This window comes from Streptomyces sp. NPDC032091, assembly GCF_055580265.1.
Map to the genome: position 1 here is coordinate 35,909 of NZ_JBVILR010000020.1, position 56,441 is coordinate 92,349.

Sequence of the window (56,441 nt, forward strand, 5' to 3'; positions counted from 1 at the left end):
TACCCCCTCCCACCCCCACCCCACCCCCCCCCCCCCCACCCCCCCCCCCCCCCCCCCCCCCCCCGGGGCCGGGGGCCGTCGGGGGTCGGCGTCCCGGCGGCGGGGGCGGGTCAGCCGTTGCGGGGGCCCGGGAAGGCGGAGGGGCGCCCCGCCGCGGCCGTGGCCTGGGCGTCCTCGCGGACCGGCTGCGGCGGCACGGAGCGCGCCGCCGGAATCGTCGGCAGCGGTCCCAGCGTCCGCGTCGCGGTGCCCTCGGCCAGCGGCTCCGCCGCCTCCGCGGCCTGCGCCGCCCGCCGCGCCCCGTAGCGGCGGTGCACGGCCTGCTTGGTGACACCGAGCGCCGAACCGACCGCGTCCCACGAGAAGCCGAGGGAGCGGTCGAAGTCCACCGCCGCGGTGACGAGCGTCTCGACGCTGTCCCGCAGCTCCTGGGCGAGCCGGACGGTGGGCGCGGGCGCCCGGCCGTAGACGACGAAGCCCGTGGAGGGCCCGGAGCGGCGCGGGCGGTACACGTTGCCGAGCTGGGCGGTGAGCGTGCGCAGTGCGTCCACCTGCCGGCGAACCCGCTCGATGTCCCGCACCAGGAGGTGCAGACTGGCCCGTGCTTGGGCGTCATGGGTGGCGTGGTCGGCCATGGAGAAGCCTCTCGAACCGGTGCTGAAGAGCGGATCGGGCCGCAGACACCGTTCAGAATCGCGGCCCGTTTCGGTCAATCTCTCTTGACCAACGCGTCGACACGCCCCCAGGTCACGCCCTGGGGGCGTGTCGGCATATGCGAGAGGCGCGTGTGTGTGCGTACGCCCCCGATCCCGCAGGCGGGTCCGGGGGACCACGCCCCCTAGACTGGACCGTTGCTGACGCCGAGATAGCGAGGTAGGACCCCAGTGAAGCTCGTCTTCGCAGGCACCCCCGAGGTCGCCGTGCCCGCCCTGGACGCCCTGATCGCCTCCGGGCGGCACGAGGTCGCGGCCGTCGTCACCCGGCCCGACGCACCGGCCGGCCGCGGCCGCCGGCTGGTCGCCAGCCCCGTCGCCGAGCGCGCCGAGGAGGCCGGCATCGAGGTCCTCAAGCCGGTCCGCCCGCGCGACCCGGAGTTCCTGGAGCGGCTGCGCGAGATCGCCCCCGACTGCTGCCCGGTCGTCGCCTACGGCGCCCTGATCCCCAAGAGCGCCCTGGACATCCCCGTCCACGGATGGGTCAACCTGCACTTCTCGCTGCTGCCCGCCTGGCGCGGGGCCGCGCCCGTCCAGCAGGCGATCATGGCCGGCGACCAGGTCACCGGGGCCTCCACCTTCCGCATCGAGGAGGGGCTCGACACCGGCCCGGTCTTCGGGGTCCTCACCGAGGACATCCGCCCGACCGACACCAGCGGCGACCTGCTGACCCGCCTCGCCTTCGCCGGCGCAGGCCTGCTGACCGCGACCATGGACGGCATCGAGGACGGCTCCCTGCGCGCCGTCGAACAGCCCGCCGACGGGGTCTCCCTCGCGCCGAAGATCACCGTCGAGGACGCCCGCGTCGACTGGAACGCCCCCGCGCTGCGCGCCGACCGCGTCGTGCGCGGCTGCACTCCGGCGCCCGGCGCGTGGACCGTCTTCCGCGGCGAGCGCCTCAAGCTGATCTCCGTCGGCCTGGTACCCGACCGCACGGACCTCGCGCCGGGCGTGCTGGCCCCGGCCAAGAACAACGTGTACGTCGGCACCGGCTCGCACGCCGTCGAGCTGCTCTGGGTCCAGCCGCAGGGCAAGAAGCCGATGAAGGGCGCCGACTGGGCCCGCGGGGTGCGCATCGCCCCCGGCGAGCGCCTGGGCGGGACCGACGTAGGCTGATTCCATCCGGGCCCTCCCCTGGCCGGGGGCGCCCGCCGACCCGTGACACCGAGTCCCGTGACACCGCAGTACCCGTGACACCGCAGTACCCCGAAGCACCTCGTACCTCCGGAGCACCTTCCACGTGAGCGAAAAGTCCCCCCAGCCCCGCCGCAGCCCCGCCGCGGGCGGCCGGCCGGCCAAGCCGTACCGCCGGCCCCAGAAGGACCCCGTCCGGCTGCTGGCCTTCGAGGCGCTGCGGGCGGTGGACGAGCGCGACGCGTACGCGAACCTCGTCCTGCCCCCGCTGCTGAAGAAGGCCCGCCAGAGCGAGTCCTTCCAGGCCCGCGACGCGGCCCTGGCCACCGAGCTGGTCTACGGGACCCTGCGCCGCCAGGGCACGTACGACGCGATCATCTCCGCCTGCGTCGACCGGCCGCTGCGCGAGGTGGACCCGCCGGTCCTGGACGTCCTCTCGCTCGGCGCGCACCAGCTGCTGGGCACCCGCATCCCCACGCACGCCGCGGTCTCCGCGAGCGTGGAGCTGGCCCGGGTGGTGCTCGGCGACGGGCGGGCGAAGTTCGTGAACGCCGTCCTGCGCAAGATCGCCGCCCATGACCTGGACGGCTGGCTGGAGCGGGTCGCGCCGCCGTACGACGAGGATGCCGAGGAGCACCTCGCGGTCTACCACTCCCACCCCCGCTGGGTGGTCAGCGCGCTGTGGGACGCCCTGGGCGGCGGGCGCGCCGGGATCGAGGACCTCCTGGAGGCCGACAACGAGCGGCCCGAGGTCACCCTGGTGGCCCGGCCCGGCCGGTCCACCCCCGAGGAGCTGGTCGAGGCGCTCGGCGAGGAATCGGCACTGCCGGGCCGCTGGTCCCCGTACGCCGTGCGGATGGCCGAGGGCGGCGAGCCGGGTGCGCTGGAGGCGGTCCGCGAGGGCCGTGCCGGTGTGCAGGACGAGGGCAGCCAGCTGGTCGCCATGGCCCTGGCGGCGGCGCCGGTCGAGGGCCGCGACGAACGCTGGCTGGACGGCTGCGCGGGCCCCGGCGGCAAGGCGGCGCTGCTGGGCGCGCTGGCCGCGCAGCGGGGTGCCTTCCTGCTGGCCTCCGAGAAGCAGCCGCACCGGGCGCGCCTCGTGGAGCGGTCGCTGGCCGGCAACCCGGGCCCGTACCAGGTCATCGCCGCCGACGGCACCCGGCCGCCGTGGCGCCCGGGCTCCTTCGACCGCGTGCTGATGGACGTGCCCTGCTCCGGCCTGGGCGCCCTGCGGCGCCGCCCGGAGGCCCGCTGGCGGCGCCGCCCGCAGGACCTGGAGGGCTTCGCGCCGCTCCAGCGCGCCCTGCTGCGCGAGGCCCTGTCCGCGGTGCGCGTCGGCGGCGTCGTGGGCTACGCGACCTGCTCCCCGCACCTGGCGGAGACCCGGGTGGTGGTGGACGACGTCCTCAAGGGCCGGGGCGCGGGCAACCTCCCGGTGGCGGCCGAACTGATCGACGCCCGCCCGTACATGGAGGGCGTACCAGCCCTCGGCGACGGCCCGGACGTCCAGCTGTGGCCCCATCTCCATGGCACGGACGCGATGTACCTGGCCCTGCTGCGCCGCACCGCGTAACCCTCCCCGGCGGCGCAGCCGAGAGCCCGCTTACCCCACCCCGCGCCGCCGGACACCGGCCCCGTCCGGTCCCCCAGATCCCCATGAGTACGCGTACTCATGAGCCGCGCCCGCCTGCGCGGTAGCGTCCGGCTCGGTGTGATCCACAGGGGCGGGACGGGGGAACGGCGCATGGGGTGGGACGAGTGGGACCGGATCAAGGCCGAGTCGGCCGGCGGGGGACCCGTCGGGATGCGGCTCGACCACGTTCCGGCCGAACCCGCCGCCGGACCCAGCGCCGTCACGGGCGGCCTCCAGTCCGGCAAGAAGGCGTGGACCACGGCCGGCGAAGGGGTCGGCTCCCTGCGCCAGGGCATCGGCGGCGCGCTGGCCAGGCTGGAGGACGGCCAGGCGGGGCTCGGCGCGACCACGGGTTGTCTGACCGCGGCCGCGCAGAAGGACGTGTACGACTCCTGGAAGAAGTACGCGTCGAGCGTCAGCGAGCGGTGCGGCTCCCTCCAGGGCGTCCTGGAGCGGGTGGGCCGCGACCTGTTGGCGACCGATGAGGCGGTCAAGGCCGAGATGGACGGGCTGGACCGCCGGTACGCGGACACGGACGCCGTCGGCGGCCAGGCGAAGGCGCGGTGACGGGATGGACTACGCGACCCTCCAGGCCGTCAAGCCGGGCGAGTTCGAGGAAGCCGCCGCCGGCTACCGCACCATGGCCGGTGCCGCGCAGGCCGCCAAGGAACACATCGAGAACACGGTCGCCACGGGCATGCGCGAGGCGCTGCGCGGCGAGGCGGCGGACGCCTCGCAGCGTCAGCTCCGGGCCCTGGCGGAGAACTTCCACTACACCCAGACCGAATGCGGCGTGATCAGCACGGCGCTGAGCGGGTTCGCGTACGACATGGCGGCCGCCCAGCGGAAGCTGGAGGCGGCGGTCGAGGACGCCCGGGCGGACGGCTGCACGGTGAACGGGGACGGCTCGGTCAACTATCCGGCGGGCCGGAAGCCGGGCGAGGAGAAGGACGCCGCCGGCGGCACGGTGACGGGCAGCGCCGGAGGCAACGCGACCTCCGACGCCCTGGAGCGCCAGGCGGCGAACATCCACCCGAACCCGAACTTCGGCAAGGCGGTGGGGTACGCGAACCGGATCGCCGAGGCGGTCAGGGAAGCCACGGACGCGGACACGAAGTGGGAGCCGAAGATCCGGTCCCTCCAGGCCGACGACGACCTGACGGTGTCCGACCGGGACTGGACGGACGTCACCTCGGACACGGAGGGCGTACGCGAGTCGGCCGGGGGCTACCTCGGCACGATCAAGCCCCGGCCCGCGAACGACTGGCCCCAGGACAACGCCCATTGGTGGAACGGCCTCTCCGAGGAGCAGCGCGAGGCCTACGTCTCCATGCACCCGGCGAGCATCGGAGCGCTCGACGGCCTCCCCTCGGCCGTACGCGACGACGCGAACCGCGTCGTGCTCGCGGAACAGCGCGCCGCCAGGCAGCTGGACTACGACGCCTGGCTCACGAAGGAGCCGCAGCACTTCAAGCCCTACATCAGCCCCGTCACGGGTCGCGAGGTGAAGGGCGCGACGGTCCCGACGGACGAGTGGAAGGCGTGGGAGGAGAAGAGGAAGCAGTTGGAGAACGGCTACCAGGGCATGGACGCCATCCAGAAACGTTTCGACGAACACACGGGCGAGAGCAACCGCCCTTACCTGCTCGGCTTCGACGGCAACGGCATGGGGCGCGCCATCGTCTCCATCGGCAACCCGGACACCGCCGACAACGTGGTGACGTACGTGCCCGGGACGTTCGCCGAGCTGGCGTCCATCCGCGGAGACATGGACCGGGCTGCGGCGCTCCAGGCAGAGGCGGTGCGCAAGGATTCCGTCCACTCGACGGCATCGATCGTGTGGCTCGGTTACGACGCCCCGCAGGGCATAGCGACCGATGCGACGGAAACCAAGTGGGCCGACAAGGCGGAAGACCCGCTGGGCAACTTCATCCAGGGCATCGAGGAAGCCAATCACCGCGAGAGTGGCCTGAACCAGACGCTCCTGGGTCACAGCTACGGGTCCCTGGTGGTGGGCCAGACGATGAGCAAGCACATCGACCTGCCGGTCGACAACGCGATCATGGTGGGCAGTCCAGGCGTGGGCGTGGATCACGCGAAGGACCTGAACATCCCGCCGGACCGCGTCTTCGCGGCCACGGCCGCGAACGACCTCATCAACGTCGCCCCGCCCCCGGCCCGGGACCCGCTCAGCCCGAAGTCGTACTGGGACCTCTTCGACGATCACACGATTGTCCACGGAACCGATCCGACCTCCGACGACTTCGGCGGCCAGGTCTTCACGGTCCCCGCGGGCAAACTGCCGGGCGAAGACGGGGAGATCATGCCCGCGCACTCGCAGTACTGGGACGACAAGCCCCTTGGCAGCCTGGCGGAGATCGTGACCGGAGGACGACCGTGAACCTACGCAAAACAATCCTGGCTGCTGCATTGCTCGCCATGACGATCGTGGTGACCGCCTGCGGGCTGCAGGGGGACGGACAGAAGACCAGCGGAAAGGCATCGAAGCAGGTGACGATGAACGAGCAGCAGGCGATCGATCGGGCAGAGGAGATCATTCACCAGGCGGTGGACGGCATGTCCCCCAAACCCGCACTGGAGCCCATGGGCTACATGCCCGTCGGTACCTGTATCGCCAGGGATGACCACCGACCGGACGACCGCGTACAGGTCACCGTCATCTACAAGCTCACCGGTGTTCCGGGGCCCGAGGCCCAGAATCTCGTGCGGCAGGCCCGGGACGCCTGGCTGAAGCAGGGCTACAAGTACACATCGGGCGAGGACGACTGGTCCACTCCCTTTCCGGCGGTCTACATGCGTACGGAGCCCGACGACTTCTGGATGAACGCCATGACCGGTGTCGTGGATCGAGCCAAGGGCGAGGGCCTTGCCTCTCTCAAAGTGACATCGCCCTGCTTCCTCCCGCCAGGTAAAGCCTCGGCGGCCGGTGCGGCCGATCCCGCGGCACTGGAGGCCCCGAAGGCCGACGATCCCGCCGTGCGCCGGGCCCTCGCCCACTCCAGCAGGATCTACGACGCCCTGCGGGTCGGGTCCGCGCCGACGCAACCTGGCGAGGGCCTCAGCGTGGTCCGGGACGAGTCGGGGGCTGCGGTCCACCACACCTGGTCGACTCCGCCGCTTCCGGAGGACGAGAGGGTGCGGGCCGTGGCGCGCGCGCAGACGTGCTTCCACGGCGCGGGGTGGAAGGTACGCCACATGCCGACGTTCGAGGGCCTCCCGGCTGTCGTCGCCGGCCACCCTGGAGAGCACACGGTGGCCCAGGTCGCGGCTTCCGCCACGGGCGCGGTGCGCGTAGCTGTGACGACGCCACTCAACGGTCCGACGTCCGCAAACGTCTAGCCGGGCGAAAACCGTGACCGGAGGGCGACCGTGAACCTGCGCAGGGCCCTCGCGGCTGCGGTACTGCCGGCCATGACGATCGTGGTGACCTCGTGCGGGGCGTCACCGAAGCCGGTCGTGATGACCGAGCAGCAAGCGACCGACCGGGCGGAAGAGATCATCCAGCAGGCGGTGGTGACCCTGTCGCCCAAGCCCACGCTGAAGCGTACTGGCCCCGAGACCATCGGCCCCTGCATCGCCAAGGATGACCATAGCCCTGACGACCGGCTGCAGGTGACTCTCTTCTACAAGCTCACCGGGGTTCCGGGGGCCGAGGCCAGGAACCTCGTGCTGCAGGCGCAGGACGCCTGGCTCAAGCAGGGCCACAAGATCCACTCGTCGGACGAGAAGGACATGTCCGGCCCGTTCCCGTGGGTCAGCATGCGCACGGAGCCGGACGACTTCTGGATGGAAGCCATCACCGGCGTCCTCGACCGCGCCACGGGCGAGGGCATCGCCACCCTCAAGGTGACCTCGCCCTGCTTCCTCCCGGCCGGCTAGGCCTCGGCGGCGGGGGTGTGCTCGACGCCCGCGCACCAGACGCGGAGGATGCGGCGGGTGGCGCGGATGTCCGTGAGGGGGTCGCCGTCGAGGAGGACGAGGTCGGCGCGCAGGCCCGGGCGGACGGCGCCGCGGTCGGTGAGGCCGAAGTGGCGGGCGGGGAGGACCGTGGCGGCGCGTACGGCGTCCAGGGGGGAGAGGCCGGCGTCCACCAGGAGCTCCAGCTCGTGGTGGAGGCTGCTGCCGTGGGGCGGGGTGAAGGGGACGCCCGGGGTGGCGTTGGCGTCGGTGCCCGCGAGGACGCGTACGCCCGCCCGGTGCAGGGCGGTGACGCTCGCGCGGGCCCGGCCGTAGTCCTCCAGGCCCGGCAGCCCCGCCGCGGCGAGGCCCTCCATCATGGTCAGGGTCGGCACGGCGGCCCGTCCGGCGGTGCGCATCGACGCCGCCGCGGCGGCGTCGAGGGGGCGGTCGGCCGGGACGTGGGTGAGTACGTCGGCGCCGGCCCGCTGCGCCATGGCGTAGGCCTCGGCGGCGGCGGTGTGGGCGACGACGAGGCGGCCGTGCGCGTGCGCGGCGGCGACCAGGGCGTCGAGGGTGGGCTGGTCCAGGGCGCCGGGGCCGGGCCGCTCGGCCACGATCTTGATGTAGTCGGCGCCCTCGGCCACCCGGGCCGCCACGAAGCGCTCCGCGTCGGCCGGGCCGGTGACGACGCTGTCCTCCGGCACCCCGGGCATCCGGGAGTGCAGGCCCCCCGCCGCGATGGCGAGCGTGCCCGGGCTGCGGATGTCGGTGAGTCCCTGGACGGCGCGCAGGGAGTCGACCAGGGCCGGGGGCCAGGTGGCCATGTCGAGGGCGGTGGTGACGCCGTGGTCGCGCAGCTGCCGCAGGTTTTCGGGGCCGTGCAGGTGGACGTGGGCGTCGATCAGCCCGGGGAGGAGGACGGTGCCCCCGGCGTCGGCCACCCGCGCCCCCGCGGGGTCGGCGGTGATCAGCCCGCCGTCGACGACGACCGTGGCGGGGTCGAGGAGCCGCCGGCCGTCGAAGACCCGGGCGTTCGTCAGAGCCGTCTTCACGCAGTCCTCCGGGGGCCGTGGGGCGGCCATTCTCCCGCCGGCCGCCGCCTGCGGCGGGGAGGCGCCAGGACCGGCCACCGGACCCGTGATCGCCCGGACGATGTCGGGGGACCCGGAGTTCCGGGGCCGTGGCCTGAAGTGGCCGGGGGCATGGCAGGCTTGGGGGCATGGCCGTTCAGATCAATCCCAGCATCCTGTCCGCCGACTTCGCCCGTCTCGCCGAGGAGGCGCGGGCCGTCGAGGGGGCCGACTGGCTGCACGTCGACGTCATGGACAACCACTTCGTGCCGAACCTCACCCTCGGGGTCCCGGTCGTGGAGTCGTTGAGCCGTGCCACGGACATCCCGCTCGACCTGCACCTGATGATCGAGGACCCGGACCGCTGGGCGCCGCAGTACGTGGAGGCCGGCGCCGGGTCGGTGACCTTCCACGCCGAGGCCGCCGCGGCCCCGGTGCGCCTCGCGCGCGAGATCCGCGCCCTGGGCGCCCGGGCGGCGATGGCGCTCAAGCCCGGCACCCCGATCGAGCAGTACGAGGACCTCCTGCCCGAGCTCGACATGGTGCTGATCATGACCGTCGAGCCCGGCTTCGGCGGCCAGTCCTTCCTGGACATCATGCTGCCCAAGGTCCGCCGGACCCGGGAGCTGATCGCCAAGCACGGACTGGACCTGTGGCTCCAGGTCGACGGCGGGGTATCGGCCACCACCATCGAGCGGGTCGCGGAGGCCGGCGCGGACGTGTTCGTGGCCGGCAGCGCGGTCTACGGGGCGGTCGATCCGGCCGCCGCGGTGCGGACCCTGCGTGACCAGGCGGGTGCGGCGATCGCCGCCGCGCCGTGGGCCTGCGACCACTGAACCGAGCGTTGGTGAACGGCTCGGTGAACGGATGTCGTCCAGGCTGATCAATGGCCGCTGGATCTGACAGGATGAACGGCGAGTCGAGAGTGTGAACACGACAGTGTGAACAGCAGTGAGGAGAGCGCGGTGTCTGCAATGTCGGCGGGACGGTCAGCCCTGCGGATGGGACCCGCGGAGCTGGTGCAGGCGGCGGCCATGGCGCGCCGCTTCTACCTGGAGGGCAAGTCCAAGATCCAGATCGCCGAGGAGTTCGGCGTGAGCCGCTTCAAGGTGGCCCGGGTCCTGGAGACCGCCCTGGAACGCGATCTCGTACGCATCGAGATCCGGGTACCGGCGGAACTGGACGCGGAGCGCTCCGACGCGCTCCGCGCCCGCTACGGGCTGCGGCACGCCGTCGTGGTCGAGTCCCCGGCGGACGCGAGCGAGGACGCACCCGATCCGGAGAACCTCGGGGCGGTCGCGGCCGACCTGCTGGGCGAGCTGGTCAACGAGGGCGACGTCCTCGGGCTGGCCTGGGGGCGGTCGACCATCCACATGGCGGCCTCCCTGCACCGGCTGCCGCCGTGCACCGTCGTCCAGCTGACCGGCGTGTACGACGCGGGGACGGCCGAGCGCGGGTCCGTGGAGGCCGTGCGGCGCGCCGCACAGGTCTCCGGCGGGGACGCGCACCCCATCTACGCGCCGATGCTGCTGCCGGACCCGGCGACGGCGGCGGCGCTGCGCAACCAGACGGGCATCGCGCGGGCCTTCGAGTACTTCGACAAGGTCACCGTGGCGGCCGTGTCCATCGGCTCCTGGGAGCCGGGGATCTCGACCGTCCACGACATGCTCACGGACGAGGAGCGGGCGCACTACGCCTCCCTGGGCGTGGCCGCCGAGATGTCGGCCCACCTGTTCGACGCGGAGGGGCGCAGGGTCGGCCGGGACCTCGGCGAGCGGTGCATCACCGTCGAGGCCGACCGGCTGCGCCGGATCCCGGAGGTCGTGGCCATCGCGGGCGGGCTGCGCAAGGCCGCCGCGATCGGCGCGGTGCTCCGTTCGGGGCTGGTGACCAGCCTGGTGACGGACACGGCGGTGGCGGACTACCTGCTGACCGAGTCCGCCCCGGGGCTGCGGCCGGCGCTGGAGCGGGCCGACCCCGACGAACTCTGACGAGTCCGCCGAGCCCCGGCCCCGGCGCAGGGTTGTCGCAATCGAGACCCGTTCCCCGGGCCGGAACGCCGCCCGGCCGCGCATACTGGCTTCAATGACCAGTCCCGCGGCGTCCCGCCGCCATCTGCCGTCCAGTCCCTTCAAAGCCCCCGTCGAGCCGCCCGTACGGGGGTTCGGCGTGGGAGACCGGGTGAACCACGACGCGTTCGGTCTCGGCCGGGTCGTCGGCGTCGAGAAGGACGTGGCCGTCCTCGTCGACTTCGGCGCGACCCGCAGGCGTGTCCTGAGCCCCTACTCCAAGATGACGGTGTTGTGAGGCCACTGTCGCGGCTCGCGTAAATATCGGATATTTGGCACGATCGGGGCATGATCTTTCGGAGCGTGCCCCGGTCGTTGTCCCGTGTGCTGGGGGCGCTGTTCCTGTGCGCCGCCCTCGTGGGCGCGGCGGGCTGCGGCGGTGGCTCCGCCCCGGCCGCGCCGGCGCCCGCCACCGCCGGGTCCGGTGCCACCGCCCCCGCGTGGGCGAAGGGGATGGCCACCGTACGGGCCGACGCGCTGCCCGCGCAGGCCCGGGAGGTGCTCGCGCTGATCGACAAGGGCGGGCCGTACCCGTACCGGCAGGACGGGACCGTCTTCGGGAACTTCGAGAAGGTCCTGCCGAGGCAGAAGCGCGGCTACTACCACGAGTACACGGTCAGGACCCCGGGGGAGCGCGACCGCGGGGCCCGTCGCATCGTCACGGGCGAGGGCGGGGAGTTCTACTACACGGACGACCACTACGAGACCTTCAAGGCGGTTCTCCGATGAGCCTCACCCCGCAGCCGCTCGCCCCCGCCCTGGCCGCCGCCGAGCAGGCCGGCTGGACGACCGTACGGCTGGACCTGGACGGGGTGCGCGGCAAGGCGGCGCTGATGCGGCGCTGCGCGGCGGCCCTGCGGGCGCCGGAGTGGTTCGGCGGCAACTGGGACGCGCTCGCCGACGCGCTGATCGACCTGTCCTGGCTGCCGGAGGCGCCGGGGCGGCTGCTGGCGGTGACCTCCTGGCGCGGGTACGCCGCGGAGCGGGCCGAGGACTGGGAGACGCTCGGGGAGGTCCTGGAGCAGGCCGCGGAGTTCTGGCGGGGCCAGGACGGGGCGCCGCCGCTCACCGTGGTGGTGGCCGGCTGAGCGGGCCCCGCGTCCTGCCGGCCGCGGGGCCCGCCCGGGTCATTCGGCCGTCGTCTTGGGGATCCACGGCGGGGTCTGGCCCCAGGACCAGACCGGGACCTTGGCCGCGTCCACCGGCGGCGGGTTGGGGCCCGAGTAGATCAGGGCCATCCGGGTGCCCCACTCGATGTAGTAGACGAACACCGCCCGGAACTCGGGGTCCGTCGGGAGGCCGACCTCGTCGGCCGTGTCCAGCAGCAGGTCCACCCAGCGGCGGCGCTGCTGCTCGGTGATGCCGCGCCCCAGGTGCTTGGTGGCCATGTGCATGTGGCCGCCGTGGTGCGCCGAGTAGTCGGACGGGCCGCCGAAGACCTCCGACAGCCAGACCGCGACGTGCTGCGGGTGCTCCGCGTCCATGCCCGCGAAGACGGGGGCGAGGATCTCGTCCTGCAGGGCGTGCCCGTAGAAGGCGTCCGTGAGGCGCCGCATCGCCTCCGCGCCGCCCATCCACTCGTAGATCGTGGGCGTGGTGCTCATGACTGTCCGGCGGCCTTTCCCGGGCCGACGACGTCGGTGGCGGAGTAGTGCTGCATCTCCTCGATGTTCGTCACGTACGGGCGGATCGCCTGGAAGAACGCCGGGAAGTGCTCGCCCTTGCGGAAGCCGTTGAGGTGGGCGTCGACCGAGGTCCAGCGGATCCGCAGGATGTACCGCTCGGTGTCCTCGGTGTTGTGGGCCAGCTCGTAGTCGATGCACTCGGGCGAGGCGGCCAGGGCCTCGGCCGCACGGGCGTACGCCTCCTCGAAGGCCTGCTGGTCCTGCGAGGCGATCCGGTAGCGGATGTACTCGACGGTGGTGGTCATGGTGTGCGTGCCTCTCCCTGGGATCAGGTCGTCCCGGATACTTTCCGGGATCATCAGTGCCCGGTGGGGATTTCCGTCACTCCGACTGCGACTTCTGGATGTCGGGGCCCTGCGCGCGCACCTGACGGACCTTGTCGAGGGACTCGCGCAGCTCCCGCAGCCACGCGTCCGTGTTCTCCCCGACGAGGCGTACGCACCAGGCCAGGGCGTCCGCCCGGCTGCGCGCCACCCCGCCGGCGACCAGGGTGTCGAGCACCTGGCGCTCGGACTGGCGCAGCCGGGTCATGACGGGGACCGCGAGGTGGGTGAAGAGCACGGTCTCCTCACCCGACTTCACGCCCCAGGCGACCTTGCGGCGGTAGAGCTCCTCGGCCTCGCGGGCCACCTCCACGCGCTGCTCGCGGGTGCGCTCGCGGAACTCCTCGACCGACTCGGACGCCGGGACGGCGCCGACGACGGTGATCTCCTCCCGGTCGACGGTGACCGAGACGAGGGACTCGTAGACGTCCACCGGCAGGCGCTCGGCGAACCACGCGCGGAGCTTCTCGCTCTGTTCGGCTGTAATCATGTAATCAACGTTGCATCCGGTCTCCCGTGATCGCAAGGGTCCGGGTGTTCGCCCTCGGCTTCAGCCCATCGAGCGGTAGCGGTGGATCAGGGAGACCGCCATGGCCCCCTCGCCCACGCCCGAGGCGACCCGCTTGACCGAGTGGGCCCGTACGTCGCCCGCCGCGAACACCCCGGGGACGCTGGTCTCCAGCGGGTACGGGGCGCGCTCCAGGCTCCACTCCGCCGGCAGCTCACCGCCGTTGGCGATCAGGTCCGAGCCGGTGAGGACGAAGCCGTACTCGTCGCGCTCCACCACCCCCGACAGCCAGTCCGTGTGCGGGCGGGCCCCGATGAACGTGAACATGAACCGGGCCGGGACCTCCCGGTCCTCGCCGGTGTCCGCGTCGTGCAGGGTGATCCGCTCCAGGTGCTCCCCGCCGTCCAGGGCGGTGACGGTCGTGCGGACCTTCACCTCGATGTTCGGGGTGCGCTCGATCTCGTCGATCAGGTAGCGGGACATGCTCGCGTCCAGGGAGGCCGCGCGGACCAGGATGGTCACCCGGGCCGCGTACTTGGCGAAGTGCACCGCCGCCTGCCCGGCCGAGTTGGCGCCGCCCACGATGAACACGTGCTGGGAGATGCACGCCGAGCTCTCGGTGGTCGCCGCCCCGTAGTAGAGGCCCGCGCCCTCGAAGCGGTCCGCGCCGGGGGCCTCCAGCCGGTTGTACGAGACCCCGGTCGCCAGCAGCACCGTCTCCGCGCTGATCTCCGTACCGTCCGCCAGGGTCAGGATCTTCGCCGGGTCGTCCCGGGTCAGCGAGACCACCTCCACCGGGTGCAGGATCTCGGCGCCGAAGCGGGAGGCCTGGATGGTGGCCCGGCGGGTCAGGTCCCCGCCGGAGAGGCCCGAGGGGAAGCCGAGGTAGTTCTCGATCAGGCTGGAGGTGCCGGCCTGCCCGCCCGGGGCGCGGGAGTCCAGCATCAGCGTGGACAGCCCCTCCGAGGCCGCGTACACCCCGGCGGCCAGCCCCGCCGGGCCGGCGCCGACGATCACGCACTCGTAGTGCGGGCGCGAGGCGGTGGTGGCCAGGCCCAGGCGCCGGGCCAGTTCGGTGTCGGTGGGCGCGGAGAGCACCGAGCCGTCCGGGAAGCGCACCAGCGGCAGCGCGGCCCCGGCCCGGGCGTCGGCGATCACCGTCAGCGCCTCGGGGTCCCGCTCCACGTTCAGGAAGCGGAACGGCTGGCCGTTGCGGGTGAAGAAGTCCCGCACGGCGTGCGTGCCGGGGGAGACCAGGTGGCCCGCGACGATGATCCCGTCGTAGGCGGGGCGGTAGGTGGCCAGCCAGTCCGAGAGCAGGTCGTCGAGGACCGGGAAGAGCCGCTCGTGCGGCGGGTCCCAGGGCTTGAGCAGGTAGTAGTCCAGCCGGACCCGGTTGATGGCCGTGATGGCCGCGTCCGTCTCCGCGTACGCCGTCAGCAGCACCCGGCGGGCGTCGGGGAACCGGCTGACCGCCTCCAGCAGGAACTCCACCCCGGTGACGTCGGGCATCCGCTGGTCGACGAGGAACAGCGCGGGGTCGTGGCCGCGTTCGTCGAGGGAGTCCAGGATCTTCAGGGCGTCCGCGGCCGAGGATGCGCCCAGCACCCGGTAGCGGTCGCCGTAGGCGCTGCGCAGGTCGCGGCGGACGGCCCGCAGCACCTGCGGGTCGTCGTCCACGGCCAGGATCACGGGCTTGCGGCTGTCGGCCCGTTCCGCGGGGGCGGCCGTGCTCGTGGCGGGGGAGGCGGGGCTCCCCTGGGGCGCGTTCACGCCGGCTCCAGCATCAGCTGGTCGGCGTAGCACCAGGCCCAGTCCTCACCGGGCTCGTGGGAGGCCGCGATCGGGTGGGCCGTCGCCTTGTAGTGCCGGGTCGCGTGCCGGTTCTTGGAGGAGTCGCAGCATCCGACGTGCCCGCAGCTCAGGCACATCCGCAGGTGCACCCAGACGTCCCCCAGGCGCAGGCACTCCTCACAGCCGCCGGCCGATGGCTCCACCGGACGTATCTGGTCGACGTGTGTGCACAACAGGTCCTTCGTCATCGTCCCCGTCCCTCTCCTCACGCACTCCTGACCCGGCGCGCGCCCCGCATCACGGCGCGTCCAGACCATAAATCGGGGATCTTGAAATGGTTCAGCGATCCGGCCGAGGTCAGGAAGTCCGGCACGTACTTCCTGACCTCGCCGGGCTACTAGGTGAGGTGCCGCGACGACCTTGCCCGCTACCTCACGAAGTCGCATTCCGGCCCTTTGACGCGGGCTCCGGCCGCACGCAGTGTGGTGAACGCAAACGACAACAGGCCGCGCCTGGAGGAATCTGTGAGCAGAAAGATTCTGGTCATTGTCTCCGAACACGGTTACTGGTCCGAGGAACTGATCGGTCCCGTTTCGAAGTTCGACGAGCAGGGCTACGAGATCACATTCGCCACGCCGACCGGAAAGCGCGCCCACGCGCTTCCGCCGAGCCTCGACCCGAACTTCGTCGACCCTCCGCTCGGCCGCTCGGTCACCTCGGAGGAGAACGCCCGGCTGGGCCGGGAGTTCGAGCAGTCGAGCCGCCTCGACTCGCCCCTCGACATCGAGGCCTGGGTGCCGGAACGCCCTTACACGAGCGACGAGAGCTACCTGCGCAAGCTGGAGCAGTACCACCGGGACCTGGAGAAGCTCGAAGCCGACATCGCCGGCTACGACGCGATCCTCATCGTCGGCGGCAGCGGTCCCATCGTCGACCTCGCCAACAACGAGCGGATCCACGCCCTGATCCTGGCCTTCAAGAACGCCGGCAAGGTCGTGGCCGCCGAATGCTACGGCGTCGCCTGCCTGGCCTTCGCCCGCGACTGGGGCGACCGCAGGAGCATCATCTGGGGCAAACACGTCACCGGCCACTGCAAGGAGTACGACTACAAGGACGGCACCGGATTCCTCGGCACCGACTTCAACATGGGCCCGCCGCCGTACCCGCTGGAGTACATCCTGCGCGACGCGACCGGCCCGCGCGGCGCCTATCACGGGAATTTCGGCCATCCGCTGTCGGTGATAGTCGACTACCCCTTCGTCACCGGCCGTTCCACCCCCGACTCGTACCTCACGGGGCAGAAGATCGTGGAAGTCCTGGAGAACGGTCTCACCCGTTACGGGTGGTAGGGGAATGAGGGGGAGTCCGATGAATTCCGAAGCCACTCCCGGACGGGAAAGGCTGATCGAGCAGTTCAAGGCCGACGGCCTGACGGTGATGTTCGGAAATCCGGGAACAGTGGAACAGGGATTCCTCGACGCGGTCGACGCGGCGGCGGACTTCCAGTACGTCCTGGCCCTCCAGGAGACCGTGGCCGCCGGCATCGCCGACGGCTACGCCCGGGCCACCGGCGGTGCGGCCCTGCTCCAGCTGCACTCCGGCGTGGGGCTGGGCAACGGCATCGGCATGCTCTACCAGTCGCTGCGCGGCCACACCCCGCTGGTCGTGGTCGCCGGCGACGCCGGGGTGCGCTACGACGCCATGGACGCCCAGATGGCCTCGGACCTGGTGGCCATGGCCAAGCCCGTCACCAAGTACGCGACCCGGGTCACGGACCCCCGGTCCGTGCTGCGCACGATCCGGCGGGCCGTGAAGATCGCCCTCACCCCGCCGCGCGGGCCGGTGTTCGTGGCCCTGCCCATGGACGTGCTGGACGAGCTCAACTCCGAGCCCGTCCTGCCGGCCACGGTGCCGCTCACCGACGTGGCGCCCTCGCCGGCCTCGGTGGGGCGGGCGGCCGAGCTGCTCGCCTCCGCCGAACGGCCGGTGGTCCTCGTCGGGGACGGGGTCGCGCTCTCCGGGGCCCAGGCCGAACTCGCCGCCGTCGCCGAGCTGCTGGGCGCCGACGTGTACGAGGTCGACTCCTCGGAGGTGAACATCGCCGCCTCGCACCCGCTGCGCCGCGGCCAGACGGGCCACATGTTCGGCCCGCACAGCAAGGAGCTGGTCGGGGAGGCGGACGGGGTGCTGATCGTCGGCACCTACGTCTTCCCCGAGGTGTTCCCCGAACTGGAGAACCCCTTCCGGCCCGGCGCCAAGGTCGTGCACATCGACCTGAACGCCTACGAGATCGCCAAGAACCACCCCGTCGACCTCGGGCTGGCCGCCGACCCCCGCCAGGCGCTGCGCGCGCTGGCCGGCGTACTGGAACAGCGGCTGACCCCGGACCGGCGGGCCGCGGCGGCCGCGCGGATCGACGTACGGGTTCGGGAAAGGGACCGGGCCGCCCGGCAGCCGTCGCAGGACGACGACACGCCGATGGCCGTCTTCCTGCGGACGCTGGCCGAGCGCACCCGCGGGGACCTCATCGTCTTCGACGAGGCGCTCACCACGTCCCCGCTGGTCACCCGGTACCTGCCGGCGGAACGCCCGGGCGACTACCACCTCACCCGAGGCGGTTCGCTGGGCGTGGGCTTCCCGGGCGCGGTCGGCGTCAAGCTGGCCCGCCCGGACCGGCTCGTCGTCGGCTTCGCGGGCGACGGCGGGTCCATGTACACCTACCAGGCGCTGTGGACGGCGGTCCGGCACGGGATCGACGCCAAGTTCGTGGTCTGCAACAACCGCAAGTACCGGCTGCTCGACGACAACATCGCCCAGTACTGGCGCGAACGGGACATCGCCGAACACCCCTTCCCCGGCTCCTTCGACCTCTCCCGCCCCGAGATCGACTTCGCGGGGCTGGCCCGGGCGCTGGGCGCCGACGGGACGCGGGTGGAGAAGCCGGACGAGGCGGCGGCCGCCGTGGACCGGATGCTGGCCCACCCCGGCCCGTTCCTCGTCGACGTCCAGATCTGAACCGACCGGACCCCACCGAACAGGAGGAGACCGCATGCCCGCCGAGCGGCTGACCGAGGACGCGATCCGCACCTTCGCCGAGAACTGGTACGTGGCCCTGGACCGCCACCTCCCGCCGGAGCAGGTCCTCGCCCTCATCACCGAGGACCTGGAGTTCAAGGTCCCCGAGGACACCTTCCTCGGCCACCAGGGCTTCGGCCGCTGGTACGAGGCCGTCACCCACCGCTTCTTCGACGAGGTGCACACGGTCACCAAGGTGGAGCCGGTCATCGAGGGCGACCGGGCGATCGTCCGCGTCCTCGTCAACTGGCAGGCCAAGATCTGGGACGCCCCGGCCGCCCGCAGCCAGTGGCTGGGCTTCGACGCCGACCAGACCTGGACCGTCGTGGCGGGTCCGGACGGCCCGCTGATCAAGCAGTACACCGTCAACGAGCTGGCGCCGATGCCCGGCTCGGGCTCGCTCTGAGAGGGCCGCGGCGATGACCGAAGTGACCCGTGAGCGGGTCGAGGCCGCCTACCGCGCCCTCGGCTCCGGAGACCGCGCGCGCATCCTGGAGTACTACTCCGAGGACCTGCGCTGGCTGGTGCCCGGCAACCACCCGCTGGCCGGCTGGTACGAGAGCCTGGACGCCTTCCTGGAGCTGATGGGCCAGACCCACAAGCTCACCGGCGGCACCTTCCGCATGGAGCTGGAGGCCGTCCTGACCGGGCCGGACTGCAGCGCCGACGTCTGCCGCAACACCGCCCTGCGGGACGGCGCGGACCCGGCGAGCGGCTCCCCGTACGAGCGGATGGACTACCCGGTCTTCCACTTCATGCGCTGGCGGGACGGACGGGTCGTCGAGGGCCGCGACGGGCTCTTCGGCGACACGGCCAGTGCCTTCAGCCAGTTCTGGGCGCCCTTCGCGCCGGACGGCACCCGCAGGGACCGATAGGGGGGATGAACGACCGATGGACGCTCGAACGATCCTGACCAAGTACTACGAGTACGCCAACGCCGGCGACTGGGACCGCTGGTGCGACCTGTTCGCCGAGGACCAGGTCATGGACGAGCAGCTCGCCGGACACATCGAGGGCCTGGAGACCCTGCGCTCGATGATGAAGGGCATGGGGGCCATGTACCGGGTCTTCCGCAACGAGCCCGTGCACTTCCTGGTCGACGGGGAGAAGGCCGCGGCCGTCTCCCACATCAGCGCCGTCAGCCCCTCCGGCCAGGCCATCGAGGCCGAGGTCATGAACTTCTTCCGGATCGTGGACGGCCGGATCGCCTACATGGCGAACTTCCACGACACCGTCCCCTTCCAGGTGCTGAGCCAGGACTGAGGGGGACCGGACCCGTGGCCACAGAGCAGTACGACTACGTGATCGTCGGCTCCGGCACCGCCGGCAGCGTCCTCGCGAACCGCCTCTCCGCCGACCCGGACGTCTCCGTCCTGGTCCTGGAGGCCGGCGGCGACCGCATCCCGCCCGAGGTGGACGACCCGTCCTCCTGGTACAAGCTGCTCGGCGGACCCGTCGACTGGGGCTACACCAGCGTCCCGCAGCCGGGACTGGGCGGGCGCCGCACCTACGAACCGCGCGGCAAGGCCCCCGGCGGCAGCAGCAACCTCTACATCATGATGCACATCCGGGGCCACGCCTCGGACTTCGACAACTGGGCCTACCAGGGCGCGGCCGGCTGGGCGTACGAGGACGTGCTGCCGTACTTCGCGCTCCTGGAGGACCAGGAGGACGTCACCGCCCCCACCACCGGCACCGGCGGCCCCCAGCGGGTCACCAACGCCGGGCGGCACGGCCCCAACCCGGCCTCCCGCGCCTTCATCGACGCCGCCGTCGAGCTCGGCCACCGCGAGATCGCCGACTTCAACACCGACGGCCCCCGCGGCGGCCTCTTCGGCACCGGCTGGCACCACGTCGACGTGGCCGACGGGCGCCGCCAGGGCACCCTGGCCTCCTACCTGGAGCCGGCCCTCGCCCGCCCCAACCTGACCCTGCGCACCAATGCGCAGACCACCCGGCTGCTCGTCGACGGGGACACCTGCACGGGCGTCGAGTACGTCCAGAGCCGGCCCCCGGCGCAGATCCCGGGCCGGACGGTACGGGACGGCCACAGCACCGCCCCGGCCCCCGGGCCGCACACCGTACGGGCCCGCCGCGAGGTGATCGTGGCGGCCGGGGCCATCGAGTCCCCGAAGCTGCTGCTGCTCTCCGGCATCGGCCACCCCGAGCGGCTGCGCGAGCACGGCATCGAGGTCACCGCGGCCCTGCCCGGGGTCGGCGAGAACTTCCACAACCACGTCCTGACCGGGCTGATGGCCGAGGTCACCCAGGAGCTCCCGGCGCCCGCGCAGAACCTCTCGGAGAGCGCGCTGTTCCTCTCCTCCCGGCCCGGACTGCCCGCCCCGGACCTCCAGATCGCCTTCGTCCACGTCCCCTTCGACGTGATCGTCGGCCAGGACCACCCGAACACCGTCTCCATCCTCCCCGGGGTCGTCCGCCCGGTCTCCCGGGGCTGGATCCGGCTGGCGAGTGCCGACCCGCTCGCCCACCCGCTGATCCACCCGAACTACCTGGGCGACCGCTGGGACCTGGAGCGGATGGTGCAGGGCGTCAAACTCGCCCGGGAGCTCTTCGCCACCTCCGCCTTCTCGCCCTGGTACAAGCAGGAGCTCCAGCCGGGGCCCGGCGCCGTCACCGACGAGGACCTGCGGACCTTCGTCCGGCAGAAGGCGGAGAGCTACCACCACCAGGCCGGCTCCTGCCGCATGGGCATCGACGACCTCTCGGTCGTCGACCCCGAGCTGCGGGTGCACGGCGTACGGGGCCTGCGCGTCGTCGACGCCAGCGTCATGCCCGCCGTCCCGTCGGGCAACTGCCACACCGCCATCGCGATGATCGCCGAGCGCGCGGCGGACTTCCTGAGGGGGGTGTCCCGTGCCTGACGCCGTACTGCGCGAGGGCGCGCTGAGCGGGACCCGGATCGCGGTCCTGGTCGAGAGCGACTTCTACGAGCCGGAGATCTTCTACTACCAGCGCCGGTTCGCCGAGGAGGGCGCCGAGGTCGACTTCCTGACCCGGCTGTGGGGCAACGACTCCATCACCTTCTCCGGGCACGAGTACCGGGCGCCGTTCACCGCCGACAAGTCCCTGGAGGGGCTCGGCGACGAGGAACTGCGCCGGTACGCGGCCGTCATCGTGCCCTCGGGCATGGTGGCCGACCGGCTGCGCTACACCGAGGACGTGGACGTACTGGCGCCCGCGACCGAGTTCCTGCGCCGGGCCTTCGAGGAGCCGACGGTCCTCAAGGGGATCATCTGCCACGGCATGTGGCTGGCCTCCTCCATCCCGGACAAGGTCCGCGGCCGCAAGGTGGTCTGCCACAACAACCTCATCGGCGACGTCCGCAACATGGGCGCCGAGTACGTCGACGCGGACGTGGTGGTCGACGGCGACCTGGTCACCGGCCGCACCGGCGCCCACCACCACCTCTTCGCCCGCAGGATCATCGAGCTGCTCGCGGCGGCCCGGGCGCGGGGGAGCGCCTGATGTCCGGCGTCGGCGGACGCCCGATGGTCTGGTCCCACGTGGGACTCAACTGCGCCGACCAGAAGAGCACCGAGGAGTTCTACACCCGGTACTTCGGCTTCACCCGGGCCCGGGTGGTCGACCTCGGGGAGAGCCGGATCGTGTTCCTGCGCAAGGGGGACGCGTACCTGGAGCTCTTCGAGGCCGGCGCCGAGCCGGCCCGTACCGCGAACGACGACGGCCCGCCGGCCCCGGGCCGGATACGCCACCTGGCCTTCCAGACCGACGACGTCGACGCGTTCCTCGCGGAACTGGGCGAGGCGGCCGACGTGACCCTGGGGCCGCTGGACTTCGACGACTTCATCTGCGGCTGGCGGACCGTCTGGGTCCGCGATCCCGACGGGGTGATCGTCGAGGTCGGTCAGGGATTCGAGGACGACCGCTCACACGACAAGGACGGTGCATGACATGGCGGGCTCGACCGGCTTCTCCTTCTCCGACACGATCGCGGGCTACGTCGTCCGCTTCGACTCCGCGTCGCGGCTGCTGCGCCTGCGCACCGCCGACGACCGGGAGTTCGACGTCTCCCTCGCCTCGGGTCCCAGCGCCGAGCTGGTGCGCAACCTGGACGAGCCGTACGTCGACGCCTCGGGCCACATCGACGAGATGCTCTCCGCCGGCCGGTTCCTCTTCGCCTACGGGGTCCACTACCCCGAGCAGGGCGGGCGCTTCGACGCCAAGCGGCTGGTGTTCCTCGGCCGCAGCGCCGAGGACTACCGCTTCGAGGAGGCCGGCTGGTGGGTCAAGCAGATCGAGTCCCTCGCCGACTTCTACAAGCGGGCGCAGTTCGGCGACGGGCCGGTGGACTTCGACCAGTACCGCACCGAGATCCGGCTCGGCGGCGACAAGACCGCCAGCCACGTCCAGGAGACCGACACCATCTCCCGCCTGGTCTACGGCATGGCCTCCGCCTACCTGCTGACCGGCAAGGACGAGTACCTGGAGATCGCCGAGCGCGGCACCGAGTACCTGCGCAAGCACATGCGGGTCGTGGACACCGAGGAAGACGTCGTCTACTGGTACCACGGCATCAGCGTCGACGGGGACAGCGAGCGCAAGCTGTTCACCTCGGAGTTCTCCGACGACTACGACGCCATCCCGATGTACGAGCAGATCTACGCCCTGGCCGGCCCCATCCAGACCTACCGGGTCACCGGCGACGTCCGGATCAAGAACGACGCCGACGCCACCATCCGGCTGTTCGACAAGTTCTTCCACGACCCGGAGCAGGGCGGGTACTTCTCGCACATCGACCCGATCCTCTTCAGCCCCGACCACGAGTCCCTCGGCGAGAACGCCGAACGCAAGAACTGGAACTCCGTCGGCGACCACGCGCCCGCGTACCTGATCAACCTGTACCTGGCGACCGGCGACCAGAAGTACGCCGATTTCCTGGAGTACACCTTCGACACCATCGCGGACAGGTTCCCGGACTACAAGAACAGCCCGTTCGTCCAGGAGCGCTTCTTCCGCGACTGGTCGCACGACACCGCGCACAGCTGGCAGCAGAACCGCGCGGTCGTCGGGCACAACCTGAAGATCGCCTGGAACCTGATGCGGATGAACTCGCTGAAGGCCAAGCCCGCCTACGAGGAGCTCGCCCGGAAGATCGGCGAGATCATGCCGGCCGTCGGCAGCGACCTCCAGCGCGGCGGCTGGTACGACGTCGTCGAGCGGGTGAAGGAGGGGGACCAGGAGACGTACCGTTTCGCCTGGCACGACCGCAAGGCCTGGTGGCAGCAGGAGCAGGCGATCCTCGCCTACCTCATCCTGCACGGCACCGTCGGCGGTGAGGCGGCCCTGCGCGAGGCCCGCCAGGCGCAGTCCTTCTACAACACCTTCTTCCTCGACCACGACGAGGGAGCCGTGTACTTCAACGTGCTCGCCAGCGGCACGCCGTACCTGCTCGGCACCGAGCGGCTCAAGGGCAGCCACTCGATGTCCATGTACCACTCGGCGGAGCTGTGCTACCTCGCCGCCGTCTACAACAACCTGCTCATCAACGGCCGGGACATGGACTTCCACTTCCAGCCCGACCCGGCCGACCTGCCCGGCCGGACGCTGCGCGTCTCGCCCGACCTGCTGCCCGCGGGCTCGGTGCGGATCGCCTCCGTGGAGATCGACGAGAAGCCGTACGAGGAGTTCGACGCCGACGAGCTGACCGTCCACCTCCCCGACGTCCAGGGGCGGGTCAAGGTCAAGGTCAGGCTCCGGCCGGTGGCCCAGAAGTAGTGCCCAACGGGGGGCGCCCCAACCAGAGGGGAAGCACGACATGAATCTGAACGTGAAGGAACGCCGCAACAAGACGGGAACCGTGCTCGTCGCCACCGGCGAGATCAACAGCGAGACCTCCGGCACCCTGCTGGAGAACCTGCTGCCGCTGGTGCGCGAGGGCCGGCCGCTGCGCATCGACCTGACCGCCGTCACCTACGTCTCCAGCGCCGGCCTGCGCACCCTGCTGGTCGTCTACCGCGAGGCCCAGCACGCCGGCGTCGCCGTCACCCTGTACGGGGTGAGCGAGGAAGTCCGGTTCGTCATGTCGGCCACCGGCTTCCTCGACTTCTTCGAGACCGGCGAGGCCGCGGCCGCCGCCGGCCGGGCCAAGGCCGCGCGATGAGCGAGGCCCGCTCCGAACGAGTGCTGCGCGTGGACGCGTACCCGACCCACGAGGTGGGCGGGTACCGCGTCCGCGCGGGCAAGCCGTTCCCCTTCGGGGCCAACGTGGTCCCCGGCGGGGTCAGCTTCTCCGTCTTCTCCGACCAGGCCACCTCCATGACCCTGGTCATCTACAAGCGCGGAGAGCCCGAGCCGATGGCCGAGCTGGAATTCCCCGAGGAGTTCCGCACCGGCAGCGTCTTCTCCATGACGGTCTTCGGTCTCGACCACGAGAACATCGAGTACGGGTACCGGGCCGACGGCCCCTACGACCCGGTCACCGGCCACCGCTTCGACGCCCGCCAGGTCCTCTCCGACCCCTACGCCCGGCTGATCGCCGGCCGTGACGTGTGGGGCGTGGAGCCGGACCGCAGCCGCGGCTACCAGTACCGCTCGCGGGTCTGCCTCCAGGACTTCGACTGGGGCGACGACACCCCGCTGGGAATCCCCGCCGAGGACCTCGTCGTGTACGAGGCCCACGTGCGCGGCTTCACCCGGCACCCCTCCTCGCGGGTCACCGCCCCCGGCACCTTCGCGGGGCTGCGGGAGAAGATCCCGTACCTCAAGGAGCTCGGGGTCAACTGCATCGAGCTGCTCCCCGTCTTCGAGTTCGACGAGAGCGACAACCCGCGCAGCAACCCGGAGACCGGCGAGAAGCTCTACGACTACTGGGGCTACAACACCGTCTCCTTCTTCGCGCCCAAGGCCGGCTACGCGGCCACCGGACGCTACGGGATGCAGGGCGACGAGTTCCGCACCCTGATCAAGGACCTGCACGCGGCCGGCATCGAGGTCATCCTCGACGTCGTCTTCAACCACACCGCCGAGGGCAACGAGCAGGGCCCCACCATCTCCTTCAAGGGGCTCGACAACGCCACGTACTACATGCTCACGCCCGAGGGGTACTACTTCAACTTCAGCGGCACCGGCAACACGGTCAACTGCAACCACCCCGTCGTGCGCAACTACGTGCTCGACTGCCTGCGCCACTGGGTCGCCGACTACCACGTCGACGGCTTCCGCTTCGACCTCGCGGCCATCCTCGGCCGGGACCTGGACGGCACTCCGCTGCCCAACCCGCCGCTGCTGGAGATGCTCGCCTTCGACCCCGTCCTGCGGCACACCAAGCTCATCGCCGAGGCCTGGGACGCGGGCGGCCTCTACGAGGTCGGCAACTTCCCCGCCTACGGCCGCTGGGCGGAGTGGAACGGCAAGTACCGCGACACCGTGCGCCGCTTCCTCAAGGGCGACCCCGGGGTCACCGGCGAGCTCGCGACCCGGATCGCCGGCTCACCCGACCTCTACACCGGCCGCGGGACGTCCGCCTCCGTCAACTTCCTGACGGCCCACGACGGTTTCACCCTGGCCGACCTGGTCTCGTACAACGACAAGCACAACGAGGCCAACGGCGAGGGCAACAACGACGGGGCCAACGACAACAACAGCTGGAACTGCGGGGCCGAGGGGCCCACGGACGACCCCGAGATCAACTCCCTGCGGCTGCGCCAGATGAAGAACGCCCTGGCCATCCTGCTCACCAGCCAGGGCATCCCGATGCTGCTCTCCGGGGACGAGGTCGCCCGCACCCAGCAGGGCAACAACAACACCTACTGCCAGGACAACGAACTGTCCTGGTTCGACTGGGACCAGGTCGACGAGAACACCGAACTGCTCCGTTTCACCCGCGAGTTGATCGCCTTCCGCGGCCGCCACCGCGAACTGCGCTCCACCGCCCACCCCACCGGCAGGCTCCGCGACGGCCTCGGACTGCCGGACATCAGCTGGCACGGGGAACGGGCCTGGCAGCCCGACTGGTCGCCGGAGAGCCGCCTGATCGCGGTGGCCCGCTGCGGCACCGCCGACGAGGACGTGGTGTACGTCGCCATGAACTCCCACTGGGAGGCGCACGACCTGGAACTGCCCGCCCTGCCCCACGGCCGCAGCTGGCACCTGTTCGCCGACACCGGCGCCGAGGCCCCGTACGACATCCGCACCCCGGGCACGGAGCAGGAGCTCGACAATGCCGGCAAGTACCTGATCGGCCCGCGCTCGGTCGTGATCCTGGTCGGCCGCGCCAACGACCCCGAGTGACCGAAGGAGACCTGACATGCCGCTTTCCGTGTCCCTGAGCATCGAGGGCGACACCACCGTGATCGAACTGACGGGCGAGCTGGACGCCAAGACCGCGCCGGACTTCCACCAGACCATCGAGAAGGCCGCCGGCCACGGCACCAGCACGGTCGAGATCCGGATGGCCGGCGTCGGCTACATGGCCAGCGCCGGGCTGCGCTCCCTGGTCTTCGCCCAGCAGAAGGTGGCGGACCACGTCACCATCAGGGTGGTCGGCGCCATCGAGCCCGTCTCGCGGACCATCCGCACGGCCGGACTCGACCGCAGCATCCAGCTCTCCGATGACTGAGCCCACCGCCCGGGCCGGTGAGTGACGTGGTCGAACTGGCGAGGAAGCCCGCCGTACTGGAGGTGCCCGCGACGCTGGGGGCACTGGGCGAGATCGCCGCGTTCGTCCTGGGGCTCGCCGCCCGGGCCCGCCTCGGCACCGGGGCGACGTACCGGATCCGGCTGGCCGTGGACGAACTGGCCACCAACATCGTGATGCACGGGTACCGGGGCGGCGAGGGACGGATCACCGTCCTGGGCCGCTCCGGTCCCGACGGGGTGCGGATCGTCATCGAGGACACCGCCCCCGCGTTCGACCCCGTCGCAGGCCGCCTGCCCCCCGCCCCCCGGGTCCCCCCGGAACGGCGCAGGGTCGGCGGTCTCGGCATCCACCTGGCCCTGACCAGCGTGGATTCGTACACCTATGCCCGCAGGGACGGCCGGAACATCAGCACGCTGACCGTCAAGGCCGAGGGGACGGACGCATGCCCTCCACCACCGTGATCATCCTCGACGTGTACCCGCTGCCCCCTCCCGGCCTGCTCGAAGCGCTCCGGCTGTTGGACGCGGAACTCGTCACCCCCACCCTCGCGCAGTTGCTGCGCGGCCGCCTGGACGCGCTGCCCGCCGGGGACGTACTGCTCGTCCCCGCCGAAGCCGACGGGGACGTCGTGCGCACCGTCGTACGCCGGCTGCGCCGCTGGGCCGGGGCCCCGGTCGTCGTCGCCTGGACCGTCGGGGACTTCGCCGCCCTCGAGCGGCACGTCCGCCTCGGCCACGACTACCTCGTCCCGCCCTTCCTGCCCGCCCTGGTCGGGGCCCGGCTGCGCAGCTGCACCGAACGCGCCGGACTCGGCCGCACCGTGCAGGAGGCCGACGCGCGCGCCGAACTCATGGGCTACGAGAAGGAACTGGAGATCGGCCGGGAGATCCAGGCCGGCTTCCTGCCCGAATCACTGCCCGTCCCCGCCGGCTGGGAGATCGACGTCCGCTTCCGGCCGGCCCGGCAGGTCGCCGGGGACTTCTACGACGTCTTCGAGATCTCCCGGGGCCGCAGACTGGCCCTCGTGGTCGCCGACGTCTGCGACAAGGGGGTGGGCGCCGCCCTCTTCATGGCGCTCATCCGCTCCCTGCTGCGCCACACCGCCGAGAACAGCGGCCTCCAGCACCTGATGGCCGCCGGCCGTACGGGCGGCAGCCGGCGCACCCCGGTGGTCGGCGCCACCCCGCTGCTCAACGCGGTCACCGCCACCAACGGCTACCTCACCCGCAACCACCTCAGGCAGGGGTACTTCGCCACCCTGTTCTTCGGCGTCCTGGACCCCCGCACCGGCAGCCTCGTCTACATCAACGGCGGCCACAACCCGCCGCTGCTGCTCTCCGGCGACGGCTCCGGCATCCGGGCCCTGGAGGTCACGGGGCCGGCGGTCGGGGTCCTGCCCGACTGCGTCTTCACCCTCGGCTACGCCCAGCTGGATCCGGGCGACACCCTGTTCGTGTTCACCGACGGAGTGCCCGAGGCGCGCTGCCCCGAAGGCCTCTTCCTCGGTGACGACAGGATGCTCGAACTGCTCGCCGGCCCCCCGGCGAGCGGCCGGGACGTGGTCGACCTGATGGACCGGGCGGTGCGCGAGCACACCGGCACCGCCGAACAGCACGACGACGTCACCATGCTGGCCCTGCACCGGCCACGTGCGGCGCGGGGGCCGCATGCGGACGGCGCGGGATACCGGGTGGTGGCGTGATGACCCGGACCATCGTGGTGCACTCGCACCGCGGCGGCACCGGCAAGTCCTCGGTGGTCGCCAACCTGGCACTGCTGCTGGCGGCCGCCGGACGCCGGGTCGGGGTGGTCGACACGGACCTCCAGTCACCCACCCTGCACCTGCTGTTCGGCGTCGCACCGGGCCCCGGCTCGCTGGCCGACTACCTGCTCGGCCGCTGCGAGATCGAGGCCGCCGCCCGGCGGACCGCGGTGGCCGGACTGTACGTCGTACCGGCCCGGACCGGGACGGCGGCCCTGCGGGAGCTGATGGCCACCGGGTACGACGTGGGCCAGCTCCCAGAGGGCTTCGAGCGGCTGGCGCGCAGCCACGCGCTGGACGTCCTGCTGCTCGACACCCACGCCGGGCTCAACAACGAGTCGGTGACCGCCATGGGCAGCGCCGACGTCGTCCTGATCATGACCAGGGCGGACCGCGTCGACCTCTCCGGGGTCGAGGAGACCATCGCCCTCGCCGGGCGGCTGGCCTGCCGGCGCGCCCTGGTCCTGAGCATGGCGCCCGAGGGCGTCGACCACGAGGCCGTCCGCCGGCGCGCCGAGGAGGTATACGGCACCCCCCTGGCCGGAATCCTCCCGTACGTTCCGGAAATGGCGGCCCTCTACGGCGAACGCATATTCGCCGAAGCCTTCCCCGACCACCCCCTGGTCGGTGAATTCCGTTCGATCCTCACGGCGTTGGACGCACGTGACGAAGTATCGCGGGCCTGACGTCACCCCCTTACGCGTCTCCTTCGGGGGCGTGTTGAATCGGCAGCGAATCCAGAACAAGGAGAGAATCATGAGGATTCTCGTCGTCTTGACGGCAAAGGCCACCCTCCACCTCCTGGACGGGGAGCAGCACCCCTCGGGCTTCTGGGCCGAGGAATTCGTGGTCCCTTACACGCTCTTCCAGGCCGCCGGCCACACCGTCGACGTGGCGACGATCGGGGGCGCCACCCCCACGGTCGACCAGACCAGCATCGACCCCCAGTTCCTGCGGTACGTGCGCCCGGCGGGCTCGCCCGACGAGGACGCCGCCAACGCGGCCGAGTACGTCCGCGTGATCGAGCGGGCCCCCCAGCTCCGCAGCCCGCTCGCGATCGAGTCCCTCGGCGAGAAGGACGTCGCCGGGTACGACGCCCTCTACATCAGCGGCGGCCACGGGGCCATCGGCGACCTGCCCAAGTCCGACGAACTGGCGCAGCTGCTGCGCTGGGCCCTCGCGCAGGACAAGCCGATCGCCACCGTCTGCCACGGCCACACCGCCCTGCTCGCCCTGCGCGACGGGGAGGGCCGCTGGCCCTTCGAGGGCTACCGGATGACGGCGTTCTCCCACGACGAGGAACTCGTCACCAACATGGCCGGCCGGCTCCCGCTGATCCTGGAGGCCGAGCTGACCAGACTCGGCGCCCGCTACGAGAAGGCCGACGCCATCTGGGACTCGCACGTCGTCGTCGACCGCAAGCTCACCACCGGCCAGAACCCCTACTCCTCCAAGGCCCTCGCCGAGACGTTTCTGCGGCAGCTCGGAAAGGCCTAGCCCCCGCGACACCGGAAGGTGCAGCCATGACCAAGCGCGAGCTCAGCGGCCACCCGCTGGCCCACCCCGGGAAGCTGTTCATCGGCGGCCAGTGGGTCCCGGCCCGGGACGGCCGTACGGAACCGGACATCAGTCCGATCGACGGACAGGAGATCGTACCGGTGGCCCAGGCCGCCGCGACCGACGCGGACGCCGCCGTCGCGGCCGCCCGCACGGCGTACGAGGAGGGCCCGTGGAGCCGGCTGTCCGCCCAGGAGCGCGCGCTGCGGCTCAACCGCGTCGGTGAACTGATCGAACGGGACCTGGAGGAGATCGCCCTGCTGGAGACGGTGGACATGGGCAAGCCGTTCGCCTTCTCCAGCACCGTCGACGCACCCATGGCCGCCCAGCTCATGCACTACTACGCGGGTGCGGTCACCCGGGTCGACGGCTCCTCCAGGGCTCCCGCCGGCGGTCAGCTCGCCTACACCCTGCGCGAGCCGCTGGGCGTGGTGTGCGCCATCACCCCGTTCAACTTCCCGCTGCTGCTGTCGATGACCAAGATCGCCCCGGCCCTCGCGGCCGGGAACACGGTCGTCCACAAGCCCTCCCCGGCCACCCCGCTCACCGCCCTGAAGATCGCCGAGCTGTTCCAGGAGGCGGAGATCCCCGACGGGGTGCTGAACGTGGTCACCGGACCCGGTGTGGAGCTGGGAGAGACCCTCACCGGCCACCCCGGCATCGACAAGATCGCCTTCACCGGCTCCACCGCCGTCGGCCAGTCGATCATCCGCAAGTCGGCCGGCACCCTGAAGAAGGTCACGATGGAACTCGGCGGCAAGTCCGCCAACATCGTCTTCGCCGACGCCGACCTCGACGCCGCCGAGGAACTCGCCTTCTTCGGCATCTACTACAACAAGGGCGAGATCTGCACGGCCGGCTCCCGGCTGCTGCTCCAGCGCCCGATCCACGACGAGCTGGTCGAACGCCTGGTCCGCCGGGCCGCCGACCTCAAGCCCGGCGACCCGCGCGACCCGGCCACCCTCTTCGGACCGCTCGCGCACCGCGCCCAGTTCGACAAGGTCAGCTCCTACATCGAGGTGGGCGAGAAGGAAGGCGCCGTCCTGCGCACCGGCGGCACCGGCTGGACCCCCGAAGGGGCCTCCAGCCAGGGCCTGTACTTCCTGCCGACCGTCTTCACCGGCGTCGACAACGGGATGCGCATCGCCCAGGAGGAGATCTTCGGCCCCGTCCTGTCGATCATCCCCTTCGACACGGAGGAGGACGCCGTGCGCATCGCCAACGACAGCGCCTACGGCCTCGCCGCCGGCGTCCACACCAGGGACCTGCGCCGGGCCCACCGGGTCGCCTCGCAGATCAAGGCCGGCACCGTCTGGGTCAACTGCTACAACCAGTACGACCCCTCCGTCCCCTACGGCGGCTACAAGGCCTCCGGCTACGGCCGCGAGTGCGGCCCGGAGTCCCTGGAGAGCTACACCCAGACCAAGTCGGTCTGGATCGGCATGGACTGACGTACGGACCGACGTACGGACCGACGCACGCACTGACGTCCGGCACGGCCGGACCGAGCGATCGAGGAGCCTCAATGCGGACAGGCGTCATCGGCACCGGGCGGATCGGCTCGACCCTCGCGAGGATCCTGGTGGCGGCAGGCCACGAGGTGGTCCTCGCCAACGCCACCGGGCCGCGGTCCCTCGCCCCCCTGCTCGCCGAACTGGGACCCGCCGCCACCGCGGCGCGCCCCGTCGAGGCGGCCGGCCGGGCCGACCTCCTGGTGCTGATGGTGCCCTACGCGAGCGTGCGCGGGCTGCTGCCCCCGCACGTCGTGCAGGACAAGGTGCTGGTGGACTCCACCAACGCCTTCGCCGGCCCCGGCACACCCGCCGACCTGGGCGGCCGGGCCTCCAGCGAACTGGTCGCCGAGTGGTACCCCGGCGCCCGGGTCGTGAAATCCCTGAACACCATGCATTTCGAAACCCTGGCCGTCGCCGGCCGAGCCGGAGGGGAACGCCTCGCGCATTACACGGCGGGCGACGACCCGAAGGCGAAGGAAATCGTCGCGGGAATCATCACCGATCTCGGATTCGCCGCCGTCGACACCGGACCGCTGCATTCCGGAGGAATTCTGCAGCAGCCCGGCGGCCCCCTCTTCAACCGGTCGCTCACGGAAGCGCAGGCGCTCGCATGGATCTGACACCCGCCCCCACCCTGACCCTCCACGTGAACGGAAGACCCGAGGAGTTCGCGGCCCGGCCGAGCGAACTCCTCGTGGAACGGCTCCGCGACGGACTCGGACTGACCGGCACCAAGGTCGGCTGCGACACCGGCCAGTGCGGCACCTGCGTGGTCCGCCTCGACGGCCGGTCCGTCAAGAGCTGCCTGGTCCTCACCGCCTCCGCCGCCGGCTCCGAGGTCACCACCATCGAGGGGGTGTCCGAGCGGGGCGGGGAGCTGACCGGCCTGCAGGAGGCCCTGCGCCGGGAGCACGGCACCCAGTGCGGGTTCTGCACCCCCGGCATGGTCATGGCCCTCGGCGAACTCGTCGAGAACACCGCCCCCGGGCAGGCGCCCACCGAGCCGGAGATCCGCGAGTGGCTCACCGGCAACCTGTGCCGCTGCACCGGCTACCACAGCGTGGTCCGCGGCGTGCAGCTCGCCTGCGCCCCGCCCGCGCCGTCCGCCGCCGATTCCGCCGTGCCCGCGGCCGAGGGGCGGTGAGCGGGATGACCACCGTGACGGGGGAGAGCACCACCGCGGGCGGGGTCCTCGGACAGCCGCTCGACAGCCGCGAGGACCCGCAACTGCTGCGCGGCGAGGCCGTGTACGTCGCCGACATCGACCTGCCGGGCACCGCCCACATGGCCATCCTGGGCAGCCCGGTGGCCCACGCGCGGATCCGCTCCATCGACACCGCGCCGGCCGAGCGGCTGCCGGGCGTCCTGAAAGTGGCCACCGCCGCCGACTTCACCGACGTCATGCCGCTGCCCTGCATCTGGATACCGGGCGGAGTGGAGAGCCACTTCCCGCCCCACCCCTACGGACTTCCCGGCGCCCGCCCCGTGCTCACCGGCGACACCGTCCGGCACGTCGGCGACCCGATCGCGGTCGTCGTCGCCGAGACCCCGCGCCAGGCGGCCGCCGCCCTCGCCGCGATCCGCGTGGAGTACGAGCCGCTGCCCGTGGTCACCCGGGCCGACGAGGCCCTCGCCGAGGGCGCCCCGCAGCTGCACGAGGCCGTCCCCGGCAACCTCAACGCGTACTGGACCTGCGGCGACAAGGACCGCACCGACGCGGCCATCGCCCGCGCCGAGGTCACCGTCGAACTGGACCTCGTCAACCAGCGCACCATCAACAGCCCCATCGAACCGCGCGGGGCCGTCGGCGACTACAACGCCGCCACCGGCGAGTACACCCTCTACGCCTCCACCCAGGGCCCGCACAACCACCGGTTCCTGCTCTCCGCGCTGGTCCTCGGCATCCCCTTCAACAAGCTGAGGGTGATCGCCCCGACCGTCGGCGGCAGCTTCGGCACCAAGGGCTACCTCTACCCCGACATGGCGCTGGTCCTGCTGCTCTCCAAGGCACTCGGCCGGCCCGTCAAATGGGTCGACACCCGCACCGGGCTGATGAACTCCACCGTCCAGGGCCGCGACCACCGCCAGCACGTCACCCTCGCCGGCACACGCGACGGCCGCATCACCGCCGTGCGCTGCACCAGCTACGCCAACCTCGGCGCCTACCCTTCCACCATCGGCCCCGGTGTCGCCACCGCCCTGATGGGCCGCTCCATCACCGGCATGTACGAGATCCCCGCCGCCTTCTGCGAGGTGTACGCCGCCTTCACCAACACGGTGTCCCTCGGCGCCCAGCGCGGCAGCGGCCGCGCCGAGGCCGCCTTCCTGATGGAGCGCCTCGTCGACCGGTACGCCGGCGAGATCGGCATGGACCCGGCGGAGGTCCGCCGCAGGAACCTGGTGCCCAAGGAGAAGTTCCCGTACGACAACGGCCTCGGCTGGACCTACGACTCCGGGAACTACGCGCCCAACTTCGACCGCGCCCTGGAGCTCGCCGGCTACGCCGACATGCCCGCCCGCAAGGCGGCGGCCCGCGCCCGCGGCAAGCGCCTGGGCGTCGGCCTCGCCACCTACGTGGCCGTCTGCGGGGTCGGCCCCTCCACCCGGATGTCCAAGGAGGGCATGCTCGGCGGCACCTGGGAGAGCGCCAACATCCGCGTCCACCCGACCGGCGAGGTCACCGTCACCGTCGGCTCCGCCTCCACCGGCCAGAGCCACGGCACCGTCTTCGCGATGGTCGCCGCCGATGAACTCGGCATCGACCCCGCGCAGGTCCAGGTCCACGAGGGGGACACGCTCAAGGCCCCGTACGGGCAGGGCACCTACGGCTCCCGCTCCTACAGCATGGCCGCCCCCGCCGTCGCCCTCACCGCCCGCAAGATCAAGGCCAAACTCGTCAGGGCCGGGGCCGTCTTCCTGAACGTCCCCGAGGACAAGGTCGTCTACGAGAACGGCGGCGTCCACGAGGCCGGGAACCCGGAGAACGCCAAGACCTTCGCCGAGCTGGCGATGGCCATGTGGTACGGCTGGGGCCTGCCCCCCGAGATCGAACCCGCCCTCGACGAGACCACCCACTTCGACCCGCCGGACTTCAACTACCCCTTCGGCACGCACGTCGCCGTCGTCGAGGTCGACGAACTCACCGGCGAAACCGAGGTGGTGGCCTACACCGCCGTCGACGACGCCGGGAACATCGGCAACCCGAAGATCGTCCACGGCCAGATCGAGGGCAGCATCGTGCACGGCCTGGGCCAGGCCCTGATGGAGGCCGCCGAGTACGACGAGAACGGCATCCTCATCAGCGCCGACCTGACCGGCTACGCCCTGCCGCGCGCCGCCGACGTGCCCTTCTTCACCCTCGACCGGACGGTCACGCCCTCGCCGCACAACCCGCTCGGCGCCAAGGGGGCCGGCGAGATCGCCACCGTGCCGCCCGCCGCCGCCGTCGTCAACGCGGTCGTCGACGCCCTCGCCGACCTCGGCGTCCGGCACATCGACATGCCGCTGACCCCCGAGAAGGTCTGGCGCGCACTCGAAGGAGGCGACCGGTGATCCTCACCGAATTCGACTACGTCCGGCCCGCCTCCCTCGACGAGGCCCTCGCCCTGCTGGCCGGCACCGACGGGGCCCGCCTGCTGGCCGGCGGCCAGAGCCTGCTGCCCGGACTGCGCACCGGCGCCGAGCGGGCCCGCCTCCTGGTCGACGTACGCCGGCTCGCGGAGCTGCGGGGCGTCGAACAGGCCGGCGGGGAGCTGCGGATCGGGGCCCTGACCACCCTCGCCGAGCTGGCCGCGCACCCGCTGGCGCTCGCAGGGGCACCGGAACTGGCCGCCGCCGCCCGCGCCAACGGCGACCCCCAGGTCCGCAACCTCGGCACCGTCGGCGGCAACCTGGCCGCCGCCGAGCGCCCCACCGACCTGCCCGTGGCCGCCATCGCCGCCGGCGCACGGGCCGAGCTCGCCGGACCCGGCGGGACCCGCACGGCCCCGGCCGAGGAGCTCGCCGCCTCCGGGGTGCCCGCCGGGGAGGTGCTCACGGCCCTGCTGGTGCCCGCCGCCGGCCCGGCGGCCGCCTTCGAGAAGACCGCCGACCGGGCCACCCGCTACCCGCTGTGCGCCGCCACCGTACGGATCACCCCCGACGGGCCGCGCATCGCGGTCACCGGAGCCACCCCCCGCGCGCTGCGCCTGCGCGGGGTCGAGGACCGGTTGCGGGGGGGCCCGTACACGACCCCGGCGGTGCTCGCGGCGTTCCGCGCCGAGCCCAGGGAGCTGTTCGTCCCCGGGCGCGGTACCTCGGCCGAGTACCTCGGCCACCTCGCGGGCGTCCTCACCGCCCGCGCGCTGGCCCGGGCGGCGGCCCACAGCAGCGCCTGAGACGGCCCGCCGGGGCAGGGCGGGGGAGTGGAGTTGACCAGCGTGCCCGAACCGAACGAGACGACGACCACGGGAGAGACCCTCCACCCGGCGGGCCGCGCGGCGGCCCGGCCGAGACCGTCCGGCTTCTGGGTGGTGGGCTCGGTCCTCGTGCTGCTGATGCTCTCCTCCTCCGTGCCCTCCGCCCTCTACGTGCTCTACCAGCAGCGCTGGGGCCTGTCCTCCGGCGTGGTCACGGTGGTCTTCGCCGTGTACGCCGTCACCGTCCTCGCCGGACTGCTGCTGTTCGGCTCGCTCTCCGACACCCTGGGGCGCCGGCCTGTCCTCGGCGCCGGACTGGTCCTCGCGATCGTCTCGATGGGCCTGTTCGCCGGGGCCGGAGGGCTCGGCATGCTGCTCGCCGCCCGCGCCGTGCAGGGGCTGGCGGTGGGCCTGGCCACCGGGGCGATGGGCGCGGCCCTGCTGGAACTCACCCCGCGCTCGCGGCCCGCCCTCGGGGCCCAGGTCAACAGCGCGGGACCGACCGTCGGCATCGGCCTGGGCGGACTGGGGGCCGGGCTGCTCGTCCAGTACGCGCCCGCCCCGACCGTGCTGAGCTACCTGCTCCTGGTCGTCGCCTTCGCGGTCACCCTGGTCGGGGTGGTCCGGATGGGCGAGAGCGCGCCCGGCGCGGGCGGCCGGCTCCGGGTGGTCCCGCACCGGATCCGGGTACCCGCCGCCGTACGGCGCAGGTTCGCCGTGCTGGTGCTCACGGTGGTGGCCGTCTGGACCGTCGGCGGCTTCTACCTCTCGCTCGGGCCGCACCTGGCCCTGTCCCTGCTCCACACCACCAACTACCTGGCCGGCGGGGCCACCGTGGGACTGCTCGCCGGCTCCGCCACCGCCGCCCAGCTGCTGCTGGGCCGCACCGCACCGCTGCGCACCGCCGTCCTGGGGCTGCTCGGGCTGCTCGCCGGGCTCGCCCTGGTGCTGCTGGCCCTGGGCCTGGGCTCGGCGCCCGTGTTCCTCGTCGCGACCGCCGTCCTCGGCAGCGGCTGGGGGGCGGCGTTCCTCGGCTCCTTCCGCGCCCTCAGCGGCCTCGCCGCACCGGAACACCGCGGCGAACTGACCGCCGCCGTCTACGTCTTCGCGTACCTCGCCATGAGCGTCCCGGCGGTCCTCGCCGGACTCCTGACCAACATCCACGGCCTGCAGCGCACCTCCGTCGGCTTCATGGCCGCCGTCGCCGCGGTGTGCGCGCTGGCCCTGTTCACGACCCTGCGGCTGGCGGCGCGCACCAGGGCCGAGGGGAGCACCCTGTGACCACCGTGAGCACCAAAGAGCTGCGGACCGCCCTCCAGGGGCTGGAGATCTTCGCCGCGCTCACCGAGGACCAGCTGGACTGGCTCGTCTCGGTCTCCCACCTGCGCGTCCTGGCCGACGGGGAGGTCCTCTTCCGCGACGGGGACGAGGCCACCTGCTTCCACGTGCTGGTCTCCGGCGGGCTGGTCGTCACCAAGGTCGTCGACGGCCGGGAGGAGGTCCTGACCCGGCACTCCACCGAGGAGGAGAGCGCCGCCGCCGAGGACCACGACGGCAAACCCGCCGCCGCGCACCGCTTCACCGGGGAGCTGCCGCTGCTCACGGACGGCTCCTACGTGGCCACCGCCTCCGCGAGCGGCCCGGCGACCACCGTCGTGGCCTATCCGAAGCCGGTGTTCTTCGAGATGCTGACCCGCTGCAACGGGGTGGCCGCCGTCCTGATCCCCGTCCTGGCCTGGCGGATCAAGTCCTCCGAGGTCCAGGCCCGCAAACGGGCCACCGTCGAGGCCCTCGGCACCCTGGCGGCCGGCCTCGCGCACGAGCTGAACAACCCGGCCGCCGCCGTCGCCCGGGCCGCGCAGGAGCTGGTGCCCGCCCTGGAGCGGCTGACCGCCACCGCGTACGGGTGGGGCGCGGCCGCCACGGACGGGGAGCGGGACGCCCTGGAGCGCCTGGCCGGGGAACTGGACCGGCTCCCGCCGCCGGAGACCACCGACCCCCTGGCCCAGGCCGACGCCGAGGAGGAGATCACCGACTGGGCCGAGGACGCGGGCGCGGCCCGGCCGGGGCTGCTCGGCTCCGGCGCCTCCGACCTGGGGCTGGAGCTCGGCTGGCTGCTGGAGCGGCTGGAGGGGATCGGCGGGGCCGCCCTGCCCGCCGCCCTGGACCACCTGGCGGCCCTGCTGGAGGCCCGTTCGCTGGCCGCCGAGCTGCGGGCGGCCGGCCCCCGCATCTCCCAGCTGGTCGCGGCCACCCGGGACTACGCCAACCTCGACCGGGCCCCCGAGCAGCGGTTCGCGGTGACCGACGGGCTGGAGAACACCCTGGTCGTGCTCCGCTCCAAGCTCGCCGGGATCACCATCGTCCGCGCCTACGACCCCGGCCTGCCGGAGCTGACCGGCTACCCGGGGGAGCTCAACCAGGTGTGGACCAACCTGGTCGACAACGCCGCCGAGGCCATGGAGGGGTCGGGGACGCTGACCCTGCGCTGCCACCCCGAGGGCGTCTGCATGGTCGTGGAGATCACCGACACCGGCCGGGGCATCCCCGAGGACGTCCTGCCGCGCATCTTCGAGCCCTTCTACACGACGAAGGACGTGGGCAAGGGCACCGGTCTGGGGCTGCACCTCAGCTACCGGATCGTGACCCAGCGCCACCACGGGTCGATCACGGCCCGCTCCCGCCCGGGCGAGACCCGGATGCTCGTGCGCCTGCCCCTGGCCGGCTGAGCCGCCCCGCCCGTCCGCGATCCGTCAGCCCGCAAGCCGTCACCCACACCCACCGAAAGGAAGTCGAACATGGCCAAGTACGACATCTCCGCGCTGCACCCGGTCTTCGTCCGCCAGATGGACGCCCTGGCCGCGCTGGACATCGAGGCGGTGATGAAGAACTACACCGAGGACGCCGTCCTGGTCCGCTTCGAGGGCGCCTCGGTGGGGATCGAGGCCGTTCGCGAGACGTTCACGGGATATCTCACCCTGAAGCCCGCGCTCGTCGAGCTCCAGGAGTACATCGAGACCGACGACACCATCTTCTACCGGGCGATCATGAACCTGAACGGCGCTCCGGAGCACGCGTTCGGGACACTGATCGTCCGCGATGGCCGGATCTGGCGCCAGACGGCCGGCTTCGGCAGCTGACCGCCCTTTCGTGGGTAGCGTGGGCGGGGAGGGCGGAGACCGCGCCCTGCCCGCCCATGTGAGGGATTGGTGAAGGGGAGGTCATGGAGCAGGAAACCAACCGGGTGGAGGCGTTCAGCGACGGCGTATTCGCCATCGTGATCACCATTCTGGTGCTGGAGTTAAAGGTTCCGGAAGAGCGGGGATCAGCCCTGTGGCACGGACTCTGGGAACAATGGCCGCACTACGCCGCGTATCTGGTGAGTTTCCTCATCATCGGCGTCATGTGGGTGAATCACCACACGATCTTCAGTCACCTCAAGCGGGTCGACCGACCCCTGTTGTTCCTGAATCTCCTGGTGCTGATGGTGGTATCGGTGATTCCCTACACCACCAACGTCCTCGCCGAGCACCTCACCGACGGGGATTCGGCCAACGTCGCGGCGATCCTCTACAGTTCGTGGACCGTCGTGTACGCCCTCGCCTTCCTGGGCTTCTGGTGGTACGTGACCAAGGTCGGCCACCTGTTCCACGAAGCGGTGGACAAGGAGGGGGCCCGGGCCACCCGGGTCCGATTCGGACTCGGCGCGGTCGCCTACCCCTTGACCGTGATTCTGTCCTTCTTCTCCGCACCCCTCACTCTCGTCGCACACTTCCTGATCGCTCTCTACTACGCCGCGAACCAGATCCCCATCCCACTCGTGGTAGAAGAAGAGCGGCTCGAATCTGGCAGCGACCTCAGGAAGTAGCCGCAGGGCCCTACGGCCGTTCTCGGCGGTCAAGTAGGGTCAAGGTCTGGTCTGGTCGCGGGGGAGGCTCCAGATGGTTCGCGCAGTCCTGCCGGAAGATTCCACCACGGAAATCTCCGAATTGATCGACGTACTGATCTCGCTATTCTTCGAGTCTTTACCGCGGCGGGACCAGCGAAACTGGGCCCGCGTTTATCTCAATGGTCTGGTGCGGACCAGCGGGAAGAAAACGATCCGCAACATCGCGGGAACCGGGGCCAGTTCCGTCGAACAGAGCCTCCAGCAGTTCATCAGCAAATCCCCCTGGGACTGGACCCCGGTACGGCGGTCCCTCGCCCAGCACCTCGAACGCACCGCGCAACGCCCGCTGGCCTGGGTGGTGCAGCCCATGGTCATCGAGAAGGCCGGCGACCGCTCCGTGGGAGTCGGCCGGCAGTTCGTCCCCCAGCTCGGCCGCACCGCCAACTGTCAGCAGGCCGGCGGGATCTGGCTCGCCTCCAGCGAGGCCAGCTTCCCCGTCGAATGGACCCTCACCCTGCCCGCCCCCTGGACCAGCGAACTGCTGCGCCGCCGCCGGGCCGGCATACCCGACACCGCACGTTCCCAGACACCCGCGCTGGACGCCGTCCACGCCGTCCAGCGCATGGCCGCCACCTGGCAGCTCCAGCGCCGCCCCGTCGTCATGGAGGTCTCCAACTCCGACCTCCCGCCCGTCCTGGAGGCCTTCGCCCTCCAGGACATCCCCTTCGTCCTCAAGGTCGACGGCTCCCTGCCCGTCTCCTTCGGCGGAGCGGGCCGCCACAAGCCCGGCCCGTACACCGCGCCCGCCCGTGAGCTGATCGACTCGCTGCGCTCCCAGCGCCGCGTCGTCGAATGGACCCGGCACGGCCGGTCCGAGGGAGCGGTCACCCTGCTCACCTCGGCCCACATCCTCGCCACCCCCGCCGAGGACCGGCCCGTGCCCGCCCCGCCCACCCCGCTGCTCCTCATGGGCGCCTGGACCGAGGCGTCCCTGATGCCCTCCGAGTTCTGGATCACCAACATCGGGGACCGGCCGCTCGCCCAGCTCTTCCTGCTCGCCAAACTCACCGACCGGGTCGCCCTGGACTTCACCGAGACCTGCGAACCCGTCGGCATCCGCGACTTCGAGGGCCGCTCCTTCCGCGGCTGGCACCACCACGCCACCCTCGCCAGCGTCGCCCACGCGGCCCGGCTCCTCGGCACCGGCGGGCGGACCCCCGACCCGGTGTCCCTCGCCTCGCCCGCCCGCTACCCGGGCGCACGCACCACGGCCCGGCCGCCCGCCGTCCTGCCGCCGCGGCCCCTGATCCCCGGCCAGTCCGCGCGCCGCGCGTACATCCGCTGATGCTCGACATCGCCGGACCCCTGCGGGGCTGGTGCGCCGAGCGCCGCGAGTTCGCCCTGGCCACCGTGGTCGCCGTCAGCGGCAGCGCACCGCGGGGCCCGGGCGCCAGCCTGGCCGTGGACGCCGGCGGCACCGCGCTCGGCTCCCTCTCCGGGGGCTGCGTGGAGTCCGCCGTCCACGAGCTCTGCCTGGACGCCATCGCCTCGGGCCGCGGCGGCGTCCACCGCTTCGGCTACAGCGACGACGACGCCTTCGCGGTGGGGCTGACCTGCGGCGGGGTCCTGGACGTGCTGGTCACCCCGGTGCGCGGCCAGGACCCCGTACGGCCCGTCCTCGGCTCGGTGCTCGACGCCGCCGCCGGCGGGGGCCGGGCCGCGCTGGCCCGGGTGGTCTCCGGACCGCCCGGCCAGCTCGGCCGGGCCCTCGCCGTCCACGCCGACGGCTCCTGGGAGGGCGGCCTCAGCGGCGGGGCCGCCCTGGACCGGGCCGCCGCCGAACGGGTCCGCGCCCTGCTGCTGGCCGGGCGGACCGGCACCGCCGAGATGGGCACCGCCGGCGGGCTCTGCGGCGAGCCGCTCACCCTGCTGGTGGAATCCGCCGCGCAGCCGCCCCGGCTGATCGTCTACGGGGCCATCGACTTCGCCTCCGCCCTGGCCCGGATGGGCTCCTTCCTCGGCCACCGGGTCACCGTCTGCGACGCCCGGCCCGTCTTCGCCACCCCCGAGCGCTTCCCCGGCGCCGACGAGGTGGTCGTGGACTGGCCGCACCGCCACCTGGCCGCGGAACACGAGGCCGGGCGCCTCGACACCCGTACGGCCGTGTGCGTCCTGACCCACGACGCCAAGTTCGACGTACCCGTCCTCGCCCTGGCCCTGCGGCTGCCCCTGGCCTACGTAGGGGCCATGGGATCGCGCCGCACCCACGCCGAGCGGACCGGACGGCTGCGGGCCGAGGGGGTGACCGAGGCCCAGCTGGCCCGCCTCAGATCGCCCATAGGCCTCGACCTGGGCGGACGCACCCCCGAGGAGACGGCCGTCGCCATCGCCGCCGAGCTCACCGCCGTCCGCCACGGGGCCACGGCCGCCCCGCTGACCGGGGGCCGGAGCCCCCTGCACCACCCCTTCGGGACGTTCGTCCCGTAGGAAAGGACCACACGGCCCGTAATGTCCTGGACGATCAGCCCGGGCCGCATGAACGCCAGACCGTGGGAGAATGAAGTACGTGCGTTTCCTCGGCTGTCTTCTGTCGAGGTACCTCCGATCGACTGGGATGTTCAGCACGTGCGTTTCCTCAATGACCTGAAGCCGCCGTACGACCTGACGTACGACGATGTGTTCATGGTGCCGAGCCGCTCCGCGGTCGGCTCCCGCCAGGGCGTCGACCTCTCCTCGCCCGACGGCACCGGCACCACCATTCCGCTGGTGGTGGCCAACATGACCGCCATCGCGGGCCGGCGCATGGCCGAGACCGTCGCCCGCCGCGGTGGAATCGTCGTCATCCCGCAGGACATCCCGATCGAGGTCGTCACCGACGTCATCTCCTGGGTCAAGACCCGCCACCTCGTGCTCGACACCCCGATCACGCTGGCGCCCACCCAGACCGTCGCCGACGCGCTCTCGCTGCTGCCCAAGCGGGCCCACGGCGCCGGCGTCGTCGTCGACGCCGACCACCGCCCCGTCGGCGTGGTCACCGACCACGACCTCACCGGCGTGGACCGCTTCACCCAGCTCTCCGAGGTCATGTCGAAGGAGCTCCTGCTCATCGACGCCGACATCGACCCCCGCGAGGCCTTCAACCAGCTCGACGCCGGCCACCGCAAGCTGGCCCCGGCCGTCGACAAGGACGGCAGGCTCGTCGGCATCCTGACCCGCAAGGGCGCCCTGCGCGCGACCCTGTACACCCCGGCCACCGACGCCAACGGCAAGCTGCGCATCGCCGCGGCCGTCGGCATCAACGGCGACTTCGTGCAGAAGGCCAAGCAGCTGCTCGACGCGGGCGTGGACACGATCGTCATCGACACGGCCCACGGCCACCAGGAATCGATGATCAACGCGATCAAGGCCGTCCGCGCGCTGGACCCGCAGGTCCCGATCGTCGCCGGCAACATCGTCGCCGCCGAGGGCGTCAAGGACCTCATCGACGCCGGCGCCGACATCATCAAGGTCGGTGTGGGCCCCGGCGCCATGTGCACCACCCGCATGATGACCGGCGTGGGCCGCCCGCAGTTCTCCGCGGTGCTGGAGTGCGCCGCCGAGGCGAAGAAGTACGGCAAGCACGTCTGGGCCGACGGCGGCGTCCGCCACCCGCGCGACGTGGCCATGGCCCTCGCGGCCGGCGCCTCCAACGTGATGATCGGCTCCTGGTTCGCCGGCACGTACGAGTCCCCGGGCGACCTCCAGCAGTCGGCCGAGGGCCGCCTGTACAAGGAGTCCTTCGGCATGGCCTCCGCCCGCGCCGTGCGCAACCGCACCTCGGAGGAGTCCGCCTACGACCGCGCCCGCAAGGCGCTGTTCGAGGAGGGCATCTCCACCTCCCGCATGTTCCTCGACCCGGCCCGCCCGGGCGTCGAGGACCTGATCGACTCGATCATCGCGGGTGTCCGCTCCTCCTGCACCTACGCGGGCGCCGGCTCCCTGGCCGAGTTCGAGGAGAAGGCCGTCGTCGGCATCCAGTCCGCCGCCGGCTACGCCGAGGGCAAGCCGCTGCACGCCAGCTGGAGCTAGTCCTCCTCCCGGGCCTGGTCCCGGGCCCGTGACGACGCCCCGCCCCCCGCCGGACCGGCCGGGGGGCGGGGCGATGTCGTGTGCACGCCCGCCCGGTACTTGGGGATGCGGACGGTGATCTTCATGCCCGCGCCCACGCCGGTCTCGATGACCAGCCCGTAGCCGTCCCCGTACACCTGCCGCATCCGCTCGTCCACGTTCGGCAGCCCGATGCCCGACGAGGAAGGCGCCCGCTCCCCGGCCAGGATCCGGCGCAGCCGGGCCGGATCCATGCCCACCCCGTTGTCCTCGATGGTCAGCACCGCCTCCGCGCCCGCGTCCCGGGCCGCGATGGTGATCAGGCACTCCCCGGTGGAGTCCTCCACCCCGTGCTTGACGGCGTTCTCCACCAGCGGCTGCAGGCACAGGAACGGCAGCGCCACCGGCAGCACCTCCGGCGCCACCTGGAGGGTGACCTTCAGCCGGTCCCCGAACCGGGCCCCGGCCAGTGCCAGATACCGCTCGATGGAGCGCAGCTCCTCGGCCAGGGTGGTGAACTCCCCGTGCCGGCGGAAGGAGTAGCGGGTGAAGTCGGCGAACTCCAGCAGCAGCTCCCGCGCCCGCTCCGGATCCGTCCGTACGAACGAGGCGATCGCCGCGAGGGAGTTGAAGATGAAGTGGGGGGAGATCTGCGCCCGCAGCGCCTTGATCTCCGCCTCCATCAGCCGGGTCCGCGCCCGGTCCAGCTCCGACAGCTCCAGCTGGACGGAGACCCAGCGCGCCACCTCCGTCGCTGCCCGCACCAGCACCGCCGATTCCCGCGACCCGTACGCGACCAGTGCCCCCAGCACCCCGTCCTCACCCGTCAGCGGGGCGAACACCGCCCACTTCAGCGGGCAGTCCGGCCGCTGGCACTCCGTGCGCACGCTCTGGCTGCGCCCCGACTCCAGCATCACCGCCACCCGGGCCATCGCCCGCCGCTGGTGGTGGTCGGCGCCCGGCCCGTCCCAGGCCAGCACCGCCTCCCGGTCGGTGAGGCACAGCGCCTCCGTGCCCAGCAGCGAACGCAGCCGCCGCGCGGCCTTGCGGGCGGCGTCCTCGGTCAGCCCGGCGCGCAGCGGGGGAGCGGCGAGCGAGGCGGTGTAGAGCGTGTGGAACGTCGCCCGCTCCACCGGGGTCCCCAGGTCCGGCCCCGCCGCCCGCCCCTCGCGCCCGGCCCGCCACCGGCCGCCCATCCAGCCCAGGCCCACCAGCAGCACCGCCCCGGCCGCCGCGCACACGGCCTGCGCGACCCCGGTCACCAGGCGGCCCCGCCGGCCGCCCGGGCGCCGGCCACGTCCTCGGGCAGGTGCAGCCGCGCCAGCGCCGCCGCCGTCCCGGCCGGCACCCGGGAGGGGGTGGCCAGCGACACCAGCACCATCGTCAGGAACCCCAGGGGCACGGACCACACCGCCGGCCAGGCCAGCAGGGCGTGCGCCCACCCCCGCGGGACCAGCCCGCTGCGGGTGGCCACCACCGCGCCCAGGGCCGCCCCGCCGCCGGTGAGCAGCCCCGCCACCGCCCCGGGCGGGGTCAGGCCGCGCCACCAGATGCCGAGCACCAGCAGCGGGCAGAAGGAGGACGCCGACACCGCGAAGGCCAGCCCGACCGCGTCCGCGACCGGCACCTGGGTGGTGACGAACCCGCCCGCCAGCGGTACCGCCATCGCCACCGCCACCGCGAGCCGGAAGCTGCCCACCCCGCGCCGGGGCAGCACGTCCTGGTGCAGCACCCCGGCCACCGCCATCGTCAGCCCCGACGCCGTCGACAGGAACGCCGCGAACGCGCCCCCGGCCAGCAGCGCCCCCAGCAGGTCCCCGAGCAGCCCGCCCAGCATCCGCTCCGGCAGCACCAGCACCGCCGCGTCCGCGTCCCCCGTCAGCGCCAGCTCGGGCGCGTAGATCCGGCCCAGGGCCCCGTACACCTGCGGCAGCAGGTAGAACACCCCGAGCAGGCCGAGCACGACCAGGGTGGTGCGCCGGGCGGCGCGGCCGTCGGGGCTGGTGTAGAAGCGGACGGCGACGTGCGGCAGGCCCATGGTGCCGAGGAAGGTCGCCAGGATCAGCCCGTACGTGGCGTACAGCCGGTGCTCCGGCCCGTCCCCGGACAGCGGCCGCGACCAGCCCGGCGTGTCCCGGGCGGCCCCGGCCCCCGGGTCCGGGACGGCCGAGCCGGCCGCGAACTCCAGCCGGGTGCGGGCCTGCACGGAGTGCCGGCCGGGCTCCAGCGTCAGCGGGGCGTCCCGGTAGGCGCGCCCGTCGACCCGGCCCGTCACCTTCAGGGCCAGCGGCTCGCGCACCGACACCCGTACGTCCCTCCCGAGGGTGACGGCGGTGTGCTCCCGGAAGACGGCCGGGGCGTCGAAGGAGGCGCGGGGCGCGCCGTCGCCCGCCCAGGCGGCGAGCAGGAAGAAGGCCGGCACCAGCAGGGCGGTCAGCTTGAGCCAGTACTGGAAGGCCTGCACGAAGGTGATGCTGCGCATCCCGCCCGCCGCCACCGCCGCCGTGACCACGCAGGCGACGACCAGCCCGCCCACCCAGTGCGGGGCTCCGGTCAGCACCTCCAGCGTCAGCCCGGCCCCCTGCAACTGCGGCAGCAGGTACAGCCAGCCCACGCCGAGCACGAACACCACCGCGATGCGCCGCACCGCCTGGGACCGGAGCCGGGCCTCGGCGAAGTCGGGCAGCGTGTACGCCCCCGAGCGGCGCAGCGGAGCCGCGACGAACACCAGCAGGACGAGGTACCCGGCGGTGTACCCGACGGGGTACCAGAGCATCTCCGGCCCCTGGAGCAGCACCAGCCCGGCGACGCCGAGGAAGGAGGCGGCGGAGAGGTACTCCCCGCCGATGGCGGCCGCGTTCAGCCGCGGGCCCACGGTGCGGGAGGCGACGTAGAAGTCGGAGGTGGTCCGCGATATCCGCAGGCCGAGCGAACCGACCAGCACCGTGACCAGGACGACGACGGTGACCGCGGTCAGCGCGTACGTCTGGTTCACCGGGCGTCCTTCGGCAGGCGGGGAGGGGATCTTGGAGTTTACGCAGCGCCCGCGCCCGGTAACAGGCCGGTTCCGGCCCTCAGAACGCCGGGTCGCGGTGCTCCGCGCAGGCGCGCAGGGCGATTTCCAGTTCCACGTACGATTCCTCCGCCCGCCGGAAGGCCAGCGTCAGGGCCGCCTCCGCGCTGGGCGGGAGCTGCTCGCGGGTGCCCTCGCGGGCCTCGAACAGCACGTCCGCCCAGCGGGCCGCCGCGCTGCGCAGCCGGGCCAGCAGGGCCTCGGCCTCCGCGGGGCCGGCGGCCCGGGTGCGGGGCAGTCCGGTCAGCGCGTCCAGCAGCGCCTCGATCTCGGACATGTCGCTCCTCCCGGGCCCGGAAGATCCACGATACGGCGGCCCGGGCGGCGGCGGGCCGCAGCGCCCGCCCGCTGCGGCCGACGGGCCCGGTGCATCGCCGTACGCCCCTCCCCGAGCGACGAACGGCGCCTTGGTACGCCGGACGGTCACCCGGGCGCGGGGGCGTGAGCCGGTGACGCGGCCGGGGCGCACGGGGCCCGGAATCAGTGGGAGGGGCAGACTGCGCCGTCGGCGTGGCCGGGCAGGAACTCCGCCCGCTCCTGCGCGGTGAGGTCACGGTTGACGGCATGGCAGATGTGGCCGATCGCCGCCTCGGGCCGGAAGTCGAGGTCCCGCAATTGCACGGTGCCGTCGGCGCCGGCGGTGGCGAGGGTGCGCCCGTCGGGGCTGAAGGCGACCGACCGTACCGCGCCGGCGTGGCCGGTGAGGGTCCGGCGCATCGTGCCGGTGGCCGCGTCCCACAACAGGACCTTCCAGTCGTCGCCCCCACTGGCGATCGTGCGTCCGTCGGGGCTGAACGCCACCGCGCGCACCGCGTAGTTGTGGCCGTACATCGGGCGCAGGGTCTTGCCGGTCGCCACGCTCCACACCCGCACGGTGTGGTCCTCGCTGCCTGTGGCGATCTCGCGCCCGTCGGGGCTGAACGCCACCGAGGTCACCGCTGCGGAGTGGTCCGTCAGCGTGGTGTGGGTGATGCCGGTGACCGTGTCCCACAGCCGTACCGTGTTGTTGCCCTTTTCGGTGCTGCTGGTTCCGGCGATGGCGAGCGTGTGTCCGTCGGGTCCGAACGCCACCGCGTACACCCAGTCCGTGTAGGCCGTGCTCGCGTTGCCGCGTTTGCCGGTGGCCGTGTCCCACAGCTGTACGGTCTTGTCGTCGCTCGCGGTGGCCAGGGTCTGCCCGTCGGGGCTGAACGCCAGGGACTGCACCGCGTCCCCATGGCCCGTGAGCGTGCGGAGCAACCTGCCGGTGGCCGTGTCCCACAGCCGTACGGTCTTGTCGCCGCCGGCGCTGGCGAGGATCCGCCCGTCGGGGCTGAACGCCACCGTGCCCACCCAGTCCTTGTGGCCTGTGAGCGTGCGGAGCAACTTGCCGGTGGCCGTGTCCCACAGCCGTACGGTCTTGTCGACGCTGCCGGTGGCGAGGGTCCGTCCGTCCGGGCTGAACGCCACCGAATTCACCGCGTCGGTGTGGCCCGTCAGCGCGGGACGGCTCTCATCGGCGGCCATGTCCCACAGCCGTACGGTCTTGTCCTCGCTGCTGGTGGCGAGGGTACGCCCGTCGGGGCTGAACGCCACCAGGGTCACCGCGCCGGTGTGCCCCGTGAGCGTACTGCGGAGCGTGCCGGTCTCCGGGTCCCACAGGTCCACGGTGTGGTCGTAGCTGCCGGTGGCCAGGGTGCGGCCGTCGGGGCTGAAGGCCACCGACGCCACCGCACCGGTGTGTTCGACGAGCGTGGCACGGGTGGTGCCGGTGGCCGTGTTCCACAGGTGCACCGTGTCGTCGAAGCTGCCGGTGGCCAGGGTGTGTCCATCGGGGCTGAAGGCCACCGTGTACACGTCGTCCGTGTGGCCCGTGAGCGTGGCACGGGTGGTGCCGGTGGCCGTGTCCCACAGGCGTGCGGTGTCGTCCAAGCCGCCGGTGGCCAGGGTGTGTCCGTCGGGGCTGAAGGCCACTGCGTACACCTCGTCCGTGTGGCCCGTGAGCGTGGCACGGGTGGTGCCGGTGGCCGTGTCCCACAGGCGCACCGTGTGGTCGGCGCTGCCGGTGGCCAGGGTGTGTCCGTCGGGGCTGAAGGCCACCGCGTACACCTCCCCCGTGTGACCGGAGAGAGTGGCGCGAGCCCTTCCGGTGGCCGTGTCCCACAACCGGACGGTCATGTCGTCGCTGCTGCTGGCCAGGGTGTGTCCGTCCGGGCTGAACGCCACCGATTCCACTCCTTTCGCGTGCCCGGTGAGCGGGGCCCGGGCCTTGCCGGTGGCGACGTCCCACAGCAGCACCGACTGGTCGGAGCTCCCGCTCGCGAGCGTGCGCCCGTCGGGGCTGAACGCCACCGTTGCCACCTCGTCGTGGCCGCGCAGAACCTGCCGCAGCGGGCTGGCCGTGCTGCGCTCCAGGCTTTCGACGGCCTCGGAGGTGTGGTCGATGCGGTACGACCGTACGGCCAGCAGCGCCGCGAGGTCGGCGTTCGCGCCGAGGAGCGTCTCGGACCGGGTGGCGAGCTGCCGGGACAGGGCCTCCTGCCGTTGGGTGACGGTCGTCCGCCACTGCCAGATGGTGCCTCCCACTGCGACCAGCGCGAGGGCGAGCAGGCCGGCCAGGATCATGTTCAGGCGTCTGCTGCGCCGGATGGCGGCCTGCTGGCGCTCCCGGCTCGCGGTCAGGAAGTCCGCGATCTCACCGGGCAGGTGCCGCTGCCGGGACCAGTCCAGGCCCTCCGCGAGGGCCGTTCCTCCCAGCAGGTCCCCCGGGTCCTTGCCGGCGGCCCAGCGGGCGCGCCGGTCGCGGGTGTGGTCGAACCACTCCTGGAAGCGGTGGTCCTGACCGACCCACTCGCGCAGCGTGCCCCAGTCCTGGATGAGCGCGTCGTGGATCAGTTCGGCGGCCGGCGGTCCCGCGGGAGCGTCCGGGTTCCCGGGATCGAGAGGGGTGTGCGTGGTGATGATGCGGTGACGGGTGAGGGCGGCCAGTACCTCGTCGAACCCCTCGTCGCAGGGCCCGGCGCCGGGGTCGGCCGCCAGGTCGCGCAGCTCGTGCAGGGGGACCTGCTCGCGAATGGCGGGAATGTGGTGGGACAGGTCGGCGGGCCGCACCAGCGAGGTGAGGATCCGCTGTGCGATCGGGCGGCGCTCGGGCGGCAGCTGCTCCATGGCCGTGTCGCACCATGTGGTCAGGCTGCCGGTGACACCGCCGATGCGCCGGTACGCGTCGTGGGTGAGGTAGCCGTCCTGACGCCTCTCCCACAGCTGACTGAGCGCCAGCTCCAGCAGGGGCAGCACCGTTACCGGTGCCTCGCGGGACGCCGTGCCCCCGGGGGTGGTGGCCAGGACGTCGTTGATGATCTGCTCGGGCAGGCCGGGCTGGAAGCGGGCCCCCATGCGCCCGGCCGGCAGGGTGATGATGTCGTGCAGGTCCCGCTGGCTCAGGGCGCCCGGTACGTTGAGCAGTCCTGGCACGGCTGCCTCGAACATGCGGGCCAGGGCGGCCAGCTGTGGGTAGAAGTCGTCCCGCATGATCAGGATCACGCTCAGTTCGGCAGGTGACTTGACCGCCGCGGTGATCTCGTTCGTGGCCGCGAGGCGGCGCTCGTGCTGCGGCCCGTTCTCGGACTGGGCGAGGAGCTCCTCGAACTGGTCGACGACCAGGACGACACGCCAGTGGAAGGGCTCGGCCGCGAGCCTGCGGGTGACGGCTGCGGCGATCCCCTCGGTGGCGGCCCCGGGCAGCCCGGCCCGTTCGAGCTCGGCCAGCAGGTCCTGTCTGGGCCGGGCGACCACGGGCAGCCACCGGTCGCTCTGTGGCAGTTCCCCCGCGGCCAGGGCGGGCAGGACACCCGCCTCGACCAGTGAGGACTTGCCCGAACCGGAGGGCCCGAGCAGCAGCGTGAGCCGCTGCTGCTGAGCCAGGTTCGCCAGCACCTGCCGCACGGCCTCTCCGCGGCCTTCGAACCACTGGGCCTGCTCGGCGGTGAACCGCTCCAGGCCCTGGTAGGGGCACACTTCCTGCTCGGCCAGCTCGGGCCACACCTCCCGCAGTACCTGCGTGGGAGTGACGTAGGCGATGCCCTGCCCCCGCTCGTACTCGTCCGGTGCGGTGATCTCGGTGAGCATGCCGATGACCAGGCCCGTGACCTCGTCGACGACCGGACCGCCGCTGAAGCCGGTGGTCAGGTCGTTGGCACTGGTGAGCTGCAGGTACGCGTTCCGTCCGTCGGCCGCCGGCAGCAGATCACCGGCCACCCCGAAGCCGAAGTGGCCTCCCGGCGGGGCCTGGGCGGGGAATCCGAACGAGCGCACCGGGTGGCCCCGGCAGCCCGCCGCCGTGCCCGTCGGCAACCCCTCCATGCCTTCGGAGGTGCCGCGCAGCCGCACGATGGCCACGTCCTCGCCCTCGGGAGCACGCCATGCCTCCTCCAGGACGCGGCCTTCCAGACGGGGCGCCCCGGGAGTGCGGGGGAAGTCCAGACGTACGTCCCCACCCGGCCGCGAGCCGGCAGCGCGCACGACGTGCGCACAAGTGACCAGGACGTCCTCGGAGAGCAGGAAGCCCGCGCCGACCACGCCGCCGTCCGGTCCCAGCACCTGGGCCACGGTGGAGAGCAGTCCCGAGGAGAGACCGCTGTCGGGTTTCGTGCCGGGGGCGGCCACGGGGTCAGCCCGCCGTGATCAGGGACCGCCCGTCCCGGGCGGTCGGGCCGGTGCGCGTCATGTCCTCCTCCGCGAGTCGTGCTCCGCCGCGGGGGCGTGGCGCTACGGCGCGGTGGTCGGCGTGAGGTCGTCTCGGCCGCGAACGGTCCGTTCGACAGCCCTCTCCAGCATGCGCCCTCCCGGTGCCTACCGCATCCCGGCACGACGCGCCACCGGAGCGGCTTTTGCCCCCCTCGGCCCGGGCCCTACCCCGTCGCCTGGCGCATCAGCAGGTCGCGGAGCTGGCGGGCGTGGCGGCGGCTGACCTGGAGTTCGGCCGAGCCGACTCGGACGCTGGTGGTGCCCGCGTCCACCCGGAGTTCGTCTATCCGGCCCAGCGCCACCAGGTGGCGGCGGTGGATGCGGACGAACCCGCGGGCCGCCCAGCGTTCCTCCAGCGTGGACAGCGGGATGCGCACCAGGTGGCTGCCGCCGTCGGTGTGCAGCCGGGCGTAGTCGCCCTGGGCCTCGACGTACGCGATGTCCGCGATGGCCACGAACCGGGTGACGCCGCCCAGTTCGACGGCGATCTGCTCCGGCCCCCGCTCGGCGGCGCCCTCCTCGGGGGCGGGCCCCCGCCGCACCGGGACGGTCCGCGGCGGCTCGGCGGCCGCCGCCGGGTGCGCCGTCCCCCGGGGGTCGCCGAGCAGCGCCCGGGCCCGGCGTACGGCCTCGGCCAGCCGCTCCGGCCGGACGGGCTTGAGGACGTAGTCCACCGCCTTGAGGTCGAAGGCCTGGACGGCGAAGCCCTCGTGGGCGGTGACGAACACGATCAGCGGCGGCCGCGCGAACCCGGCCAGCAGCCGGGCGACGTCCAGTCCGGTCAGCCCGGCCATCTGGATGTCCAGGAAGACCACGTCGATGGCGTCGGGTCCGTCGGGGCCGCTCTCCACGGCCCGGGTGATCCGGCGCAGTGCCTCGGTGGCGTCCGAGGCGCCCTCCGCGCTGAGCACCCGGTCGTCGGAGCGCAGCAGGTACAGCAGTTCCTCCAGCAGGGGCAACTCGTCGTCGACGGCCAGTACGCGCAGCATGGGCCGAGTCTAGGCACGGCCCCCGCCCGGGGGGAGGAGGGCGGGGGCCGTGCGGCCGGTGCGTGGGGGGATCCGCGAGAGCTCCGGGGCTACTGGGCGCCGAGGAGCTTGCCGTCGGGGGCGACGGCGTACCAGGTCCCGCCCACGCCCTGGCCGTTGGTGTCGCCGGGCTTCTTGTCGCCGGTGAAGGTGTAGACGGGCCAGCAGTTGACGGTCTGCTGCTTGCCGCCGTCGGGGCGGTCGAGGACCAGGTAGTTCTTCTCGGCGATTCCGTTCCCGCGCTCCGACGGCGGGACGGCCGGCCACTTGGCCAGGCAGTCGCCGGTGCACTTGGAGACCATCGGCCAGGCGGTGTCGGGCTTGAACCGGTAGACGGTCATGCCGTTGCCGTCGACGACGTGCGCGCCGAGCTTCGGGTCCTCGGCCACCGTCAGGGCGCCGGCCGCCTTGCCGGGGGCGCCGGCCGGAGCGGGGGCCGCGCCCTTGGCCGCCTTCTTGCCGTCGGGGGCGAGGGCGAACCAGGTGCCGCCGACGCCCTGGCCGTTCAGCTCGCCCGCCTTGGTGTCCTTGGCGTAGCGGTACGCGGGCCAGCCGGCCACGGTCAGCTGCTTGGTGCCGTCCTTGCGGACCACCTCGCCGAGGACGGACGGGTCCATGCCCGCGGCGGCGCTCGCGTCGCCGGCCGGCACCACCGGCCAGGCCTTGGCGCAGTCGCCGTCGCAGTTCGAGGCCGGGGGCTTGGCGGTGTCCTTGTCGAAGCGGTACAGGGTGAACCCGGCGCTGTCGGTCAGTACCGGCCCGAGCTTGTCGGTGGTGGCGACGGCGAGCGCACCGCCCGGTTTGGCGCCGGCGTCCCCGGCGGCCCCGCCGCCCGCGTAGGGGTCGGCGGCGGGAGCGGCGGCGGCGGCCCCGGCAGGCTTGGCCGCGTCGGCCTTGTCGGCCTTGTCGTCCCCGTTGCAGGCGGTCGCCGCCAGCACGACGACGACCGCGACCGCGGCCAGGGTGGTTCCGCGCTTGATGCCCATGGTGATCTCTCCCGTGTGTGTTCCCGCCGGGTCCGGGGGTCGTTCGCCCCCGGACCCGTCAACTCGTGCGGAACACGGGCCCGCAGGAGCGCGACGTTCACCGGGGGCGGTATGGCGTGTTTCACTCACCCGCCGTCGAACCCGGCCCGCCGCATGGCCGTGACCACAGCGAGGCCGAGGATCCGGTGTCCGGCGTCGTTGGGGTGCAGCCCGTCCGCGAGGTGCTCGGGCCCCAGCAGGTCCCGCCCCGGGAGCAGGGCGAGCCGTGCGTCCCCGGCGGCGATCCGGTCCCGGGTGGCCCGCTCCATCGCGTCGCGCAGGGCGCCCAGGGTGGCGCCGAGCCGGTTCGGGGCGCGTTCGGCGTCGGGGCGCAGTACGGGGGAGACCAGCAGGAGCGGGGTCCGGGGGTGGCCCTGGCGGACCAGGTCGAGGAAGACGCGGGTGGTCTCGTACAGCAGGGTGGCCGTGTAGGGGACGCGGGTCCAGCAGTTGGTTCCGAAGGCGAGGGTCAGGGCGTCCGCGGGGAGGGCCGCCAGCTGCTCGGCGGTGGCCAGCTCCCCGCGCGCGGCGCCCGCGTACCCGAGGTTCACGGTGTCCCAGCCGAGCGCCCGTCCGGCGACGGCGGCCCAGCCGTGGGCGGGACGGGTGGACCACCAGCCCTCGGTGATCGAGTCGCCGTGCACCACCCACCGCGGGGCGGGCGGCGCGGGGGCGAGGTCCCCGCCGACCCCGCGCACCCCCAGGATCCGCGGGGACTGCGCCTCGGGCGGGTGGACGGTGAAGGGACCGGGGCCGCCGGGCAGGGGGACGCGTACGACGGCCTCGGCGGCGGGGTCGGTGAAGACCTCGCGGACCATCCCGTGGCGGTCCCAGAGGGAGAAGCCGTGGGCGAGGTCGCGCAGGGCGTCCGTGGGGCCGGGGACGGCGGCCCGGTAGTGGATCTCCACCGCGTGCGCCCCCTGGGACAGGAACTCCAGGCGGACCCCGATCGGCAGGGTGGCCCGTTCGCCGGTGTCCCAGGGCAGCCGCTGGGTGTCGGCAGGGTCGGCCCGGACCGGCCGGTCCCGGTCCAGCCAGGCGATCCCGCGCAGGAAGGGGCCCGGATCGAGCCAGGCCGTGGCCGTGCTGTCGGCGTCCATGGCGGCACGCTGCGGGAATTCTGACGGGCTGTCAAGGACGACCCGGGGAGGCGGTCGCGCACTGATCGATCATCCGCGTGCAACAAAGGGCCATCCGGGACAGATCCGCGCAACGATCGTGCGCCAATGTGCAAGGATGGTGCATTACGGGCGGTATCACTCAGCTCGTAGGCTCACCCCCTGTACGTGGAGTGGCGCGGACCGCCTGCTCGGCGGTCCCCCCATGCCCAGACTCCCGTCTGTGTCCTGCCCGGACCGCTGCGGTCGACGCCCGAACCGTCCCCATCCGCAGTGTCAAAGGAGTCCCCTCGTGCTCGATCAGGGCCAGGCACCCCCGCTCTCCCCGGAGACGCGCAAGCCCGTGAACCCGCTGCTGCGCCGCAAGCCGGTCGAGCGGCTCGTCGCCGAGGGCGGCCAGGGCGAGGGCGGCTCGCTGCGCCGCTCGCTCACCATGTGGCAGCTGACCATGATCAGCATCGGTGCCACCCTGGGCACCGGCATCTTCGTCGTCCTCGGCACCGCCGCCCCCAAGGCCGGCCCCGCCGTGACGATCTCCTTCGTGATCGCGGGCCTCACCGCCCTGTTCTCGGCCCTCTCCTACGCCGAGCTGGCCGGCTCCGTCCCGGTCTCCGGCTCCTCGTACAGCTACGCGTACGCCACCATGGGCGAGCTCATAGCCTGGATCTGCGGCTGGTGCCTGGTCCTGGAGTACGCCGTCTCCGTCGCGGCCGTCGCCGTCGGCTGGGGCCAGTACCTCAACGAGCTCCTCGACGGGACCATCGGGGTCACCATCCCCGGCGCCATTTCCGCCCCGCTGGGCGACGGCGGGGTCATCAACCTGCCCGCGCTGGTCGTCGTCCTCCTCTCCATGGTCTTCCTGATGCGCGGCGCCAAGGAGAGCGCCACGGTCAACTCGATCATGGTCGCGGTGAAGATCGTCACGCTGCTGCTCTTCATCGGCATCGGCGTCATGGGCATCAAGTCCGGCAACTACACGCCGCTCGCCCCGCTCGGCGTCACCGGCATCAGCGCCGCCGCCTCCACCCTGTTCTTCTCCTACATCGGCTTCGACGCCGCCTCCACCGCCGGTGAAGAGGCCAAGAACCCGAAGAAGGACCTGCCGCGCGCGATCATGCTCTCGCTGGGCATCGTCACCGTCCTCTACGTTCTCGTCGCCTTCGTCGCCGTCGGCGCCATGCCGTGGCAGGACTTCGAGGGCACCGAGGCCGCGCTCGCCCAGATCATGACCGATGTCACCGGCACCAGCGTCTGGGGCGTCGTCCTCGCCGCCGGCGCCGTGATCGCGATCTTCTCCGTGGTCTTCGCCGTCCTCTACGGCCAGACCCGCATCCTCTTCGCGATGTCCCGCGACGGCCTCGTCCCCAAGGTCTTCGCCAAGGTCGACGAGAAGACCGGCGCCCCCCGCGCCAACGTCGTCATCGTCTCCCTCTTCTGTGGCGTCCTCGCGGCCTTCATCCCGCTGGGCAAGCTCGCCGACGCCACCAGCATCGGCACCCTCTTCGCCTTCGGCCTGGTCAACATCGCCGTGATCATCCTGCGCTACAGCAAGCCCGACATGCCGCGCACCTTCAAGGTGGCCCTGTTCCCGGTCACGCCGATCCTGGGCTTCCTCGCCTGCGCCTACATGATGTTCAGCCTCGATCTGCCGACGTGGGTCGTCTTCGGTGGCTGGATGGCCGTCGGCCTCGTGGTCTACTTCACCTACGGCATCCGCCGCTC

Annotated in this window: 54 protein-coding genes (1 of these 54 cut by a window edge); 40 read left to right on the forward strand and 14 right to left on the reverse strand. The window is 72.4% G+C overall.

The genetic code is table 11. The features are described 5' to 3' along the window. Window positions 1–110: 110 nt before the first annotated feature. Window positions 111–635, reverse strand: coding sequence for a hypothetical protein (locus ACZ5NJ_RS27890; RefSeq protein ID WP_468768201.1), 525 nt, complete (start codon window positions 633–635; stop codon window positions 111–113). Window positions 636–884: 249 nt separating this feature from the next. Between ACZ5NJ_RS27890 and fmt the strand changes: the two genes are divergently transcribed. The 6 genes from fmt to ACZ5NJ_RS27920 all read left to right on the forward strand — a co-directional run bounded on the left by fmt (window position 885) and on the right by ACZ5NJ_RS27920 (window position 7,380). Continuing rightward, window positions 885–1,829, forward strand: coding sequence for a methionyl-tRNA formyltransferase (gene fmt / locus ACZ5NJ_RS27895; RefSeq protein WP_468768203.1), 945 nt, complete (start codon window positions 885–887; stop codon window positions 1,827–1,829). Window positions 1,830–1,953: 124 nt separating this feature from the next. Further along, on the forward strand, window positions 1,954–3,420 hold the full coding sequence (locus ACZ5NJ_RS27900; protein ID WP_468768204.1) for an RsmB/NOP family class I SAM-dependent RNA methyltransferase: 1,467 nt from the start codon (window positions 1,954–1,956) through the stop codon (window positions 3,418–3,420). 171 nt (window positions 3,421–3,591) lie between these two features. Then, on the forward strand, window positions 3,592–4,047 hold the full coding sequence (locus ACZ5NJ_RS27905) for a hypothetical protein (RefSeq protein ID WP_468768205.1): 456 nt from the start codon (window positions 3,592–3,594) through the stop codon (window positions 4,045–4,047). 4 nt (window positions 4,048–4,051) lie between these two features. Beyond that, a complete protein-coding gene (locus ACZ5NJ_RS27910) occupies window positions 4,052–5,881 on the forward strand; it encodes an alpha/beta hydrolase (RefSeq protein ID WP_468768207.1) in 1,830 nt (609 codons plus the stop codon). A gap of 38 nt (window positions 5,882–5,919) precedes the next feature. Continuing rightward, the gene (locus ACZ5NJ_RS27915) at window positions 5,920–6,840 is read left to right on the forward strand and encodes a hypothetical protein (RefSeq protein ID WP_468768209.1); all 921 of its coding nucleotides are present in this window, start codon (window positions 5,920–5,922) and stop codon (window positions 6,838–6,840) included. A gap of 30 nt (window positions 6,841–6,870) precedes the next feature. After that, window positions 6,871–7,380, forward strand: coding sequence for a hypothetical protein (locus ACZ5NJ_RS27920; protein ID WP_468768210.1), 510 nt, complete (start codon window positions 6,871–6,873; stop codon window positions 7,378–7,380). On the opposite strand, the gene ACZ5NJ_RS27925 is transcribed toward ACZ5NJ_RS27920, so the two are convergent. After that, window positions 7,377–8,483 carry an amidohydrolase family protein gene (locus ACZ5NJ_RS27925; protein ID WP_468768391.1) on the reverse strand — a complete coding sequence of 369 codons (1,107 nt, stop codon included), beginning with the start codon at window positions 8,481–8,483 and terminating at the stop codon, window positions 7,377–7,379. The two genes, ACZ5NJ_RS27920 and ACZ5NJ_RS27925, sit on opposite strands and share 4 nt — an antisense overlap. A gap of 137 nt (window positions 8,484–8,620) precedes the next feature. Between ACZ5NJ_RS27925 and rpe the strand changes: the two genes are divergently transcribed. The 5 genes from rpe to ACZ5NJ_RS27950 all read left to right on the forward strand — a co-directional run bounded on the left by rpe (window position 8,621) and on the right by ACZ5NJ_RS27950 (window position 11,628). After that, window positions 8,621–9,307, forward strand: coding sequence for a ribulose-phosphate 3-epimerase (rpe, locus tag ACZ5NJ_RS27930; RefSeq protein WP_468768212.1), 687 nt, complete (start codon window positions 8,621–8,623; stop codon window positions 9,305–9,307). A gap of 138 nt (window positions 9,308–9,445) precedes the next feature. Then, window positions 9,446–10,462 carry a sugar-binding transcriptional regulator gene (locus ACZ5NJ_RS27935; protein ID WP_045946176.1) on the forward strand — a complete coding sequence of 339 codons (1,017 nt, stop codon included), beginning with the start codon at window positions 9,446–9,448 and terminating at the stop codon, window positions 10,460–10,462. A 94-nt stretch (window positions 10,463–10,556) separates the two neighbouring features. Continuing rightward, complete coding sequence (locus ACZ5NJ_RS27940) at window positions 10,557–10,778, forward strand: hypothetical protein (protein ID WP_468768213.1); 222 nt, start codon at window positions 10,557–10,559, stop codon at window positions 10,776–10,778. A gap of 50 nt (window positions 10,779–10,828) precedes the next feature. Then, complete coding sequence (locus ACZ5NJ_RS27945) at window positions 10,829–11,269, forward strand: guanyl-specific ribonuclease (RefSeq protein ID WP_468768215.1); 441 nt, start codon at window positions 10,829–10,831, stop codon at window positions 11,267–11,269. Continuing rightward, entirely contained in the window at window positions 11,266–11,628 is a 363-nt protein-coding gene (locus ACZ5NJ_RS27950) for a barstar family protein (protein WP_468768217.1), read from the forward strand. Before ACZ5NJ_RS27945 ends, ACZ5NJ_RS27950 begins: the two co-directional genes overlap by 4 nt. Window positions 11,629–11,667: 39 nt before the next feature. Here the strand turns inward: ACZ5NJ_RS27950 and ACZ5NJ_RS27955 are convergent, their stop codons facing one another. The 5 genes from ACZ5NJ_RS27955 to ACZ5NJ_RS27975 all read right to left on the reverse strand — a co-directional run bounded on the left by ACZ5NJ_RS27955 (window position 11,668) and on the right by ACZ5NJ_RS27975 (window position 15,098). Then, entirely contained in the window at window positions 11,668–12,144 is a 477-nt protein-coding gene (locus tag ACZ5NJ_RS27955; protein ID WP_468768219.1) for a group II truncated hemoglobin, read from the reverse strand. Then, window positions 12,141–12,470 (reverse strand): putative quinol monooxygenase, encoded by a 330-nt coding sequence (locus tag ACZ5NJ_RS27960; RefSeq protein WP_468768221.1) that lies wholly within the window; start codon window positions 12,468–12,470, stop codon window positions 12,141–12,143. The genes ACZ5NJ_RS27955 and ACZ5NJ_RS27960 overlap by 4 nt, the downstream gene beginning before the upstream one ends. Before the next feature lie 76 nt (window positions 12,471–12,546). Beyond that, complete coding sequence (locus tag ACZ5NJ_RS27965) at window positions 12,547–13,038, reverse strand: hypothetical protein (protein WP_468768223.1); 492 nt, start codon at window positions 13,036–13,038, stop codon at window positions 12,547–12,549. A 60-nt stretch (window positions 13,039–13,098) separates the two neighbouring features. Then, the gene (locus ACZ5NJ_RS27970) at window positions 13,099–14,829 is read right to left on the reverse strand and encodes an FAD-dependent oxidoreductase (RefSeq protein WP_468768225.1); all 1,731 of its coding nucleotides are present in this window, start codon (window positions 14,827–14,829) and stop codon (window positions 13,099–13,101) included. Then, entirely contained in the window at window positions 14,826–15,098 is a 273-nt protein-coding gene (locus ACZ5NJ_RS27975) for a UBP-type zinc finger domain-containing protein (protein WP_468768226.1), read from the reverse strand. Before ACZ5NJ_RS27975 ends, ACZ5NJ_RS27970 begins: the two co-directional genes overlap by 4 nt. 276 nt (window positions 15,099–15,374) lie before the next feature. On the opposite strand from ACZ5NJ_RS27975, the gene ACZ5NJ_RS27980 reads away from it, so the two are divergent. The 28 genes from ACZ5NJ_RS27980 to ACZ5NJ_RS28115 all read left to right on the forward strand — a co-directional run bounded on the left by ACZ5NJ_RS27980 (window position 15,375) and on the right by ACZ5NJ_RS28115 (window position 43,732). Beyond that, window positions 15,375–16,199 carry a type 1 glutamine amidotransferase domain-containing protein gene (locus tag ACZ5NJ_RS27980; RefSeq protein WP_468768228.1) on the forward strand — a complete coding sequence of 275 codons (825 nt, stop codon included), beginning with the start codon at window positions 15,375–15,377 and terminating at the stop codon, window positions 16,197–16,199. 19 nt (window positions 16,200–16,218) lie between these two features. After that, complete coding sequence (locus tag ACZ5NJ_RS27985; protein ID WP_468768229.1) at window positions 16,219–17,865, forward strand: thiamine pyrophosphate-binding protein; 1,647 nt, start codon at window positions 16,219–16,221, stop codon at window positions 17,863–17,865. A 34-nt stretch (window positions 17,866–17,899) separates the two neighbouring features. Beyond that, window positions 17,900–18,331, forward strand: a complete 432-nt coding sequence (locus ACZ5NJ_RS27990; RefSeq protein ID WP_468768231.1) for a nuclear transport factor 2 family protein — start codon at window positions 17,900–17,902, stop codon at window positions 18,329–18,331. Window positions 18,332–18,344: 13 nt separating this feature from the next. After that, window positions 18,345–18,800, forward strand: coding sequence for a nuclear transport factor 2 family protein (locus tag ACZ5NJ_RS27995; RefSeq protein ID WP_365150095.1), 456 nt, complete (start codon window positions 18,345–18,347; stop codon window positions 18,798–18,800). A 16-nt stretch (window positions 18,801–18,816) separates the two neighbouring features. Then, window positions 18,817–19,188, forward strand: coding sequence for a nuclear transport factor 2 family protein (locus ACZ5NJ_RS28000; RefSeq protein ID WP_468768233.1), 372 nt, complete (start codon window positions 18,817–18,819; stop codon window positions 19,186–19,188). A 14-nt stretch (window positions 19,189–19,202) separates the two neighbouring features. After that, entirely contained in the window at window positions 19,203–20,807 is a 1,605-nt protein-coding gene (locus tag ACZ5NJ_RS28005) for a GMC family oxidoreductase (protein WP_468768235.1), read from the forward strand. Then, window positions 20,800–21,411, forward strand: a complete 612-nt coding sequence (locus ACZ5NJ_RS28010; protein ID WP_468768237.1) for a DJ-1/PfpI family protein — start codon at window positions 20,800–20,802, stop codon at window positions 21,409–21,411. Before ACZ5NJ_RS28005 ends, ACZ5NJ_RS28010 begins: the two co-directional genes overlap by 8 nt. Continuing rightward, window positions 21,411–21,857, forward strand: coding sequence for a VOC family protein (locus tag ACZ5NJ_RS28015; RefSeq protein ID WP_468768239.1), 447 nt, complete (start codon window positions 21,411–21,413; stop codon window positions 21,855–21,857). The genes ACZ5NJ_RS28010 and ACZ5NJ_RS28015 overlap by 1 nt, the downstream gene beginning before the upstream one ends. A 1-nt stretch (window position 21,858) precedes the next feature. Continuing rightward, window positions 21,859–23,682: an AGE family epimerase/isomerase gene (locus ACZ5NJ_RS28020; protein WP_468768240.1), complete on the forward strand. Its 1,824-nt coding sequence runs from the start codon at window positions 21,859–21,861 to the stop codon at window positions 23,680–23,682. A gap of 40 nt (window positions 23,683–23,722) precedes the next feature. Continuing rightward, window positions 23,723–24,067, forward strand: coding sequence for an STAS domain-containing protein (locus ACZ5NJ_RS28025; RefSeq protein ID WP_468768242.1), 345 nt, complete (start codon window positions 23,723–23,725; stop codon window positions 24,065–24,067). Then, window positions 24,064–26,196: a glycogen debranching protein GlgX gene (glgX, locus tag ACZ5NJ_RS28030; protein ID WP_468768243.1), complete on the forward strand. Its 2,133-nt coding sequence runs from the start codon at window positions 24,064–24,066 to the stop codon at window positions 26,194–26,196. Before ACZ5NJ_RS28025 ends, glgX begins: the two co-directional genes overlap by 4 nt. A gap of 16 nt (window positions 26,197–26,212) precedes the next feature. Beyond that, window positions 26,213–26,524 carry an STAS domain-containing protein gene (locus ACZ5NJ_RS28035; protein WP_389611460.1) on the forward strand — a complete coding sequence of 104 codons (312 nt, stop codon included), beginning with the start codon at window positions 26,213–26,215 and terminating at the stop codon, window positions 26,522–26,524. Between the two features lie 17 nt (window positions 26,525–26,541). Next, on the forward strand, window positions 26,542–27,006 hold the full coding sequence (locus ACZ5NJ_RS28040; RefSeq protein WP_468768245.1) for an ATP-binding protein: 465 nt from the start codon (window positions 26,542–26,544) through the stop codon (window positions 27,004–27,006). Further along, window positions 26,988–28,247, forward strand: a complete 1,260-nt coding sequence (locus tag ACZ5NJ_RS28045; protein WP_468768248.1) for a PP2C family protein-serine/threonine phosphatase — start codon at window positions 26,988–26,990, stop codon at window positions 28,245–28,247. The genes ACZ5NJ_RS28040 and ACZ5NJ_RS28045 overlap by 19 nt, the downstream gene beginning before the upstream one ends. After that, window positions 28,247–28,993 (forward strand): MinD/ParA family ATP-binding protein, encoded by a 747-nt coding sequence (locus ACZ5NJ_RS28050; protein ID WP_468768251.1) that lies wholly within the window; start codon window positions 28,247–28,249, stop codon window positions 28,991–28,993. The genes ACZ5NJ_RS28045 and ACZ5NJ_RS28050 overlap by 1 nt, the downstream gene beginning before the upstream one ends. A 70-nt stretch (window positions 28,994–29,063) precedes the next feature. Next, a complete protein-coding gene (locus ACZ5NJ_RS28055; RefSeq protein ID WP_468768253.1) occupies window positions 29,064–29,804 on the forward strand; it encodes a type 1 glutamine amidotransferase domain-containing protein in 741 nt (246 codons plus the stop codon). Between the two features lie 26 nt (window positions 29,805–29,830). After that, window positions 29,831–31,315: an aldehyde dehydrogenase family protein gene (locus ACZ5NJ_RS28060; protein WP_468768255.1), complete on the forward strand. Its 1,485-nt coding sequence runs from the start codon at window positions 29,831–29,833 to the stop codon at window positions 31,313–31,315. 74 nt (window positions 31,316–31,389) lie between these two features. Beyond that, window positions 31,390–31,998: an NADPH-dependent F420 reductase gene (locus ACZ5NJ_RS28065; protein ID WP_468768257.1), complete on the forward strand. Its 609-nt coding sequence runs from the start codon at window positions 31,390–31,392 to the stop codon at window positions 31,996–31,998. After that, window positions 31,989–32,522, forward strand: coding sequence for a (2Fe-2S)-binding protein (locus tag ACZ5NJ_RS28070; protein WP_468768259.1), 534 nt, complete (start codon window positions 31,989–31,991; stop codon window positions 32,520–32,522). Before ACZ5NJ_RS28065 ends, ACZ5NJ_RS28070 begins: the two co-directional genes overlap by 10 nt. Before the next feature lie 5 nt (window positions 32,523–32,527). After that, complete coding sequence (locus ACZ5NJ_RS28075; RefSeq protein ID WP_468768260.1) at window positions 32,528–34,930, forward strand: xanthine dehydrogenase family protein molybdopterin-binding subunit; 2,403 nt, start codon at window positions 32,528–32,530, stop codon at window positions 34,928–34,930. Continuing rightward, on the forward strand, window positions 34,927–35,754 hold the full coding sequence (locus ACZ5NJ_RS28080; RefSeq protein ID WP_468768262.1) for an FAD binding domain-containing protein: 828 nt from the start codon (window positions 34,927–34,929) through the stop codon (window positions 35,752–35,754). Before ACZ5NJ_RS28075 ends, ACZ5NJ_RS28080 begins: the two co-directional genes overlap by 4 nt. 42 nt (window positions 35,755–35,796) lie before the next feature. Then, on the forward strand, window positions 35,797–37,056 hold the full coding sequence (locus ACZ5NJ_RS28085; RefSeq protein ID WP_468768264.1) for an MFS transporter: 1,260 nt from the start codon (window positions 35,797–35,799) through the stop codon (window positions 37,054–37,056). 5 nt (window positions 37,057–37,061) lie between these two features. Next, complete coding sequence (locus tag ACZ5NJ_RS28090) at window positions 37,062–38,504, forward strand: ATP-binding protein (RefSeq protein ID WP_468768266.1); 1,443 nt, start codon at window positions 37,062–37,064, stop codon at window positions 38,502–38,504. Window positions 38,505–38,573: 69 nt separating this feature from the next. Beyond that, on the forward strand, window positions 38,574–38,915 hold the full coding sequence (locus tag ACZ5NJ_RS28095; protein WP_395508600.1) for a nuclear transport factor 2 family protein: 342 nt from the start codon (window positions 38,574–38,576) through the stop codon (window positions 38,913–38,915). Between the two features lie 83 nt (window positions 38,916–38,998). Further along, the gene (locus ACZ5NJ_RS28100) at window positions 38,999–39,643 is read left to right on the forward strand and encodes a TMEM175 family protein (RefSeq protein WP_468768268.1); all 645 of its coding nucleotides are present in this window, start codon (window positions 38,999–39,001) and stop codon (window positions 39,641–39,643) included. A gap of 73 nt (window positions 39,644–39,716) precedes the next feature. After that, on the forward strand, window positions 39,717–41,009 hold the full coding sequence (locus tag ACZ5NJ_RS28105) for an IS701 family transposase (protein WP_468768270.1): 1,293 nt from the start codon (window positions 39,717–39,719) through the stop codon (window positions 41,007–41,009). Next, window positions 41,009–42,151: an XdhC family protein gene (locus tag ACZ5NJ_RS28110; RefSeq protein ID WP_468768272.1), complete on the forward strand. Its 1,143-nt coding sequence runs from the start codon at window positions 41,009–41,011 to the stop codon at window positions 42,149–42,151. The genes ACZ5NJ_RS28105 and ACZ5NJ_RS28110 overlap by 1 nt, the downstream gene beginning before the upstream one ends. A gap of 138 nt (window positions 42,152–42,289) precedes the next feature. Next, entirely contained in the window at window positions 42,290–43,732 is a 1,443-nt protein-coding gene (locus tag ACZ5NJ_RS28115) for a GuaB1 family IMP dehydrogenase-related protein (RefSeq protein WP_468768273.1), read from the forward strand. Here the strand turns inward: ACZ5NJ_RS28115 and ACZ5NJ_RS28120 are convergent. The 7 genes from ACZ5NJ_RS28120 to ACZ5NJ_RS28150 all read right to left on the reverse strand — a co-directional run bounded on the left by ACZ5NJ_RS28120 (window position 43,729) and on the right by ACZ5NJ_RS28150 (window position 54,701). After that, the gene (locus ACZ5NJ_RS28120; protein WP_468768275.1) at window positions 43,729–45,012 is read right to left on the reverse strand and encodes a sensor histidine kinase; all 1,284 of its coding nucleotides are present in this window, start codon (window positions 45,010–45,012) and stop codon (window positions 43,729–43,731) included. The genes ACZ5NJ_RS28115 and ACZ5NJ_RS28120 overlap by 4 nt on opposite strands. Next, on the reverse strand, window positions 45,009–46,745 hold the full coding sequence (locus tag ACZ5NJ_RS28125) for a sodium/solute symporter (RefSeq protein WP_468768276.1): 1,737 nt from the start codon (window positions 46,743–46,745) through the stop codon (window positions 45,009–45,011). The genes ACZ5NJ_RS28120 and ACZ5NJ_RS28125 overlap by 4 nt, the downstream gene beginning before the upstream one ends. 79 nt (window positions 46,746–46,824) lie before the next feature. Next, window positions 46,825–47,100, reverse strand: a complete 276-nt coding sequence (locus ACZ5NJ_RS28130; protein ID WP_468768278.1) for a hypothetical protein — start codon at window positions 47,098–47,100, stop codon at window positions 46,825–46,827. A gap of 203 nt (window positions 47,101–47,303) precedes the next feature. Next, the gene (locus ACZ5NJ_RS28135; protein WP_468768279.1) at window positions 47,304–51,467 is read right to left on the reverse strand and encodes an nSTAND1 domain-containing NTPase; all 4,164 of its coding nucleotides are present in this window, start codon (window positions 51,465–51,467) and stop codon (window positions 47,304–47,306) included. A 245-nt stretch (window positions 51,468–51,712) separates the two neighbouring features. Next, window positions 51,713–52,537 (reverse strand): LytR/AlgR family response regulator transcription factor, encoded by an 825-nt coding sequence (locus tag ACZ5NJ_RS28140; protein WP_468768281.1) that lies wholly within the window; start codon window positions 52,535–52,537, stop codon window positions 51,713–51,715. 89 nt (window positions 52,538–52,626) lie between these two features. Then, window positions 52,627–53,562, reverse strand: coding sequence for an SCO0930 family lipoprotein (locus tag ACZ5NJ_RS28145; protein WP_468768285.1), 936 nt, complete (start codon window positions 53,560–53,562; stop codon window positions 52,627–52,629). 125 nt (window positions 53,563–53,687) lie between these two features. Continuing rightward, a complete protein-coding gene (locus ACZ5NJ_RS28150; protein WP_468768287.1) occupies window positions 53,688–54,701 on the reverse strand; it encodes a GDSL-type esterase/lipase family protein in 1,014 nt (337 codons plus the stop codon). Window positions 54,702–55,011: 310 nt separating this feature from the next. On the opposite strand from ACZ5NJ_RS28150, the gene ACZ5NJ_RS28155 reads away from it, so the two are divergent. Beyond that, window positions 55,012–56,441, forward strand: partial view of an amino acid permease gene (locus tag ACZ5NJ_RS28155; protein ID WP_468768289.1) — the 5' portion only. The gene runs 40 nt beyond the window's last position; 1,430 of the gene's 1,470 nt are visible here — the first part of the coding sequence; it begins with the start codon at window positions 55,012–55,014; its stop codon lies off the right edge, out of view.

Bases quoted from the DNA above. Each gene is read 5' to 3' on its own strand.
- ACZ5NJ_RS27890 (WP_468768201.1), bottom strand. From the start codon at position 635: ATGGCCGACCACGCCACCCATGACGCCCAAGCACGGGCCAGTCTGCAC.
- ACZ5NJ_RS27905 (WP_468768205.1), top strand. From the start codon at position 3,592: ATGGGGTGGGACGAGTGGGACCGGATCAAGGCCGAGTCGGCCGGCGGG.
- ACZ5NJ_RS27910 (WP_468768207.1), top strand. From the start codon at position 4,052: ATGGACTACGCGACCCTCCAGGCCGTCAAGCCGGGCGAGTTCGAGGAA.
- ACZ5NJ_RS27915 (WP_468768209.1), top strand. From the start codon at position 5,920: ATGACGATCGTGGTGACCGCCTGCGGGCTGCAGGGGGACGGACAGAAG.
- ACZ5NJ_RS27925 (WP_468768391.1), bottom strand. From the start codon at position 8,483: ATGGCCGCCCCACGGCCCCCGGAGGACTGCGTGAAGACGGCTCTGACG.
- rpe (WP_468768212.1), top strand. From the start codon at position 8,621: ATGGCCGTTCAGATCAATCCCAGCATCCTGTCCGCCGACTTCGCCCGT.
- ACZ5NJ_RS27935 (WP_045946176.1), top strand. From the start codon at position 9,446: ATGTCGGCGGGACGGTCAGCCCTGCGGATGGGACCCGCGGAGCTGGTG.
- ACZ5NJ_RS27940 (WP_468768213.1), top strand. From the start codon at position 10,557: ATGACCAGTCCCGCGGCGTCCCGCCGCCATCTGCCGTCCAGTCCCTTC.
- ACZ5NJ_RS27945 (WP_468768215.1), top strand. From the start codon at position 10,829: ATGATCTTTCGGAGCGTGCCCCGGTCGTTGTCCCGTGTGCTGGGGGCG.
- ACZ5NJ_RS27950 (WP_468768217.1), top strand. From the start codon at position 11,266: ATGAGCCTCACCCCGCAGCCGCTCGCCCCCGCCCTGGCCGCCGCCGAG.
- ACZ5NJ_RS27955 (WP_468768219.1), bottom strand. From the start codon at position 12,144: ATGAGCACCACGCCCACGATCTACGAGTGGATGGGCGGCGCGGAGGCG.
- ACZ5NJ_RS27960 (WP_468768221.1), bottom strand. From the start codon at position 12,470: ATGACCACCACCGTCGAGTACATCCGCTACCGGATCGCCTCGCAGGAC.
- ACZ5NJ_RS27965 (WP_468768223.1), bottom strand. From the start codon at position 13,038: ATGATTACAGCCGAACAGAGCGAGAAGCTCCGCGCGTGGTTCGCCGAG.
- ACZ5NJ_RS27975 (WP_468768226.1), bottom strand. From the start codon at position 15,098: ATGACGAAGGACCTGTTGTGCACACACGTCGACCAGATACGTCCGGTG.
- ACZ5NJ_RS27985 (WP_468768229.1), top strand. From the start codon at position 16,219: ATGAATTCCGAAGCCACTCCCGGACGGGAAAGGCTGATCGAGCAGTTC.
- ACZ5NJ_RS27990 (WP_468768231.1), top strand. From the start codon at position 17,900: ATGCCCGCCGAGCGGCTGACCGAGGACGCGATCCGCACCTTCGCCGAG.
- ACZ5NJ_RS27995 (WP_365150095.1), top strand. From the start codon at position 18,345: ATGACCGAAGTGACCCGTGAGCGGGTCGAGGCCGCCTACCGCGCCCTC.
- ACZ5NJ_RS28000 (WP_468768233.1), top strand. From the start codon at position 18,817: ATGGACGCTCGAACGATCCTGACCAAGTACTACGAGTACGCCAACGCC.
- ACZ5NJ_RS28015 (WP_468768239.1), top strand. From the start codon at position 21,411: ATGTCCGGCGTCGGCGGACGCCCGATGGTCTGGTCCCACGTGGGACTC.
- ACZ5NJ_RS28020 (WP_468768240.1), top strand. From the start codon at position 21,859: ATGGCGGGCTCGACCGGCTTCTCCTTCTCCGACACGATCGCGGGCTAC.
- ACZ5NJ_RS28025 (WP_468768242.1), top strand. From the start codon at position 23,723: ATGAATCTGAACGTGAAGGAACGCCGCAACAAGACGGGAACCGTGCTC.
- glgX (WP_468768243.1), top strand. From the start codon at position 24,064: ATGAGCGAGGCCCGCTCCGAACGAGTGCTGCGCGTGGACGCGTACCCG.
- ACZ5NJ_RS28035 (WP_389611460.1), top strand. From the start codon at position 26,213: ATGCCGCTTTCCGTGTCCCTGAGCATCGAGGGCGACACCACCGTGATC.
- ACZ5NJ_RS28045 (WP_468768248.1), top strand. From the start codon at position 26,988: ATGCCCTCCACCACCGTGATCATCCTCGACGTGTACCCGCTGCCCCCT.
- ACZ5NJ_RS28050 (WP_468768251.1), top strand. From the start codon at position 28,247: ATGACCCGGACCATCGTGGTGCACTCGCACCGCGGCGGCACCGGCAAG.
- ACZ5NJ_RS28055 (WP_468768253.1), top strand. From the start codon at position 29,064: ATGAGGATTCTCGTCGTCTTGACGGCAAAGGCCACCCTCCACCTCCTG.
- ACZ5NJ_RS28060 (WP_468768255.1), top strand. From the start codon at position 29,831: ATGACCAAGCGCGAGCTCAGCGGCCACCCGCTGGCCCACCCCGGGAAG.
- ACZ5NJ_RS28065 (WP_468768257.1), top strand. From the start codon at position 31,390: ATGCGGACAGGCGTCATCGGCACCGGGCGGATCGGCTCGACCCTCGCG.
- ACZ5NJ_RS28070 (WP_468768259.1), top strand. From the start codon at position 31,989: ATGGATCTGACACCCGCCCCCACCCTGACCCTCCACGTGAACGGAAGA.
- ACZ5NJ_RS28075 (WP_468768260.1), top strand. From the start codon at position 32,528: ATGACCACCGTGACGGGGGAGAGCACCACCGCGGGCGGGGTCCTCGGA.
- ACZ5NJ_RS28095 (WP_395508600.1), top strand. From the start codon at position 38,574: ATGGCCAAGTACGACATCTCCGCGCTGCACCCGGTCTTCGTCCGCCAG.
- ACZ5NJ_RS28100 (WP_468768268.1), top strand. From the start codon at position 38,999: ATGGAGCAGGAAACCAACCGGGTGGAGGCGTTCAGCGACGGCGTATTC.
- ACZ5NJ_RS28105 (WP_468768270.1), top strand. From the start codon at position 39,717: ATGGTTCGCGCAGTCCTGCCGGAAGATTCCACCACGGAAATCTCCGAA.
- ACZ5NJ_RS28110 (WP_468768272.1), top strand. From the start codon at position 41,009: ATGCTCGACATCGCCGGACCCCTGCGGGGCTGGTGCGCCGAGCGCCGC.
- ACZ5NJ_RS28130 (WP_468768278.1), bottom strand. From the start codon at position 47,100: ATGTCCGAGATCGAGGCGCTGCTGGACGCGCTGACCGGACTGCCCCGC.
- ACZ5NJ_RS28140 (WP_468768281.1), bottom strand. From the start codon at position 52,537: ATGCTGCGCGTACTGGCCGTCGACGACGAGTTGCCCCTGCTGGAGGAA.
- ACZ5NJ_RS28145 (WP_468768285.1), bottom strand. From the start codon at position 53,562: ATGGGCATCAAGCGCGGAACCACCCTGGCCGCGGTCGCGGTCGTCGTC.
- ACZ5NJ_RS28150 (WP_468768287.1), bottom strand. From the start codon at position 54,701: ATGGACGCCGACAGCACGGCCACGGCCTGGCTCGATCCGGGCCCCTTC.